Origin of the sequence: Shewanella sp. T24-MNA-CIBAN-0130 (assembly GCF_040310185.1) — a bacterium.
Taxonomy (GTDB): Bacteria; Pseudomonadota; Gammaproteobacteria; order Enterobacterales; family Shewanellaceae; genus Shewanella; species Shewanella psychromarinicola.
Genome location: NZ_JBEOPP010000016.1, coordinates 1 through 57671, shown reverse-complemented (window position 1 = coordinate 57671; position 57671 = coordinate 1). Strand labels below are relative to the sequence as shown.

53 protein-coding genes (1 of these 53 running past the window's edge) are annotated in these 57671 nt (G+C 41.8%); 38 read left to right on the top strand and 15 right to left on the bottom strand.

Features of this window, described 5'->3' with window-relative positions; genetic code table 11:
- The 4 genes from fadA to AAEZ02_RS09035 all read left to right on the top strand — a co-directional run.
- Positions 1 to 89, top strand: the 3' end of a protein-coding gene (gene fadA / locus AAEZ02_RS09050) for an acetyl-CoA C-acyltransferase FadA (protein ID WP_101033460.1). It extends 1075 nt beyond the left edge of the window; only the last 89 of its 1164 coding nucleotides appear in the window; its start codon lies beyond the left edge, outside the window; its stop codon occupies positions 87 to 89.
- A 224-nt stretch (positions 90 to 313) separates the two neighbouring features.
- A complete protein-coding gene (gene tusA / locus AAEZ02_RS09045; RefSeq protein ID WP_101033459.1) occupies positions 314 to 559 on the top strand; it encodes a sulfurtransferase TusA in 246 nt (81 codons plus the stop codon).
- Between the two features lie 3 nt (positions 560 to 562).
- Positions 563 to 1006, top strand: a complete 444-nt coding sequence (locus tag AAEZ02_RS09040) for an MOSC domain-containing protein (protein ID WP_124012924.1) — start codon at positions 563 to 565, stop codon at positions 1004 to 1006.
- Positions 1007 to 1365: 359 nt separating this feature from the next.
- Positions 1366 to 4548, top strand: a complete 3183-nt coding sequence (locus AAEZ02_RS09035) for an amidohydrolase family protein (RefSeq protein ID WP_124012923.1) — start codon at positions 1366 to 1368, stop codon at positions 4546 to 4548.
- A 92-nt stretch (positions 4549 to 4640) separates the two neighbouring features.
- Here the strand turns inward: AAEZ02_RS09035 and AAEZ02_RS09030 are convergent, their stop codons facing one another.
- Positions 4641 to 5204: a DNA-3-methyladenine glycosylase I gene (locus AAEZ02_RS09030; RefSeq protein ID WP_101033456.1), complete on the bottom strand. Its 564-nt coding sequence runs from the start codon at positions 5202 to 5204 to the stop codon at positions 4641 to 4643.
- A 112-nt stretch (positions 5205 to 5316) separates the two neighbouring features.
- On the opposite strand from AAEZ02_RS09030, the gene glyQ reads away from it, so the two are divergent.
- On the top strand, positions 5317 to 6222 hold the full coding sequence (glyQ, locus tag AAEZ02_RS09025) for a glycine--tRNA ligase subunit alpha (RefSeq protein WP_101033455.1): 906 nt from the start codon (positions 5317 to 5319) through the stop codon (positions 6220 to 6222).
- Between the two features lie 9 nt (positions 6223 to 6231).
- Positions 6232 to 8316: a glycine--tRNA ligase subunit beta gene (glyS, locus tag AAEZ02_RS09020; RefSeq protein WP_124012922.1), complete on the top strand. Its 2085-nt coding sequence runs from the start codon at positions 6232 to 6234 to the stop codon at positions 8314 to 8316.
- Positions 8317 to 8450: 134 nt separating this feature from the next.
- Here glyS and AAEZ02_RS09015 read toward each other — a convergent pair whose 3' ends face one another.
- The 5 genes from AAEZ02_RS09015 to dnaA form a co-directional block, all read right to left on the bottom strand.
- Positions 8451 to 9503 carry an HDOD domain-containing protein gene (locus AAEZ02_RS09015; RefSeq protein WP_351122799.1) on the bottom strand — a complete coding sequence of 351 codons (1053 nt, stop codon included), beginning with the start codon at positions 9501 to 9503 and terminating at the stop codon, positions 8451 to 8453.
- A 108-nt stretch (positions 9504 to 9611) separates the two neighbouring features.
- Positions 9612 to 12032, bottom strand: coding sequence for a DNA topoisomerase (ATP-hydrolyzing) subunit B (gene gyrB, locus AAEZ02_RS09010; protein WP_124012920.1), 2421 nt, complete (start codon positions 12030 to 12032; stop codon positions 9612 to 9614).
- 15 nt (positions 12033 to 12047) lie between these two features.
- Complete coding sequence (gene recF / locus AAEZ02_RS09005; protein ID WP_101033451.1) at positions 12048 to 13130, bottom strand: DNA replication/repair protein RecF; 1083 nt, start codon at positions 13128 to 13130, stop codon at positions 12048 to 12050.
- Positions 13131 to 13222: 92 nt separating this feature from the next.
- Positions 13223 to 14323, bottom strand: coding sequence for a DNA polymerase III subunit beta (dnaN, locus tag AAEZ02_RS09000; protein WP_101033450.1), 1101 nt, complete (start codon positions 14321 to 14323; stop codon positions 13223 to 13225).
- A 19-nt stretch (positions 14324 to 14342) separates the two neighbouring features.
- Entirely contained in the window at positions 14343 to 15728 is a 1386-nt protein-coding gene (gene dnaA, locus AAEZ02_RS08995; RefSeq protein WP_101033449.1) for a chromosomal replication initiator protein DnaA, read from the bottom strand.
- Between the two features lie 445 nt (positions 15729 to 16173).
- Between dnaA and rpmH the strand changes: the two genes are divergently transcribed.
- The 6 genes from rpmH (at position 16174) to AAEZ02_RS08965 (ending at position 20604) form a co-directional block, all read left to right on the top strand.
- Positions 16174 to 16311, top strand: a complete 138-nt coding sequence (gene rpmH, locus AAEZ02_RS08990) for a 50S ribosomal protein L34 (protein ID WP_101033448.1) — start codon at positions 16174 to 16176, stop codon at positions 16309 to 16311.
- Between the two features lie 12 nt (positions 16312 to 16323).
- On the top strand, positions 16324 to 16680 hold the full coding sequence (gene rnpA, locus AAEZ02_RS08985; RefSeq protein WP_101033447.1) for a ribonuclease P protein component: 357 nt from the start codon (positions 16324 to 16326) through the stop codon (positions 16678 to 16680).
- Positions 16647 to 16901, top strand: coding sequence for a membrane protein insertion efficiency factor YidD (gene yidD / locus AAEZ02_RS08980; RefSeq protein ID WP_101033446.1), 255 nt, complete (start codon positions 16647 to 16649; stop codon positions 16899 to 16901). Before rnpA ends, yidD begins: the two co-directional genes overlap by 34 nt.
- A gap of 3 nt (positions 16902 to 16904) precedes the next feature.
- Positions 16905 to 18530, top strand: a complete 1626-nt coding sequence (gene yidC / locus AAEZ02_RS08975; RefSeq protein ID WP_101033445.1) for a membrane protein insertase YidC — start codon at positions 16905 to 16907, stop codon at positions 18528 to 18530.
- 81 nt (positions 18531 to 18611) lie between these two features.
- Complete coding sequence (gene mnmE, locus AAEZ02_RS08970) at positions 18612 to 19973, top strand: tRNA uridine-5-carboxymethylaminomethyl(34) synthesis GTPase MnmE (protein WP_124012919.1); 1362 nt, start codon at positions 18612 to 18614, stop codon at positions 19971 to 19973.
- A gap of 13 nt (positions 19974 to 19986) precedes the next feature.
- On the top strand, positions 19987 to 20604 hold the full coding sequence (locus AAEZ02_RS08965) for a 3'-5' exonuclease (protein WP_124012918.1): 618 nt from the start codon (positions 19987 to 19989) through the stop codon (positions 20602 to 20604).
- A gap of 17 nt (positions 20605 to 20621) precedes the next feature.
- Here the strand turns inward: AAEZ02_RS08965 and AAEZ02_RS08960 are convergent, their stop codons facing one another.
- The gene (locus AAEZ02_RS08960) at positions 20622 to 21497 is read right to left on the bottom strand and encodes a LysR substrate-binding domain-containing protein (RefSeq protein WP_124012917.1); all 876 of its coding nucleotides are present in this window, start codon (positions 21495 to 21497) and stop codon (positions 20622 to 20624) included.
- A gap of 141 nt (positions 21498 to 21638) precedes the next feature.
- Here AAEZ02_RS08960 and AAEZ02_RS08955 point away from each other — a divergent pair, with 141 nt between their 5' ends.
- The 20 genes from AAEZ02_RS08955 (at position 21639) to glmS (ending at position 43312) form a co-directional block, all read left to right on the top strand.
- Positions 21639 to 22769: an S-(hydroxymethyl)glutathione dehydrogenase/class III alcohol dehydrogenase gene (locus AAEZ02_RS08955; protein ID WP_101033442.1), complete on the top strand. Its 1131-nt coding sequence runs from the start codon at positions 21639 to 21641 to the stop codon at positions 22767 to 22769.
- A 74-nt stretch (positions 22770 to 22843) separates the two neighbouring features.
- Positions 22844 to 23689 carry an S-formylglutathione hydrolase gene (fghA, locus tag AAEZ02_RS08950; protein ID WP_124012916.1) on the top strand — a complete coding sequence of 282 codons (846 nt, stop codon included), beginning with the start codon at positions 22844 to 22846 and terminating at the stop codon, positions 23687 to 23689.
- A gap of 474 nt (positions 23690 to 24163) precedes the next feature.
- Positions 24164 to 24604, top strand: coding sequence for an FMN-binding protein MioC (mioC, locus tag AAEZ02_RS08945; protein ID WP_101033440.1), 441 nt, complete (start codon positions 24164 to 24166; stop codon positions 24602 to 24604).
- 471 nt (positions 24605 to 25075) lie between these two features.
- Positions 25076 to 26965 (top strand): tRNA uridine-5-carboxymethylaminomethyl(34) synthesis enzyme MnmG, encoded by a 1890-nt coding sequence (mnmG, locus tag AAEZ02_RS08940; protein ID WP_101033439.1) that lies wholly within the window; start codon positions 25076 to 25078, stop codon positions 26963 to 26965.
- A gap of 112 nt (positions 26966 to 27077) precedes the next feature.
- Complete coding sequence (rsmG, locus tag AAEZ02_RS08935; protein WP_124012914.1) at positions 27078 to 27698, top strand: 16S rRNA (guanine(527)-N(7))-methyltransferase RsmG; 621 nt, start codon at positions 27078 to 27080, stop codon at positions 27696 to 27698.
- 62 nt (positions 27699 to 27760) lie between these two features.
- Positions 27761 to 28549 carry a ParA family protein gene (locus AAEZ02_RS08930; protein WP_124012913.1) on the top strand — a complete coding sequence of 263 codons (789 nt, stop codon included), beginning with the start codon at positions 27761 to 27763 and terminating at the stop codon, positions 28547 to 28549.
- A gap of 9 nt (positions 28550 to 28558) precedes the next feature.
- Positions 28559 to 29443, top strand: coding sequence for a ParB/RepB/Spo0J family partition protein (locus AAEZ02_RS08925; protein ID WP_101033436.1), 885 nt, complete (start codon positions 28559 to 28561; stop codon positions 29441 to 29443).
- Between the two features lie 225 nt (positions 29444 to 29668).
- Positions 29669 to 30052, top strand: coding sequence for an ATP synthase subunit I (locus tag AAEZ02_RS08920; RefSeq protein ID WP_101033435.1), 384 nt, complete (start codon positions 29669 to 29671; stop codon positions 30050 to 30052).
- Between the two features lie 12 nt (positions 30053 to 30064).
- Complete coding sequence (gene atpB, locus AAEZ02_RS08915) at positions 30065 to 30901, top strand: F0F1 ATP synthase subunit A (RefSeq protein WP_101033434.1); 837 nt, start codon at positions 30065 to 30067, stop codon at positions 30899 to 30901.
- A gap of 65 nt (positions 30902 to 30966) precedes the next feature.
- Positions 30967 to 31218, top strand: a complete 252-nt coding sequence (gene atpE / locus AAEZ02_RS08910; protein ID WP_011639455.1) for a F0F1 ATP synthase subunit C — start codon at positions 30967 to 30969, stop codon at positions 31216 to 31218.
- Between the two features lie 37 nt (positions 31219 to 31255).
- Entirely contained in the window at positions 31256 to 31726 is a 471-nt protein-coding gene (atpF, locus tag AAEZ02_RS08905; protein WP_124012912.1) for a F0F1 ATP synthase subunit B, read from the top strand.
- A 16-nt stretch (positions 31727 to 31742) separates the two neighbouring features.
- Complete coding sequence (gene atpH / locus AAEZ02_RS08900; RefSeq protein WP_101033432.1) at positions 31743 to 32276, top strand: F0F1 ATP synthase subunit delta; 534 nt, start codon at positions 31743 to 31745, stop codon at positions 32274 to 32276.
- A gap of 14 nt (positions 32277 to 32290) precedes the next feature.
- Positions 32291 to 33832 (top strand): F0F1 ATP synthase subunit alpha, encoded by a 1542-nt coding sequence (gene atpA / locus AAEZ02_RS08895; RefSeq protein ID WP_101033431.1) that lies wholly within the window; start codon positions 32291 to 32293, stop codon positions 33830 to 33832.
- A 53-nt stretch (positions 33833 to 33885) separates the two neighbouring features.
- Positions 33886 to 34746, top strand: coding sequence for a F0F1 ATP synthase subunit gamma (gene atpG, locus AAEZ02_RS08890; RefSeq protein WP_101033430.1), 861 nt, complete (start codon positions 33886 to 33888; stop codon positions 34744 to 34746).
- Between the two features lie 35 nt (positions 34747 to 34781).
- The gene (atpD, locus tag AAEZ02_RS08885) at positions 34782 to 36173 is read left to right on the top strand and encodes a F0F1 ATP synthase subunit beta (protein ID WP_101033429.1); all 1392 of its coding nucleotides are present in this window, start codon (positions 34782 to 34784) and stop codon (positions 36171 to 36173) included.
- A 36-nt stretch (positions 36174 to 36209) separates the two neighbouring features.
- Positions 36210 to 36638 (top strand): F0F1 ATP synthase subunit epsilon, encoded by a 429-nt coding sequence (locus AAEZ02_RS08880; protein WP_101033428.1) that lies wholly within the window; start codon positions 36210 to 36212, stop codon positions 36636 to 36638.
- A 139-nt stretch (positions 36639 to 36777) separates the two neighbouring features.
- Positions 36778 to 38142 carry a bifunctional UDP-N-acetylglucosamine diphosphorylase/glucosamine-1-phosphate N-acetyltransferase GlmU gene (gene glmU / locus AAEZ02_RS08875; RefSeq protein WP_351088685.1) on the top strand — a complete coding sequence of 455 codons (1365 nt, stop codon included), beginning with the start codon at positions 36778 to 36780 and terminating at the stop codon, positions 38140 to 38142.
- Positions 38143 to 38407: 265 nt separating this feature from the next.
- Positions 38408 to 40501 carry a TonB-dependent receptor gene (locus tag AAEZ02_RS08870; RefSeq protein ID WP_351122794.1) on the top strand — a complete coding sequence of 698 codons (2094 nt, stop codon included), beginning with the start codon at positions 38408 to 38410 and terminating at the stop codon, positions 40499 to 40501.
- A gap of 181 nt (positions 40502 to 40682) precedes the next feature.
- Positions 40683 to 41453: a DeoR/GlpR family DNA-binding transcription regulator gene (locus AAEZ02_RS08865; protein ID WP_124012909.1), complete on the top strand. Its 771-nt coding sequence runs from the start codon at positions 40683 to 40685 to the stop codon at positions 41451 to 41453.
- Between the two features lie 29 nt (positions 41454 to 41482).
- Positions 41483 to 43312 (top strand): glutamine--fructose-6-phosphate transaminase (isomerizing), encoded by a 1830-nt coding sequence (gene glmS, locus AAEZ02_RS08860; protein ID WP_101033424.1) that lies wholly within the window; start codon positions 41483 to 41485, stop codon positions 43310 to 43312.
- A gap of 431 nt (positions 43313 to 43743) precedes the next feature.
- Here the strand turns inward: glmS and AAEZ02_RS08855 are convergent, their stop codons facing one another.
- Entirely contained in the window at positions 43744 to 44241 is a 498-nt protein-coding gene (locus AAEZ02_RS08855) for a fasciclin domain-containing protein (RefSeq protein WP_351088687.1), read from the bottom strand.
- A gap of 624 nt (positions 44242 to 44865) precedes the next feature.
- Between AAEZ02_RS08855 and AAEZ02_RS08850 the strand changes: the two genes are divergently transcribed.
- Together AAEZ02_RS08850 and AAEZ02_RS08845 are read left to right on the top strand one after the other, a co-directional pair.
- A complete protein-coding gene (locus tag AAEZ02_RS08850) occupies positions 44866 to 46230 on the top strand; it encodes a DUF4397 domain-containing protein (protein WP_351122791.1) in 1365 nt (454 codons plus the stop codon).
- 479 nt (positions 46231 to 46709) lie between these two features.
- A complete protein-coding gene (locus AAEZ02_RS08845; RefSeq protein ID WP_351122788.1) occupies positions 46710 to 47048 on the top strand; it encodes a DUF805 domain-containing protein in 339 nt (112 codons plus the stop codon).
- A gap of 147 nt (positions 47049 to 47195) precedes the next feature.
- On the opposite strand, the gene AAEZ02_RS08840 is transcribed toward AAEZ02_RS08845, so the two are convergent.
- The 3 genes from AAEZ02_RS08840 to AAEZ02_RS08830 all read right to left on the bottom strand — a co-directional run bounded on the left by AAEZ02_RS08840 (position 47196) and on the right by AAEZ02_RS08830 (position 49770).
- Positions 47196 to 48389, bottom strand: a complete 1194-nt coding sequence (locus AAEZ02_RS08840) for a class I SAM-dependent rRNA methyltransferase (protein WP_124012905.1) — start codon at positions 48387 to 48389, stop codon at positions 47196 to 47198.
- 170 nt (positions 48390 to 48559) lie between these two features.
- Positions 48560 to 48718, bottom strand: a complete 159-nt coding sequence (locus tag AAEZ02_RS08835) for a hypothetical protein (protein WP_157822236.1) — start codon at positions 48716 to 48718, stop codon at positions 48560 to 48562.
- 386 nt (positions 48719 to 49104) lie between these two features.
- Entirely contained in the window at positions 49105 to 49770 is a 666-nt protein-coding gene (locus AAEZ02_RS08830; protein WP_101033418.1) for a class I SAM-dependent methyltransferase, read from the bottom strand.
- Between the two features lie 489 nt (positions 49771 to 50259).
- Between AAEZ02_RS08830 and AAEZ02_RS08825 the strand changes: the two genes are divergently transcribed.
- The 3 genes from AAEZ02_RS08825 to AAEZ02_RS08815 all read left to right on the top strand — a co-directional run bounded on the left by AAEZ02_RS08825 (position 50260) and on the right by AAEZ02_RS08815 (position 52891).
- On the top strand, positions 50260 to 51435 hold the full coding sequence (locus tag AAEZ02_RS08825) for a porin (RefSeq protein WP_351088688.1): 1176 nt from the start codon (positions 50260 to 50262) through the stop codon (positions 51433 to 51435).
- 146 nt (positions 51436 to 51581) lie between these two features.
- On the top strand, positions 51582 to 52079 hold the full coding sequence (locus AAEZ02_RS08820; protein WP_502959327.1) for an FMN-binding protein: 498 nt from the start codon (positions 51582 to 51584) through the stop codon (positions 52077 to 52079).
- Positions 52080 to 52120: 41 nt separating this feature from the next.
- Positions 52121 to 52891, top strand: a complete 771-nt coding sequence (locus AAEZ02_RS08815; protein WP_351088690.1) for a PepSY-associated TM helix domain-containing protein — start codon at positions 52121 to 52123, stop codon at positions 52889 to 52891.
- Between the two features lie 839 nt (positions 52892 to 53730).
- Here AAEZ02_RS08815 and AAEZ02_RS08810 read toward each other — a convergent pair.
- The 4 genes from AAEZ02_RS08810 to AAEZ02_RS08795 all read right to left on the bottom strand — a co-directional run bounded on the left by AAEZ02_RS08810 (position 53731) and on the right by AAEZ02_RS08795 (position 55743).
- The gene (locus tag AAEZ02_RS08810; protein WP_164839422.1) at positions 53731 to 53904 is read right to left on the bottom strand and encodes a hypothetical protein; all 174 of its coding nucleotides are present in this window, start codon (positions 53902 to 53904) and stop codon (positions 53731 to 53733) included.
- A gap of 74 nt (positions 53905 to 53978) precedes the next feature.
- Positions 53979 to 54194 (bottom strand): DUF2061 domain-containing protein, encoded by a 216-nt coding sequence (locus AAEZ02_RS08805; RefSeq protein WP_101033414.1) that lies wholly within the window; start codon positions 54192 to 54194, stop codon positions 53979 to 53981.
- 193 nt (positions 54195 to 54387) lie between these two features.
- Positions 54388 to 55305, bottom strand: a complete 918-nt coding sequence (locus AAEZ02_RS08800; RefSeq protein ID WP_101033413.1) for a 1,4-dihydroxy-2-naphthoyl-CoA synthase — start codon at positions 55303 to 55305, stop codon at positions 54388 to 54390.
- Positions 55306 to 55395: 90 nt separating this feature from the next.
- Positions 55396 to 55743, bottom strand: coding sequence for a hypothetical protein (locus tag AAEZ02_RS08795; RefSeq protein WP_101033412.1), 348 nt, complete (start codon positions 55741 to 55743; stop codon positions 55396 to 55398).
- Positions 55744 to 55819: 76 nt separating this feature from the next.
- Between AAEZ02_RS08795 and ccoG the strand changes: the two genes are divergently transcribed.
- The gene (ccoG, locus tag AAEZ02_RS08790; RefSeq protein ID WP_101033411.1) at positions 55820 to 57247 is read left to right on the top strand and encodes a cytochrome c oxidase accessory protein CcoG; all 1428 of its coding nucleotides are present in this window, start codon (positions 55820 to 55822) and stop codon (positions 57245 to 57247) included.
- Positions 57248 to 57671 lie beyond the last annotated feature (424 nt).

Below are 57671 nucleotides of genomic sequence, written 5' to 3'. Positions count from 1 at the left end.
TAATGGAAGAAAAAGATGCAACACTTGGTCTTGCCACTATGTGTATCGGTTTAGGTCAAGGTATCGCAACCGTATTCGAACGCGTATAAGGTTACCAATGCCAAGCTGATTAATGATCAGTAATAAAAAACGAGCTATTTTGGCTCGTTTTTTTATTTTTTTCTTTTCCTACTTTGGCTAATGTTCCACGTGAAACATGTTTTAGGCAAAATAAAAAACGTTAAAAAAACATAAATTAATAGCAAACTTGGCAAGCATAAATCACAAGAGTAATATTAGCGCTAATTAGATTAGTTAAAATAGATAACACTCAATGACCGATATTTACACCCAAGCACAATACCAACTCGATGCACTTGGACTTCGCTGCCCAGAACCTGTAATGATGATCCGTAAAACCGTTCGAAAAATGGCCGAAGGTGAAACATTACTCATCATTGCAGATGATCCGGCTACGACTCGTGATATCCCCAGTTTTTGTGAATTTATGGACCACACGTTAATTGCCTTCGATATCAGTAAAGCCCCTTACCATTACTTGCTCAAAAAAGGATTGTAAATAATGACTATCACCTTGGAAGCTATCGCATACAAAACGGCAAAACGCGGCGCAATGAAACCCGCTTTATGTGCCAATGTGACCTTAGCGCGAGGGGTGGAAAATGATGTTTTTGGCCGACCAGGCAAACGCCAAGTTACCGTATTGTCGAAACCGCAATGGCAAATAGCCTGCCAACAGGTCAAAACAGATTTAGATTGGTTAACTCGTCGAGCCAATTTATTAATTAACGGCTACCAATTTAGCGCCGCTGATGTTGGCAAAATTATCACCATTGGAACTGAGCTTCGATTGCAGATCACCGGCGAAACCGATCCCTGTAAAAAAATGGAACTCGCGCATGCAGGTCTAGAACAGGCATTAACGCCAGATTGGCGTGGTGGTGTTACGTGTAGAGTCATCAATGGCGGATTAATTCAGCCTGGTGATCTAATCATCCTTAGCTAAGCTGTAAATAATAAATTTAGCCACATTCATTAAATAGAACTCATCTCAAATTAAGCTTGATACATTAATATCTGCAGCACATTTACCCATTTCTATTACTGACGTTATCCCGAAAAACTCATTGCAAACTTCGCTTGCGATGGGTCAACATGATTAAGTTGTTAATATACATCATCAATTGAAACAGAATTGTAGTACCCCTTATGCGTTAATTATGCGATAAAGGGGGCCATTAAATTCATTTCAACCTCATACTTAATATAAGAATTAAGAATAAATGAACTGATTTAACGCTATTCGTAAAATAAAAAACTAGAATAACAAAGCCAACAACAAACTAAAAAAATAACGGATAATTTATGTTTACACAAAAACTAACACCACTTTATACCGCGCTGGCATTAACGTTAGGGCTAAATACAGCAGCCTTTGCTGAAGTTGAAAAAACCAAATGGCTCGTCAATGCGCCTGAAAGTGCACCTCTGACAAAAATAGACATTAATGTTTCTGAAGGTACTTGGATGAATATCAATGTGTCACCAGACGGTAAACACCTTGTGTTTGATCTATTAGGCGACATTTACCAAATACCGATTGCTGGTGGTGAAGCAACCCCACTAGCACAAGGTATTGCTTGGCAAATGCAGCCCGTTTATAGTCCTGATGGTAAATATATTGCTTTTACCTCTGACGAGGATGGCGGCGATAATATTTGGATTATGAATGCCGATGGCACTAATCCCCACCCCATTACCACCGAAACGTTCCGTCTATTAAATAGCCCTGCCTGGAGTCCAGACTCACAATACCTGGTGGCCAGAAAACATTTTACCGGTACCCGCAGCTTAGGAGCTGGTGAAGTATGGATGTATCACATCGCAGGGGGTGAAGGCGTTAAACTTACAGAGCGCCCAAATGAACAAAAAGATTTAGGCGAACCCGCTTACTCACCCGATGGGCGTTACATCTACTTCAGCCAAGATGCCACCCCAGGCAAAACCTTTCACTACTCTAAAGACTCAGTTAAAGGCATTTATAAAATAAAGCGTTACGATACTCAGACGGGTGATATAGAAGTCATAATCGAAGGTACCGGTGGTGCAATTCGTCCAACACCAAGTCCTGATGGTAAAACACTGGCATACATCAAACGCGATGGATTCCAATCGACGTTATATTCTGTCGATTTAACCTCAGGTAAAGAAACCAAGCTTTATGACAAGCTTGATCGTGATATGCAGGAAACCTGGGCAATCCATGGTGTTTACCCGACAATGTCATGGACCAATGACAACAAGCACATCGTATTTTGGGCTAAAGGTAAAATAAACAAACTCGACGTAGACAGCAAACAAGTCTGTGACATTCCATTTAGTGTTAAGGCTCAACGAGACATTCAACCCTCGGTCCGTTTTACCCAAAATCTCGACCAAGATGAGTTTAATGTAAAAATGCTACGTATGGCACAAGTGTCACCAGACGGCAACAAAGTGGTGTTTGAGGCTCTAGGTAAAATTTGGATCCGTAATATAAATAATGGTAAAAAAACACGTCTAACGCGTTTAGACGAAGATATAAATGAACTGTTCCCACAATGGTCTCGAGACGGCAAAGATATTGTGTTTACCACTTGGACAGACCAACTACAAGGCACCGTTAGGGTCGTTAGCACCCGTGGTGGCAAAGCTAAAGTACTAACCAGTGAGCCTGGTAAATATGTTGAACCGACCTTTTCACCTAATGGCGACTATGTTGTTTACCGTAAAGCGCGTGGTGGCGACATAACACCACGGACTTGGTCACAAGAACCTGGTTTATATAAAGTCGATATCAAGGGTAAACAGAATACCAAACTAACTGCCAGTGGCCATCAGCCCCAATTTGGCGCGGACCCAGAACGGGTTTACTTTATGGATTCAGATGAGACACCAGAGTTCGCATCCATCGGCATGAATGGTTTTGAAAAACGGACCCATTACACCAGTGAGCATGCCACTGAGTTTCGTCTATCTCCAAACGGTGAGCACTTAGCGTTTGCAGAACGCTTTAGAGTGTATGTGACGCCTTTTGCAAAACACGGTGAAACCATTGCTATTGGCCCTAAAGCCACTAATTTGCCTATCATCCAATTGAGTACCAGAGCAGGTGAAAGCATTAGCTGGAACGGAAAAAACAACCAACTTTATTGGACCTTAGGCCCAGACTTATATCAAGCAGAAGTTGACACTCAATATGGAAAGTCTGAAACCAAAGTTGAACCTACAATCACCTCTCTGGGTTTTAAAGACAACGCTGATGTTCCACGTGGAACCGTGGTGTTTACTGGCGGCAAAGTAATCACCATGGAAAATGACAAGGTGATCGACAATGGTGTTGTCATTGTTAAAGACAATAAAATTGTTAGCGTCGGCGGTGCTAATACCACTATTCCTAAAGACGCCCAAGTCATCGACATCAGCGGCAAAACGATTATGCCAGGCTTATTCGATGCCCACGCTCATGGAGGTCAAGCAGATGATGAAATTATTCCACAGCAAAACTGGGCATTGTATTCAGGTTTATCACTTGGGGTGACCTCGATCCATGATCCATCAAATGACACCACTGAAATATTTGCCGCTTCTGAGCAGCAAAAATCCGGCAGAATTGTTGGGCCACGAATTTTTTCAACCGGTACCATTTTGTATGGCGCAAATCTACCCGGTTACACCTCGCACGTTGACTCGCTCGATGATGCTAAATTCCATTTAGAGCGTCTTAAAAAAGTTGGTGCCTTTAGTGTTAAAAGCTATAACCAACCACGTCGCGATCAGCGCCAGCAAATTATCGCCGCGGCACGCGAACTTGAAATGATGGTGGTACCAGAAGGCGGCAGTTTATTACAACATAACTTGTCAATGATTGCCGATGGCCACACAACGGTAGAGCACTCATTACCCGTTGCCTCGATTTATAACGACATCAAACAATTTTGGAGCCAGACGGAAGTCCATTACACCCCGACACTGGTTGTCGCCTATGGTGGTATTTCCGGCGAAAACTACTGGTATGACAAAACCGATGTTTGGGCTCACCCTCGGCTAAGCATGTATGTACCACACGATATTTTAGATGCACGTTCAATGCGCAGAACCACAGCACCCGACGCACATTACAACCACTTTAACGTGGCGCGTGTAGCAAATGAACTCAATGAACTCGGCGTAAAACCCAATATTGGTGCACACGGTCAACGTGAAGGTCTAGCCGCTCACTGGGAAATGTGGATGTTTGCTCAAGGTGGAATGAGTAATATGGAGGTGTTAAAAACCGCGACCATAAATCCTGCTATTACCTTTGGAATGGACCATCAACTAGGTTCTATTAAAGTCGGTAAGTTGGCAGACTTAATAGTGGTTGATGGCGATCCATTAGCCGATATCAGAACTACTGATAAAGTCACTTATACCATGGTCAATGGTAAGTTGTTTAACTCAGAAACCATGGATCAACTAAATGGTGATAAACACCAACGTAAACCATTTTTCTTCGAGAAAATCTAAACCAGTTAATATGTTAACTTACAATAAAGTGACTTAGACAAAAAAGGGCTGTTCCACGTGGAACAGCCCTTTTTATTATCGATCAAGACTCATTAAAACTGCCCATAACAATGACAATCTGTGGTGTGGTCATTAACCATCCCCACCGCCTGCATAAACGCATAGCAAATTGTGGGCCCGACAAAATTAAAGCCAAGCTTTTTTAATGCCTTAGACATAGCTTCAGACTCAGGAGTTTGCACTGGAACTTGACTCAATGATTCAAACTGATTAACGTTAGGCGAACCGCCGACAAAATCCCACAAAAAAGTAGCAAAATCATTACCCTGCTCTACAAAAGCCATATAGGCTTTGGCATTTTTGATGATCGAGTTTATTTTAAGTCGATTACGCACAATACCCGGTTCAAGCATTAATGCTTCCACCTTGTGTTGATCATATTGGGCAATAATACTGGGCTCAAAATTGGCAAAAAATTGCTCATAGTTTTGCTGCTTTTTTAAAATAGTAAGCCACGATAATCCAGCCTGCTGACCGTCTAAACATAACTTAGCAAAAAGCTGTTTGGGATCAAATTGAGGTCGTCCCCAAACCGTATCGTGGTATTGCTGATATAAAGGATCTTCACTTACCCAACCACATCGGTTAACTTGCATACTAGAGTCCCATTAACGTTTTTATGTATACGTTAAAAAATAACCTACATCTGCCTTGCTCGACAAGGTATAATCATAACCATTTTCTATTAATAGCCTGACAGTAGTAGACATGACGACGAAACACGACGTAAAGACATTTCAGGGTTTTATTCTAACCCTTCAGGAATATTGGGCGCAACAAGGTTGCGCTATTGTTCAACCTCTGGATATGGAAGTTGGCGCTGGTACTTTTCACCCGCAGACGTTCTTGCGTTCATTAGGCCCAGAGCCAATGAGCAGTGCATATGTGCAACCGTCTCGCCGTCCTACTGATGGACGTTATGGTGAAAACCCTAATCGCCTACAACATTACTATCAATTCCAAGTAGTCCTCAAGCCATCGCCAGACAACATCCAAGAACTTTATCTTGGCTCACTTGAAGCCCTCGGCATTGATACCCAAATACATGATATTCGCTTTGTTGAAGACAATTGGGAATCACCAACATTAGGTGCTTGGGGATTGGGCTGGGAAATCTGGCTTAATGGAATGGAAGTGACTCAGTTTACTTATTTCCAGCAAGTCGGCGGCATTGAATGCAGCCCCGTTACCGGTGAGATCACTTACGGACTTGAGCGTCTAGCGATGTATATTCAAGAAGTTGATAGTGTATACGATCTTGTTTGGACCGACGGACCTTTAGGTCGTGTCACTTATGGTGATATTTTCCATCAGAACGAAGTTGAGCAATCAACTTATAACTTTGAACATGCCGATGTCGACTTTATGTTCACCCTGTTCGACCAGTGTGAAAAAATGTGCCATCACCTTTTATCACTCGAAAAACCGCTACCATTACCTGCTTACGAGCAAGTCATGAAAGCATCACATGCTTTCAACTTACTTGATGCTCGCCATGCTATATCAGTTACCGAACGCCAGCGTTATATTCTTCGCGTTCGCACGATGGCAAAAGGTGTTGCAGAATCTTATTATCAAGCACGTGAAGCTCTTGGCTTCCCAATGTGTAAGTAGAGGTAACGAATGAATTTTGAAAACTTACTCATTGAAATTGGTACCGAAGAGTTACCGCCAAAGTCACTGCGCACTTTAGCCGAATCATTTCTAGCAAACTTTACCGATGAATTAACCAAAGCAGATTTACCTTTTGAATCTGCAACTTGGTACGCAGCCCCTCGACGTTTAGCGATTAATGTCATTGGTTTAGCACAAGCTCAAGCCGATAAAGTGATTGAAAAACGTGGACCCGCAGTCAGTTCAGCATTTGATGCAGACGGTAATCCAACTAAAGCAGCACAAGGTTGGGCGCGTGGTAACGGTATTACTGTTGAACAGGCCGAACGTTTAGTGACCGATAAAGGTGAATGGTTAGTTCATCAAGCTAAAGTAGTTGGCGTTGAAACAAAAAGCTTAATTACTGACATGGCACAGCGAGCGTTAGACAAGTTACCTATTCCAAAACGAATGCGTTGGGGTTACAACAAAACGCAGTTTATTCGCCCTGTGCACACAGTGACCATGTTACTAGGTAGCGAAATAGTTTCTGGCGAATTACTTGGGATTAAATCTGACCGCGTAATTCGCGGACATCGCTTTATGGGCCAAGCGAGCTTTGAATTGGATCATGCAGACAACTACCTCGCCGCGCTTAAAGAGCAAGGAAAAGTCCTTGCCGATTATCACCTGCGTAAATCACTGATTAAAGCCGATGCTGAAGCCGCTGCAGCCAAATTAGGCGGCGTTGCCGATATTGAAGACAGCTTATTAGAAGAAGTGGCCTCATTAGTTGAATGGCCAATTGTATTGACGGCCAGTTTTGAAGAAAAGTTTTTAGATGTGCCTTCTGAAGCCTTGGTTTACACCATGAAAGGTGACCAAAAATACTTCCCCGTATTTGATAAAGCAGGCAAGCTACTGCCTAACTTTATTTTTGTTACCAACATCGAATCAAAAGATCCACAACAGATTATATCAGGTAACGAAAAAGTGGTGCGCCCTCGTCTTGCTGATGCAGAGTTTTTCTTTAATACTGATAAGAAACAAAAGCTTGAATCTCGTATTGATAGCTTGGAAACTGTGGTATTTCAAAAACAACTGGGCACATTAAAGGCCCGAGTTGAGCGTATTTCAACGCTAGCTGGTTTCATTGCAACGCAAATGAACGACAATGGTGTAAACACTAATAGTGCTGATGCCAGCCGCGCCGGTTTATTGTCTAAAGCCGATCTTATGACCAATATGGTTATGGAGTTTACCGACACTCAAGGCACTATGGGCATGCATTATGCCCGTTTAGACGGCGAAGAAGAAGCCGTTGCCGTGGCGCTTGAAGAGCAATACAAACCTAAGTTTTCTGGGGATACAGTACCAACAGCAAGCGTATCATGTGCCGTTGCGTTAGCTGAAAAGCTCGATACTTTAGTGGGTATTTTTAGTATTGGCCAAGCTCCAAAAGGGGCGGCTGACCCATTTGCCCTTCGCCGTGCAGCCATTGGTATTTTACGCATTATCGTTGAAAACAAACTGCCACTCGACTTAGTTGAATTAATAGCTAAAGCTCAAGCATTGCACGCAGCTAACGTGACTAATGCCAATAGCGGCGAAGATGTCCTTGAGTTCCTGCTCGCACGTTTCCGTGCTTGGTACCAAGATAAAGGCATTCAAGTCAATGTTATTTTGGCCGTACTTGCTCGTCGCCCTACTCGTCCAGCAGACTTTGACAGCCGTATTAATGCTGTTTCTCACTTCCGTGGTTTAGACGCTTCTACCGCGCTTGCAGCAGCGAATAAACGGGTATCGAATATTCTGGCTAAAGTTGAAGGTAAACTGCCTGAAACCATCAACCAAGCACTATTAACCGAAACAGCAGAAAAAGCCTTAGCCGACAAACTAGCACAACTGCAACCGCAGTTAGCCCCCTTGTTTGCCAATGGCGATTACCAACAAGCATTAACCTTGCTAGCTGACTTACGCGAAAGTGTCGATCTGTTTTTTGAAGATGTGATGGTAATGGCTGATGATGAAGCATTGAAAAATAATCGTTTAGCCTTATTAACCAATCTTCGTGAGCAGTTCTTACACGTTGCAGATATTTCATTACTGCAATAGTTTGCTTCAGCTGCCACTAAAATGAAGTGACAAAGCGCCGAAAGGCGCTTTTTTATGGGCGTTATACTCATTAAGCCTAAACTTGGGGTCATAAATGGTTATAAAACTGCTCCTATTCCCGGACTGAGGTTAATTTAAAATTGCATAAGCTTTTGATGTAATGCAATAAAATCTTCTTCGTTACACTCTACTTGAGCTAACAAAACCGTTAATGCCGGTTTAGGTAATTTATCGACTTGCTTTAGCATTGAGCACTCACTAATAATATTAGCTTTCCAGACTAGCAGTGCCATATCGTCTGTAGGCTTAATATTACTATTGGCAAGGAGAGTTAATGGCGTTTCAAAGTGTTGTGGTAGTTGCCAATAACGGGCTAAAAGCGCACTCAGGGTTAACGACTTTGTGGTCATGACCTGCTTAAATAGCTGTGAGTTAGGCTGATCTCCAGGTTCAGCTTGATAAAAAGCATCTACCAGCATTTTAAAAATAGCAATTTTACCGACATCATGGAGCAAGCCCAAAAGAAAAGCACTGTCACGCTGATCAGGCTTGGCTAACTCGCTGGCCAAGAAAGCCACTTGCATAGAGTGGCGCCAAATTTCAGCGCCGAACCGTCTAAAATAAATAGGTTTTATATCTATCAACTGACGGGCTAAACACGCGGTAATAAATTGCCTTAATTGCTGTCGACCCACTTGAACTAATGCTTGCTGAATACTACTAACATCACTATTCGCTCGTTTGAAAGCGGATGAATTACAAAGTTTAAGGACTTCAACACACAATAATGGATCTTGCTCAATGAGTTTTATTAACGCTTGGGTTTCAATACTGTCATCGGCAAGTTTTTTATCGAGTTCCAGTATTTTACTGGGTAGCTTTAATACGTTTTCTGCAATCGATTGAGGTGAGCTTAATGCCTGTTCAATATTTCGCATCACGCTACGCTCTAAATTATTGGCGATCCCAGTTACTGTCGTTTGTTGGTTTGAAAATAACAAACTATAAAATAAACTAGACAAGTCTAACTGTGATTCAGCGGCTTGATTTACGGTGATCTCAATTACAGGGACTGGCGCTTTCGGTTTAGTTTGTTGACGTTTCTCTACTGTGGTTATGCCAGTAAATTTGACTTGTTCATTGTGGTCACGAAAATTAAATAAATTTTTAAAAAAACTAATAACCACGATTACAAACCTTATAAGCTGTTGATTAATTGCTATATTGATTATAATAGCAATCAATATAGTAAAAAAATGGGTGCCAAAGGCACCCATTTACACACATAATTTATGTTATACGTCTAAGTTTGCAACATTAAGCGCATTGGTTTCAATAAACTCACGACGCGGCTCAACTTGGTCGCCCATCAAACACGTAAAGAGCTGATCTGCAGCAACTGCATCTTCAATAGTCACACGTAACATACGACGGGATTCCGGATCCATTGTGGTTTCCCATAACTGTTCAGGGTTCATTTCACCCAAACCTTTATAGCGTTGAATATAAAGACCGCGTTTCGCTTCACTAATCGTCCAATCTAGCGCTTCTAAGAAACTTTCAACGTCTTTAACACGTTCGCCACGTTGTACGTAACCGCCTTCTTCAATCATACCGTGTAACGCAGCACCTAATTTAGCCATACGTTGGTAATCCGTTGACGTGAAGAAGTCATGACCAAATAGATAGCTGAAATCAATACCGTGTTTACGGATTGTCACACTAGGAGTGTAAACCTTACGTTCAGGATCAAGCATGACATTCGCAGTGTAGATAATGCCACTATTTTCACGCTCAACTAATGCCGCAATAAAGTCATTGCACCATGTGGTCATTTTCGCTTCGTCATTCAACACATCCGCGGTGACTTCTGGGTGATACAACATACGGTCAAGTAAGTTGGACGGGAAGCGTTTTTCTAGACGCTTAATGATGCGTTCAACTTCACGATACTGCGCCACCAAGCGCTCTAATGGCTCACCAGACATACCAAAAGCACCTTTGCTTGGGTAAATACTTGTACCATCAAGTGCTTGAGTAGTTAAATATTCCGTTAACGCGGGTTCGTCTTTTAAATATTGTTCTTGCTTACCTTTTTTTACTTTAAAGAGCGGTGGTTGAGCAATATAAATATATCCACGTTCGATCAATTCTGGCATTTGACGGAAGAAAAAGGTCAGTAGCAAGGTACGGATGTGTGAACCGTCGACATCAGCATCGGTCATGATAATGATATTGTGATAACGGGTCTTATCAGGGTTATACTCATCACGGCCAATACCACAACCTAATGCCGTGATCAGTGTTGCCACTTCTTGAGACGATAACATTTTGTCAAAACGCGCTTTTTCTACGTTTAAGATTTTACCTTTCAGTGGAAGAATAGCTTGGTTTTTACGATTACGCCCCTGCTTGGCAGATCCGCCAGCAGAGTCCCCTTCCACTATATATATTTCAGAAAGACCAGGGTCTTTCTCTTGGCAATCAGCTAACTTACCAGGCAAACCACCTAAATCTAATGCGCCTTTACGACGAGTCATTTCACGCGCTTTACGAGCCGCTTCGCGCGCCCGTGAAGCGTCAACAATCTTGCCAACAATTAATTTAGCATCTGCTGGGTTTTCTAATAGGTAATCGTTTAACTGCTCACCCATCGTTTGCTCAACAGCGCTTTTCACTTCGCTAGAAACAAGTTTATCTTTCGTTTGCGAGCTAAACTTTGGATCCGGTACTTTAACAGAAATAACCGCAGTTAAGCCTTCGCGCGCATCATCACCGGTGGCGTTGGTTTTACCTTTTTTGTTATAACCTTCACGTTCCATGTAGTTATTCAAGTTACGCGTCAATGCTCCACGGAAACCGGCTAAGTGAGTACCACCATCGCGCTGAGGAATATTATTGGTAAAACAATAAATATTTTCTTGATAACCATCGTTCCACTGCATTGCCACTTCAACGGTAATACCGTCTTCGCGTTCGTGTGCAAAATGGAATACATCTTTGTTAATCGGCGTTTTGTTACGGTTTAAGTAGTCAACAAAGGCTCTAATACCACCTTCATATCTAAAGAACTCATCTTTATTCTCGAGCTCGTCAACTAAACGAATGCCCACACCAGAGTTCAAGAATGAGAGTTCACGTACTCGTTTGGCTAAAATTTCAAAATGGAATTCAAGATTATTAGTAAACGTCTCACTGCTTGGCCAAAAACGGAGTTCGGTGCCGGTTGTCACCGCATCGCCGATTTCTTTGATAGGCGCATCAGGTACACCATGAGTATAAAACTGCTCATAGATTTTACCTGCACGACGAATAGTTAACTGCAGCTTTCGCGATAAAGCATTAACGACCGAAACACCCACACCGTGAAGTCCACCAGAGACTTTGTATGAGTTGTCATCAAACTTACCACCAGCATGAAGTACGGTCATAATCACTTCAGCAGCAGAGATACCCTCTTCCTCATGTATCGAAACAGGAATACCACGACCATCGTCTTTTACTGAGACTGAACCATCGGAATGAATGGTAATGGTGATTTCGCTACAATGGCCTGCTAAAGCTTCATCGATAGAGTTATCAACCACTTCGAATACCATGTGATGAAGACCTGTGCCATCATCAGTATCACCAATGTACATACCAGGTCTCTTACGGACTGCATCAAGGCCTTTTAATACCTTGATACTCGAAGAATCGTAACTATTCTCTGACATATTTATCTCTCGTTGTTATTCAATAACTGTTACCAGCCCTTGTTCCACATGAAACGTCCTGTTTGGAGGGCTAGATAACGAATCGACTATTGTTAGCGGATCAATCGCGGTGACAAATATTTGTGCACCGGTTTCGGTTAACTGCTGAAGCAATAGCTGCCTATGCTGTGCATCCAACTCTGACGGTAAATCGTCAACCAGATAAATACTGTTTTTATCTAGCTGTTGTTTGAGCAACTTTCCCTGTGCAATACGTAGTGCACAGACTAATAATTTTAATTGTCCACGGGACAACGCATCCTGCGCGGGTAAAGTACCCACACGCAAACGTAAGTCTGCTTTATGGGGCCCGCTACCCGTATTACCTGCGGCTAAATCTCTTGAGTATTGGTTTTCAAGTAATTGTGAAAAATCCGTTTTACTGTCCCATCCTCGGGTAAAAGAAACCTTAATATCAATATGAGGTAAAAACACTCCGATTATACCCTTTAGTAGCCCATTTAACGAGTCTACATATTGATTTCGTATATCGGTAACCTGTTCAGCATACCGCACCAACTCCTTATCCCAAAATTGTATTTGGCTATAGGGTGATTGATTTCTAAGTAATTGATTGCGCTGCTTTAATACCTTCCTGGTATTCACCCAAGCTTGATAAAAATACGGGTCGGAATGAAATGCCCCCCAATCGATAAATTGACGGCGAGCTTTAGGTCCCTCGAACAATAAAGAAAAACTTTCTGGAGTAATAACTTGAATGGGCAAAGTATCGGCCAACGTTGATAAACGCTTCACTTTCTCGCCATTGATTTTAACTTCAATCTCACCACTTCGATGGCGACGTAAACCAATTTTATAGTCTCTGTCGGCGTCAATTAACTGGGCAAATAGGGTCAGTTTATCGTCATCATGGTTGATCACCCGTTGCGATAAGTGGCTGCGAAACGAGCGGCCCATACCCAAAAAGTAAATGGCTTCAAGAATACTGGTTTTGCCACTGCCATTTTGACCGTAAATCAAATTTAAGCCATCACAAGGCTGTAATGACGCAGAGGTAATGTTACGAAATGAACCAATGGTAAGACGCGATAAACTCATGTAGACCTATTTGTGATAACCAGAATAAATAATCCTATATAGACAAAGAAGGTGCCTTACAGCACCTTAATAAACAATCAGACGATAACCCGTTAAAGACGCATAGGCATCACCACATACATAGAATCTTCTTCTTTGTGGTTCTCAATCAAAGCACTCGAATTACCATCAATTAAGGTAATACGCACTTCATCGCTGGCTAAGTTATTTAACACATCAAGTAGATAGCTGACGTTAAAACCAATTTCTAAATTATCAGAGTCATAATCAACATCAATGATTTCTTCAGCTTCTTCTTGCTCTGGGTTATTAGCAGTAATTTTCAATAACCCAGGTTCAAGCTGAATACGAACCCCACGGAATTTTTCATTCGACAAAATAGAGGCGCGGGTTAATGCTTGTTTTAGCTGATTTCGGCTGGCAATGACCACTTTAGTGCCACCCTTAGGTAACACTCTACGATAATCAGGGAAGCGACCATCAACGAGCTTACTGGTAAACACAGCGGAGGTAGTCACGGCCCGAATGGCATTATCACCAATCGCAATGGTAATGTCCTGATCGTCACTGTCGAGCAAGCGTGCCATTTCAACCACCCCTTTGCGAGGCACAATCACTTGTTTTTCAGGTAATGAGATATCTAACGTGCGATGACTTAGCGCTAAACGGTGTCCGTCTGTGGCTATAGCACGTAAAACATTACCTTCGGTTTCAAATAACAAACCGTTAAGGTAATAACGCACATCTTGGTTAGCCATTGAGAACTGAGTTGAATCGATAATCGACTTCAACACGCCTTGCTTTAAGCTAAATTCGATATCTGCTTGGAATTCTTCAACGTTGGGGTAATCTTCAGCAGGCAATGTTGCCAATGAAAAACGGCTACGACCGGAACGCAATAACCATTTATTATCTTGCTGTTCGACTTTTAATTCACTTTGCTCTGGTAATGACTTAACAATATCCAGCAATTTTTTGGCTGGAACGGTGGTACGACCGATATCAATATCACCATGAATTGCCACTTGGCCCACTAACTCAACTTCTAAATCAGTGCCCGTTAGCTTAAGTGAGGACTCACTAACTTCAACTAATAAGTTGGCTAAAATAGGTAAATTGTGTCTGCGTTCTACCGCGCCACACACTAGCTGCAACGGTTTTAACAGGGCGTCCCTATCAATTGAAAATTTCATCGTGTCTACAATCCCTGAATTAAGAAGACAAAGTTCTAATCAAGTTAGCATAATCTTCTTTAATGTCATGACTCTCTTCGCGCAGTTGGGCGATTTTACGACAAGCATGCAATACTGTCGTATGGTCACGACCACCAAAAGCATCACCAATTTCCGGTAAACTTTGGTTAGTAAGTTCTTTAGATAGCGCCATCGCCACTTGTCTAGGCCTTGCCACACTGCGAGAACGGCGTTTAGACAGCATATCTGCCATTTTTATTTTATAGTACTCAGCAACAGTCTTCTGAATATTATCTATAGTGACTAATTTTTCTTGCAGTGCCAAGAGATCTCTTAATGCTTCGCGCACAAAGTCGATGGTGATAGGACGTCCAGTGAAGTTAGCATTAGCAATCACACGGTTTAGTGCACCTTCTAATTCACGTACATTTGAACGTAAACGCTTGGCAATAAAGAAAGCCACTTCATCGGGTAAATTAATGCCATTCTCTTGTGCTTTACGCATTAAAATCGCCACGCGGGTTTCTAACTCCGGCGGTTCAATCGCTACGGTTAACCCCCAACCAAAACGTGATTTTAAGCGATCTTCTACCCCGTCGATCTCTTTAGGATAACGATCAGAGGTTAAAATAATTTGATGATTACCTTCTAGTAAAGCATTGAAGGTATGAAAAAATTCTTCTTGTGAACGATCTTTATTGGCAAAAAATTGAATATCATCAATAAATAACGCGTCTACGCTGCGGTAATAACGTTTAAATTCTTCAATGGCGTTATTTTGTAAGGCCTTAACCATGTCCTGTACAAAACGCTCAGAATGCATATATACCACTTTAGCATTAGGATTGTTTTTAATAATGCCATTGGCCACAGCATGCAGTAAATGGGTTTTACCTAAACCGGTTCCGCCATATAAAAATAACGGATTATAAGCACCACCAGGATTTTCAGATACTTGCAATGCCGCAGCTTTACCTAATTGGTTCGATTTACCTTCAACAAAATTATCAAACTGATATGTTGGGTTAATATTACTGCGGTGGTTGGGATTGATAATCGGTTCGGCCTGGGTATTAAAAGACGTCGTTCCCACTTGGGCTTTCGTTTGACGATTCACAGGCTTAGCAGCTACAGGCGCTGGCGCAACTTGGCGTGCAGAAGGACGGCTACCAATATCAAAACGTAACTTGGGTGCATTACCGCCCATTTGTTCAGTAAAAAATTGATTAATGATATTGATGTATTTATCGCGTACCCAATCCAGCACAAAACGATTTGGCGCATACAAAACCAATGTATCACCATCCATTTCAGCCTGTAACGGACGGATCCACATACTGAACTGCTGCGCTGATAACTCGTCTTGCAGTCTGCCGATACATTGTTGCCAAAGTGAAACCGCCACTTATTTATCCCCAAATATCTTTAAACAAAGGAGATGTATTCTATAGTGAGATCACTATGATCGCTATCCTTAAAAGCAGATTTATCCCCAGCGTGATCATTCTATGTATAAATCGATGATCATCAAAGATCGAAAACGATCGATTAATTGTGAATTTCAAGCAAATCCAGCTTTATTAACCGATCCACCTTGATCTATAATAGCGATTCTTTGATCTACTGAAACAATGAAAGATCCACAAGATATAGTGTCTGTACACAGACTTATCCACATCTTATGGTGCTTAATCGTTAGTAGCTTCAAATAAAGATTGGCATAAATTTATTATATAAGTACTTTCGTTATTGACGACAGTACTTAAAGTGATTACAATTCTGCCTCTTTTTTACCCTTAACTCTAATTTTGGAGATAAGGAAAATTCACTAACAAAGACGGATTGCCATAATGAGTAAACGTACTTTTCAACCTAGCAACCTGAAGCGCAAGCGTTCTCACGGCTTCCGCGCTCGTATGGCTACTGTAGGTGGCCGTAAGGTACTTGCACGTCGTCGTGCGAAAGGTCGCACTCGTTTATCTGCATAAGTAGATAACCAGGTGACTAGCTATACCTTTTCGCGGGAGTTACGTTTGTTAACTCCCGCGCAATTTAAATCTGTATTCTCCAATCCAATCAAAGCATCCTCTGCTGAAATAACTCTGCTCGCAATTCCAAATTCAGAGCAACATCCTCGTTTAGGGTTAACCGTTGCAAAACGTTTTGTTAAACGTGCAAACCAACGTAATCGTATCAAACGTGTGATAAGAGATAGTTTTCGTTTACATCAACACGACATCCCAGATATAGATATCGTTGTATTAGTCAGAAATGGCGTGATGGAAATGGAAAATGCAGAACTACACAAATTAGTAGAAAAGCTATGGCGCAAACTCAGTCGCCGTTACAATGGCTAGCAACTACGGTTATCCGTGGTTACCAAATTATTATCAGCCCTTTATTGGGACCGCGTTGTCGGTTTAATCCAACTTGTTCTTATTACGCTATAGAAGCAATAAAAACACATGGAACACTAAAAGGTAGTTGGTTTGCAATAAAACGCATATTAAAATGTCACCCTTTACATGCAGGCGGTAGTGATCCCGTCCCCCCTAAAAATGACAGGTGTAATAAATAGGCTATGGAATCTCAACGCAATATATTGCTAATCGGTCTGCTGTTTGTCAGCTTTTTAATGTGGCAACAATGGCAAACAGATAAAGCACCACAACCGGCAGCAGCACAAACTGTTAGCCAAACTAACGCCGCCCCACAACACAGTGATGACGTTCCAGAAGCAGATGTTATTGGGGTACAAGAAGAATTACCTGCAACTAAAAACCTTATTAGCGTTAAAACCGATAAGCTTGTTATTAAAATAAGCCCTATTGGTGGTGACATTGTTTATGCCGCATTAGTGGAACATAAACGCGAAATAGACAGTAACGACCCTTTCGTTATTTTAGATCAGCAAAATGATTTCACTTATATCGCTCAAAGTGGCCTTATTGGTCGTGATGGTATTGATAGTAGTGCTAATGGTCGTGCAACTTATAATGTTCAAGCCAGTTCATATTTTTTAGCTGAAGACAAAGACACATTAACAGTGCCATTTACTTTTACAGCAGACAACGGTGTCACCTACGTAAAAACCTTTACGTTTACCCGTGGTCAGTATGATGTCGGCGTAGATTACACTATCAACAACACCTCAACGGCACCGTTACAAGTGCAAATGTATGGTCAAATTAAGCAAACGATTAAAGAATCAGAAAGCAGCATGATTATGCCGACTTATCGTGGTGGTGCTTTCTCGTCTGAAGATACTCGTTATGAGAAATATAATTTTGACGATATGGCTGATAAGAATCTTGCTAAAGTCACATTAGGTGGTTGGGCAGCAATGCTACAACATTACTTTGTGTCAGCTTGGGTTCCGCCAGCAATAGATTCAAACACCATTTTCTCAAGAGTCTCTGGTGGTCTAGCCAATATAGGTTTTCGCGGCGCGGTATATGATATTGCACCAGGCGTCACACAAGATATTAGCTCACAGTTTTATGTCGGCCCTAAAAATCAAAAAGCGCTTTCAGCTATTTCTGAAACCTTAAACTTGGTTGTTGATTACGGTTTCTTATGGTGGTTAGCCATTCCAATCCATTGGTTATTGATGTTCTATCAATCATTTGTGGGTAACTGGGGTGTAGCAATTATTTTGATTACCTTAACGGTACGTGGTGGCTTATATCCCCTGACCAAGAAGCAATACACTTCGATGGCCAAAATGCGTAATCTGCAGCCAAAAATGACTGAGATGAAAGAACGCTTTGGCGATGACCGTCAGAAGATGGGTCAAGCGATGATGGAGCTGTACAAGAAAGAGAAAGTAAACCCTATGGGAGGTTGCTTACCTATTTTGTTACAGATGCCAATCTTTATCGCGCTTTACTGGGTGCTGCTAGAAAGCTATGAATTACGCCATGCGCCATTCATGCTATGGATTAACGACTTATCGGTACAAGATCCATACTACGTCTTGCCATTATTAATGGGCTTGTCGATGTTTTTAATGCAGAAAATGCAACCGGTTGCGCCAACGATGGATCCTATGCAAGTAAAAATGATGCAGTGGATGCCCGTTATCTTTACCGTCTTCTTCTTATGGTTCCCAGCAGGTCTAGTACTTTACTGGTTAGTAGGTAACTTAGTTGCCATTACTCAGCAGAAGATTATTTATGCCGGCCTTGAGAAAAATGGCATAAAATAAGCCTAAGCTCAATGTTGTATAACTGATTAAAAAGGCGGCTGATTAGCCGCCTTTTCCTTTATCAATTTTATAGGTACTACCGTGACAACAGACACTATTGTGGCACAAGCGACCGCCCCCGGACGAGGTGGCGTAGGCATCATTCGTATTTCTGGTAACTTAGCCACTAATGTTGCAACCGCCATTATTGGCCATGTGCCAAAAACGCGTTACGCTGAATATTGTGACTTTAACAGTGCTGACAGTAAGGTTATTGACCAAGGTATTGCGCTATTTTTTAAAGGACCCAATTCCTTTACTGGCGAAGATGTACTTGAACTACAAGGTCATGGTGGTCAAATTGTGCTCGACATGCTAATCAAGCGCGTCATGGAAATCGATGGTATTCGCATTGCTAGACCAGGTGAATTCAGCGAACAAGCCTTTATGAACGATAAGCTCGATTTAACTCAGGCAGAAGCAATTGCAGACTTAATCGATGCCACCAGTGAACAGGCTGCGAAAAGTGCATTGTTGTCACTACAAGGTGAATTCTCAAAAGAAGTCTATGAGCTTGTCGACCAAGTCACCAACCTACGTTTATATGTGGAAGCCGCAATTGATTTCCCCGATGACGAAGTCGATTTTTTATCCGATGGTAAAATCGCCAACGCGTTATATAAAATCATCAATAAATTAGACACGGTACAAGCCAGCGCCAAGCAAGGTTCTATTATCCGCGAAGGCATGAAAGTTGTTATTGCCGGTCGCCCAAATGCCGGTAAATCTAGCTTACTGAATGCGTTAGCAGGTAAAGAATCGGCTATTGTAACGGAAGTTGCCGGTACGACTCGCGACGTGCTACGCGAACACATTCACTTAGACGGTATGCCACTTCACATAATAGATACAGCAGGATTACGAGATACGCTCGACACTGTTGAAAAAATTGGTATTGAACGCGCATGGGCCGAAATAGCCGCAGCAGATAGAGTATTGTTTATGGTCGATGGCACCACAACCGATGCCGTGAACCCTCACGAGATTTGGCCAGATTTTATCGACCGCCTACCGGCAAAACTTGGGGTTACAGTCGTACGTAATAAAGCCGATTTAACCGGTGAAACCTTAGACAAAACCGAAGAACAGGGCAATAACGTTTATCGGATATCGGCCAAAACAGGTTTAGGTGTTGATGAGTTAAAGCAACATCTCAAATCATTAATGGGTTACCAAAGTAACTTAGAGGGTGGCTTTATTGCCCGTCGTCGCCATTTAGAAGCACTCGATCTTGCCGCAAGTCACTTACAGCTAGGTAAAGAACAGCTTGAAGTGTATTTAGCCGGTGAATTACTGGCTGAAGAGCTTCGAATGACACAAATAGCCTTATCTGAAATCACCGGTAAATTTACCTCAGATGATTTGCTCGGCAAGATTTTTAGTTCATTTTGTATCGGTAAATAAGTAGACAATATTAATGACAACACTCGCTAACCAAGTTGTGGTGCTCGATTTTGAAACCACAGGTTTGTCACCCGATAATGGTGACCGTGCCATTGAAATCGGCGCGGTAAAATTGGTCGATGGTCAAATAGTCGATACCTTTCAGGAACTTATTAATCCTGGTCGGCGAGTCAATAGCTTTATTGAACAATACACAGGTATCAGCAACGACATGCTCAAACATGCCCCAGTGTCAAAGCAAGTAATGGGACAATTTGCCAAATTTATCGATGGATTTAATTTGGTGGCACACAATGCCAGCTTTGATAAGAAGTTTCTCGATGCTGAATTTAGCCAACACAAGCTGAAATATTCAGGGATCTTTTGCTGCTCTTTATTGTTATCTCGCCGCATAAGCCAAGATGCCCCCAATCATAAGCTCGGCACGCTAGTGGATCATCATCAGTTACCTAACGATGGCGTATTTCACCGCGCATTAGCCGACGCCACCATGACAAGTCATTTATGGTTACATCAAATAGAAGTATTGCAGCAACAACTTCCAAAACAACCGATTACCATTGATATGGTCAACAAAATATCCAGTCTTCCTAAAGCTCAAATAGCGCGGTTTTTACGGACTATGAGCTAAATTTATCAGTGATTGAATCACTTTAATGATAACTCTTGCGATAACTTATCGACCAACAATCTCACCTTTGGTGATAAATGACGATTGTGCGGATACAAAGCCCAAATGCCTTCTTTTGGTTGTTGAAAAGGTGCAAGTAATACAACCAATCGCCCCTCAGCAATGGCATCATTGACGTAATATCCCGGTAACTGCACTATACCCAAACCCAAAATTGCCGCATTCAATAAACTCAAGCCGCTACTACATGCCAAAGATCCATGCACTTTTACCGTCTTAGGTTTGCCTTTTTCAACAAAATGCCAATGAGGCTGACTGCCAATTAAGCAGTTATGTTGAGTCAGTTCAGATAAAGCATAAGGTGTACCGTATTTAGCAATATAACTCGGTGCGGCGCACACGTACTGGCGTCTATTGGTTAATCGTTTTGCCATCATGCTGGAATTGAGTAAACGCCCAAGCCTAATAGCTAAATCATAACCACCATCAACCAAATCAAGTTGTTGATTTGTTAATTCGCAAACCACTTCAATGTCAGGATATTGCTGCATAAAATCAATTACTATCGGCATAATAAATTTTTCACCGTAGGTCACTGGCGCGGTAATCCTAATCAAGCCTTGCGGTTTATCTTTTAAACTTGAAATAGCTCGCTCTGCTTCATCAAGACTGTTTAACACTTGACGACAATGCTGATAATAAACCATGCCTTCTTCAGTTAGTGATACCTTACGGGTGGTGCGATAAAATAATTTGGTGTTTAAACGATTTTCCAACTGGCTGATTTGTCGACTCACTTGCGCAGTAGAAATACCCAAACGCTTACCTGCAGCCGTAAAACTGTTGGTTTCGGCCACGGCAACAAATTCAAAAATACCTTCCCACTTCATCATTATTACATTCTCGTAAAAGTCATTTGTAAAACAAGCTAATTATCATTATATGATAAACAAATACAATGGCTAAATACACTACACTGAAGTTATTACGATCAGCCATGTCGACCATGGTAGCTAATGTTAAGGAAATCATTTATGTCAGCACAATTTATTAAGTCAAAAGCCGCAATTGCTTGGGGACCTGGTCAGCCACTATCGGTAGAAGAAGTCGATGTAATGTACCCAAAACCAGGTGAAGTCATGGTACGAATTGTGGCATCAGGCGTTTGTCACACAGATGCATTCACACTTTCAGGCGATGATCCTGAAGGCGTATTCCCAGCGATTCTTGGTCATGAAGGCGGCGGCATTGTTCATATGGTCGGTGACGGTGTCACTAGCGTAAAAGTAGGCGATCATGTTATTCCGCTGTATACCGCTGAATGCGGTGTTTGTAAGTTTTGTACTTCTGGTAAAACCAATCTTTGCAGCGCGGTTCGCGCTACTCAAGGAAAAGGGTTAATGCCAGACGGCACTACACGTTTCTTTAAAGATGGCCAACCTATTTTCCATTATATGGGTTGCTCAACGTTCTCGGAATACACAGTATTACCAGAAATATCGTTAGCAAAAGTGAATCCAACCGCGCCACTTGAAGAAGTGTGTCTTCTCGGTTGTGGTGTTACCACTGGAATGGGCGCTGTTCTAAAGACAGCTAAAGTTCAACAAGGCGATACTGTGGCTATTTTTGGTCTAGGCGGTATTGGTTTATCTGCAATTATTGGTGCCACCATGGCAGGTGCCAGCCGTATTATTGGTATAGATCTTAATGAATCTAAATTTGAATTGGCTAAAAAATTAGGGGCAACCGATTGCATTAACCCTAAAAACTTTGATAAGCCGATTCAAGAAGTGATTGTAGAAATGACCGATGGCGGCGTGGATTTCTCGTTTGAATGTATCGGTAACGTCAATGTGATGCGCAGTGCATTAGAATGTTGTCATAAAGGTTGGGGCGAATCGGTCATTATTGGAGTTGCCGGCGCAGGCCAAGAAATATCAACCCGCCCATTCCAGTTGGTCACGGGTCGTGTATGGCGTGGCAGTGCATTTGGTGGGGTAAAAGGACGCAGCGAGTTACCCGGTATTGTTGAACAATACTTAGCGGGCGAATTCAAACTAGACCACTTTATTACCCACACTATGGGTCTTGAAGATATTAACCATGCGTTTGAGTTAATGCACAAAGGCGAAAGTATTCGCAGTGTAATTCACTTTGCCAAGTAACGCTTAATTCATCATCGCAGGCGCAGTTAAGCATTCAGACTGCTTAACTGCTTGCTGACAAATAAGGACACTTAATGACCATTGAAAGTATCAGCAGTACCAAAGCATTTGGTGGTTGGCATAAACAATATAGTCATCAATCAAGCGCACTTAATTGCACTATGCGCTTTGCCATTTACTTACCGCCACAAGCAGAAAGCCAAAAAGTACCGGTGTTATATTGGTTGTCAGGGCTCACCTGTACTGATGAAAACTTTATGCAAAAAGCGGGCGCACAGCGCATCGCTGCCGAACTAGGAATAGCAATTGTGGCACCCGATACCAGCCCGCGAGGGGAAGGTGTCGCAGATGATAAAGACGGCGCATATGACTTTGGCTTAGGGGCAGGATTTTATCTTAATGCCACAAAACCACCATTTAAGCAGCATTATCAAATGTATGATTATGTAGTGAACGAACTGCCAGCATTGATTGAAGCCCACTTTCCGGTAACAACACAGCGCAGTATCAGTGGCCATTCGATGGGGGGTCATGGTGCATTAACCATCGCCTTAAAAAATCCACAGCGATACCAAAGTGTGTCAGCGTTTAGCCCTGTTTGTCATCCAATAGACTGCCCTTGGGGGATCAAAGCCTTTCGCGGTTATTTGGGGGATGATCAAAAGCAATGGGCTCAATATGACAGTTGTGAGTTAATGAACCATAGTCAACACTTTGTCCCCGCGCTAGTGGACCAAGGCAGCAACGACAATTTTTTAGACGAGCAACTCAAACCACAAGCCTTAGTACAAGTGGCTAAAGCCAAAGGTTATCCGCTTGAGCTAAGAATGCAACCAGGCTATGACCACAGCTATTATTTTATCGCAACGTTTATAGAAGACCATCTGCGTTTTCATGCAAAACACCTAGCACGGTTATAAAGTCTATAAGCAGATAATAAAACGAGCCTAGATAGCTCGTTTTTTATTATTAATCAATATATTAATGATTAATTCTCAACCGAAAATAGCCCCTTGCCGCCCCAAACATATTAGCCACTGCAACATAGGTCATTCCCACGGTACCGCTCATGGCCCTGAAAAACGCCACGCATGAGTATATTATGCTTGGCGCGATCATCAGGATATGGACCTCTAACGACATTAATAGGGTGATCTATGTAGCTAAAGGGGACAAATCGAAAGTAAATAAGCCAGAATAAGTCATCAACCCATAACATCACCCTCTCAGACCCCCATGCAAACTCAGCTATCTGTCGTGTTTCTTCAGCAAGAGTCATTTAAACCGGTTGTTTTATGGTTACATTCAGCCTAATACACGACTGAGGTTAGCCACACAGGGTAATGAAAAATGGGCGTATAATGGACAAATATAATTAATCATTCGGAGTTAAAATGGCAAAAATCGCATTATTAGTAGGCACAACATTAGGGGGTTCAGAGTATGTTGCCGATGAAATGGCAGCTCAACTTGCTGAGTTAAATCACCAAACAGAGGTATTTATAGAGCCAAATATCGATGAATTAGGTGATTTTTCACTGTGGATCATTGTCAGTTCTACTCATGGAGCAGGCGATCTACCTGATAATATCGTTCCTTTTTATAAACAATTAATGATCGAAATGCCCGATCTTAGCCATATCCAGTTCGCTTTGTGTGCAATAGGGGACTCAAGCTACGATACTTTCTGCCAAGGACCTGAAATGATCACCGAACTGCTTTTACAAAATGGATCTAAAGCTATTGTGGATAAGATCCAAATCGATGTACAACAAGATCCAATACCGGAAGAACCCGCTCTAGCGTGGTTATTGCAATGGCAACATCTTATCTAAATGTCAGTAAACGCGATCATATCCTGAATAAATAATGATCCATTCACAGATTAGATTACACTTATCCACAATATACTCTTTTTTAGTATAACTTTGTGGATAAGCTATTATTTTTAGCGATCATAACTCTGTACTATTCACGGTCCGATCCGCTCAATGATCACCCTTGTGGATAACCCCCCGATCTGTCCCCATGTTATCTTGAGTTTGATCGCGATCAAATAACAGGTTAGGTTTTGCATTACTATATGATTATAAAGAAAAATAAAAGTTATCAACAGAAAAGTCCGATCCTAATAATAAGTATAATAAAAAGATCTATATAAAGATCTTAAGATCTATTAAGCAAACGCCATCTTGATCAATCAGTGAAAAATGATCGTTCACGTTCAGACAAGCAAGTGCTAAAATGATCCAATCGAAAAAAGGGTAGATTCAAATTTAACTTACTTAGCAATCAAAGGTCAGATAATGCATTTTCATGAACGGTTTGATGTAATTGTTGTTGGTGGTGGTCATGCCGGAACTGAAGCAGCACTTGCAGCGGCAAGAATGGGCTCAAAAACATTATTGTTAACTCATAACATCGACACGCTTGGCCAAATGTCTTGTAATCCAGCTATCGGTGGCATTGGTAAAGGCCATTTAGTGAAAGAAATAGATGCATTGGGTGGGGCAATGGCAACGGCAACAGACTTTGCTGGTATCCAATTTAGAACATTAAATTCAAGCAAAGGGCCAGCAGTTCGTGCAACACGAGCCCAAGCAGACAGAGCGCTGTATCGTCAAAAAATCCAACATATTTTACAAAACCAAGTTAATTTACGTATTTTCCAACAGGCTGTTGATGACCTCGTTGTTGAAAATGATAAAGTTGTTGGTGTAGTAACTCAAATGGGCTTAGCTTTCGAAGCACCTGCAATAGTGCTAACCACGGGCACTTTTTTAAGCGGTAAAATTCACATTGGACTGCAAAATTATAGCGGTGGCAGAGCCGGTGATCCACCCGCGATTGCATTGGCTAATCGCTTACGCGAATTAAATATCCGTGTTGGCCGCTTGAAAACCGGTACACCACCACGCATTGATGCAAACACCATTGATTTTTCACAAATGACCGAACAAAAAGGTGATACACCGTTACCTGTAATGTCATTTACGGGTAATGTCAGCCAGCATCCAAGACAAGTTTCATGTTTTATTACTCATACCAATGAAAATACTCACGAGATAATTCGTGGAGGACTTGATAGAAGTCCGATGTATTCTGGCGTGATAGAAGGTGTTGGGCCACGTTATTGCCCATCTATCGAAGACAAGATCCACCGTTTTGCAGACAAATCGTCACATCAAATATTTATTGAGCCAGAAGGGCTAAGCACCAATGAGATCTACCCAAACGGTATCTCAACCAGCTTACCATTTGATGTACAGCTAAATTTAGTACGTTCGATTAAAGGCATGGAAAACGCTGAAATTATTCGGCCAGGTTATGCCATTGAATATGATTATTTTGATCCACGAGATCTTAAAAACTCATTAGAAACCAAAGCCATTGAAGGACTCTTTTTCGCCGGTCAAATTAACGGCACTACAGGTTACGAAGAAGCCGGAGCACAAGGTTTACTTGCTGGGATGAATGCATCACTGCAAGTTCAAGGCAAAACGGCTTGGTGTCCTCGTCGTGATGAAGCTTACCTTGGCGTACTTGTTGATGATTTATCAACCTTAGGAACCAAAGAACCCTACCGCATGTTTACCAGTCGTGCGGAATACCGTTTATTGCTTCGCGAAGACAATGCCGATTTACGCTTAACAGAAAAAGGCCGTGAACTTGGATTAGTTGATGACAATCGCTGGAAATTATTTATAGAAAAAAGAGAATCGATCGAATTGGAACTTCAGCGTTTACGTAGCCAATGGGTTCATACTAATTCACCTTTATTAGGCGTACTTAATCCAGAATTAAATGCGCCTATTTCTCGTGAAGCATCATTTGAAGATTTACTACGTCGTCCAGAAATGGATTATGCGAAGCTAATGTCATTAGAGGGTTTTGGTCCTGGTCTTGATGATCCGCAAGCGGCTGAGCAAGTACAAATTCAAGTTAAATACTCGGGTTATATTCAGCGTCAGCAAGATGAAATTGATAAAGCTATTCGTCATGAAAACTCGTTATTGCCACTTGATTTGGATTATCAACAAGTACCAGGCCTGTCAAATGAAGTGATCGCAAAACTCAATAACCATAAACCCGATACCGTTGGACAAGCATCAAGGATCCCAGGAATTACACCTGCAGCAATCTCTATTTTGCTAGTGCATTTGAAAAAACGAGGTTTATTGCGCAAAATCGCATAAATGTTGTAATTTTTTCAACTCAATAACACAAGGGAAGCCATAAGGCTTCCCTTAGTGCTTTTACGGCTTCATAATAACTGCCGTCGTTATCATGCAACCTACGAGGCTTTCTGTGTTATCTGCCCAACTTAAAACCTATTTAGCTGAAATTAAAATGTCGGCCACCGAATTACAACAAAAACAATTAATAGGTTTTGTTGAAATGCTTGATAAATGGAATAAGGCTTATAACCTCACCTCCGTTCGCGATCCTGAGCAAATGCTAATCCGCCATATTATGGACAGCTTAACGGTTTCTCCTTACCTTGAAGGACAGCATTTTATCGATGTAGGAACCGGCCCTGGTTTACCTGGGATCCCATTAGCGATTATGAATCCAGATAAGCAGTTTGTATTGCTTGATAGTTTAGGCAAACGGTTCCGTTTTCAAAAACAGGTTCAGTTCGAACTAAAAATCAATAATATTACTCCAGTTGAAAGTCGTGTTGAAGCTTATAACCCAGAGATTAAATTTGACGGTGTATTAAGCAGAGCATTTGCATCTATTCAAGATATGCTAAGTTGGTGTCACCATTTACCGACTGAAAAAGGCATTTTTTATGCGTTAAAAGGCCAGTTAAATCAGCAAGAATTACAACAGATACCAGCAGGATTTTCGTTGGTAGAAACTATTGTATTGCATGTTCCAACGTTAGATGAACAGCGACATTTATTAAAAATAGCCAAGCAATAACACGCATTTCTTTCGCTAATTAAGCTAACCGGACATCAATAATTTTAAGACAGGATGACATTGTGGGTAAAATAATTGCCGTAGCCAACCAAAAAGGTGGCGTTGGAAAAACAACAACTTGCGTTAATTTAGCCGCATCACTTGCCGCCACAAAGCGTAAAGTGTTGTTGATCGATTTAGATCCTCAAGGCAATGCGACTATGGGCAGTGGCGTTGATAAATATGAAGTCGAGAATACCGCTTATGAATTATTAGTCGAAGAAAAACCGTTTGCCGATATCGTGATTAAAAATACCGTAGGTAAATATGATTTGATCGCAGGTAATAGTGATGTCACCGCGGCAGAAATTAAATTGATGGAATTTTATGCTCGAGAGATCCGTTTACGTAATGCAATAGCGTCGATCAAAGATGATTATGACTATATTTTTATAGACTGCCCGCCATCGCTCAATATGCTAACGGTAAACGCCATGTCTGCCGCTGATTCGGTTCTAGTACCAATGCAATGCGAATATTATGCCCTAGAAGGCTTAACAGCGTTAATTGATACTATAACTAAGCTCGGTGCTATGGTTAACCCTACGTTGAGCATAGAAGGTATTTTGCGCACCATGTATGATCCGCGCAATCGTTTATCAAATGATGTATCTGATCAACTCAAGCAGCATTTTGGTGAAAAAGTGTATCGTACCGTCATACCTAGAAATGTTCGTTTAGCTGAAGCACCTAGTTTTGGTGCACCTGCCATGTATTACGACAAATCAAGTGCTGGAGCCAAAGCATATTTAGCCCTAGCCGGTGAAATAATACGTCGTGCGGAACAGCAAACTCAACCAAAACAAGCGTAGGATACAAAAATGACCTTAAAAAAACGCGGTTTAGGTAAAGGCTTGGATGCCTTATTAAATCATAGTAATGCCGCAAGTCTTAAAAGCGAACAAGCAGAAGAACAGCAACAATCAGCTAGATTAAGTGATTTAATTCACCTAGATCTTGATTTATTACAGCCGGGTAAATATCAACCTCGTAAAGATATGTCATCAGAAGCGTTAGAAGAGTTGGCTGAATCGATTCGTGCTCAAGGTGTAATCCAACCGATTGTTATCCGTAAAATATCTGAAACTAACTATGAAATCATCGCCGGTGAACGTCGCTGGCGTGCCGCTCAATTAGCCAAACTTGATAAAGTCCCCTGTATTGTTAAGCAAGTGGCAGATGATGCTGCTGTCGCCATCGCCCTTATTGAGAATATTCAGCGTGAAGATCTTAATGCAATGGAAGAAGCCATCGCACTGCAACGATTACTTGAAGAGTTTGAGTTAACCCACCAACAAGTAGCCGATGCTGTTGGTAAGTCTCGTGCAAGCGTGTCTAATTTATTACGCTTAAATAGCCTCAACGAGCCTGTTAAACGTTTGTTAGAAAATGGTGACATCGACATGGGCCATGCCCGTGCATTATTGGCTGTAGAGGGTGATGAACAGACAAATTTAGCTCGATTAGTCGCGTCAAAAGAAATGACTGTTCGAGAAACTGAACGATTAGTTAATAAAGTCTTAAATCCTGCTAAAGAAGCCGAAACACCAGCTAAAGATCATGATGTTAGTCGCTTAGAGCAAGAGTTAATTGAAAAACTCGGTGCCAAGGTTGCCATTAATCATGGCAGCAAAGGTAAAGGGAAAATTGTTATAAACTATCAGAACCTTACTGAATTAGACGGGATTTTAAGTAAAATTCGTTGAAATGTGGATTAAACCAATTTCATTAGTAAGTTTGCGACATAGCTCTGTTTTTTGTTTTTGATTATTAAGTGCGTAATAGTGCATTACATAGCTGTTTTACTATCATCAACGTTGCAAACAAAGCGCGAAAAGGTATACTTTGCAGGCTTTTTGGATCTTAAGGCTAGTTTAATATATTAAATTTAACATTAGGACCACAAAAGGTATTAATGCGGAGATATAAAGTTGAGTAATGTTTTGGCGCGTCGTGGCAGGTTAGCAGCCTATAAATTAGTGCTGGTACAAGCGGCAGTGGCGAGTATTATTTCAATATTATTTTTCGTTATGTGGGGAGCACTGCATGGCTTATCTGCACTAGCAGGTGGTGTAATTGCTGTACTTCCTAATTTTGTATTCGCAACCCTAGCTTTCTCTCATAGTGGAGCAAGCTCAGCAGTAAAAGTGATTAAAAGCTTTTATTGGGGGGAAGCGGTAAAGATGCTGTTAACCATTGCATTGTTTTCGTTAGTGTTTATCAATTTAAAAGTCGGTTTTATGCCACTTTTTACCTGTTATTCGTTAGCGTTAGTAGTACATTGGATAGCACCTTTATATTTCAAGCAAAGTTAAGTGGGATGAATCATGGCTGCAACTGGTGAAGAGCTAACACAGCAAAGCTATATCCAACATCACCTTACTAACCTGCAAGTTTGTGCTACCGATAATGGGCTAGCAATGAACCATGCATGTGAAAAGGCTGGCTTTTGGACTTGGAACATTGATTCGTTGTTCTTTTCGGTTGGGCTTGGAGTGTTGTTCTTATGGCTGTTTTACAGTGCCGGCAAAAAAGCGACAACAGGCGTTCCTGGCAAATTTCAATGTTTTGTCGAGATGATTGTTGAGTTCGTTGATAGCAGTGTGAAAGAAACTTTTCACGGCCGCAATCCGGTTATTGCACCTTTAGCCTTGACAGTTTTTGTGTGGATTTTCATGATGAACTTCATGGATATGATACCTGTAGATTGGTTGCCTTGGGCAGCGAGTTTAATGGGTGTGCCATACCTAAAAGTTGTTCCGACTACCGACGTTAACATCACCTTCAGCTTAGCTATTGGTGTGTTTGTGCTGATTATTTATTACAGCATTAAAGTCAAAGGTGTTTCAGGTTTTGTAAAAGAATTAACACTTCAGCCTTTTAACCATTGGGCAATGATACCCGTCAACTTTTTATTAGAAACAGTTACTCTTGTTGCAAAGCCTATTTCATTGGCTCTTCGACTATTTGGTAACTTGTATGCTGGTGAGTTGATTTTTATTCTTATTGCATTGATGTACGGTTCTAACGTGGCGTTATCTGCTCTAGGTGTAGGTTTACAACTAGGTTGGTTAATTTTCCATATTTTAATTATTACCTTACAAGCATTTATTTTCATGATGTTGACCATCGTTTATTTAAGCATGGCTCATGAAGATCATTAAGAATAACCGAAAATTTTTTTGACCTAAATCATTAATAACAACGATTTAGAATACTGGAGATAGATATGGAAACTGTATTAGGAATGACGGCTATTGCTGTTGCTCTACTTATTGGTATGGGTGCATTAGGAACAGCTATCGGTTTCGGCCTTTTAGGTGGAAAGTTTTTGGAAGGTGCAGCACGTCAGCCAGAAATGGCGCCTATGTTACAAGTTAAAATGTTCATCGTAGCGGGTCTACTAGATGCGGTGACTATGATCGGTGTCGGTATTGCGCTATTTATGTTGTTTACTAACCCATTGGGTGCAATGCTTTAATTAACGCTTCTGTCTTTAATCTAACTAGGAGGCTGTTGTGAATTTCAACGCTACCCTATTCGGTCAGACGGTTGCCTTTATTCTCTTCGTGTGGTTTTGCATGAAGTTTGTATGGCCGCCGTTGATGAATGCCATCGAAGAACGCCAGAAGAAAATTGCTGATGGTCTGGCTGATGCCGGCCGTGCAGCAAAAGATCTAGAGTTAGCACAAGTTAAAGCTACTGAGCATCTAAAAGAAGCAAAGGTAACTGCCAACGACATTATTGAGCAAGCTAATAAGCGTAAGGCTCAAATCGTTGACGAAGCTAAAGCTGAAGCTCAAACTGAGCGAGCGAAAATTATCGCTCAGGGTCAAGCAGAAATTGAAAACGAACGTAATCGCCTGAAAGATGACTTGCGTAAGCAAGTTGCTTCTCTAGCCATCATTGGTGCAGAGAAGATTCTTGAACGTGCGATTGATCCAGAAGCCCACAGTGACATTGTTAATAAACTTGTTGCTGAAATTTGATTAAGGGAGTTGAGTTATGGCTGAATTAAGCACCATCGCTCGCCCTTACGCAAAGGCAGCTTTTGATTTTGCTGTTGAACATAAAGTAGTAGAAAGTTGGACAGAAATGTTAACTTTCGCTTCATTGGTAAGTGAAAACGAATCAATAAAGCCACTGCTTAATGGTACTTTAGCGAGTACAGAACTCGCTTCACTGTTTATTAAAGTATGCGGTGAACAAGTCAATGAGCAAGGTCAAAATCTGATAAAGGTAATGGCTGAAAACGGTCGTTTAGGGATACTGTCAACAGTATCGCTACTTTTTGCTGAATACCGTAATGAGTGGGCAAAAGAAGTTGAGGCCTATGTGGTTTCTGCTACTGAGCTAAGCTCTGAGCAACAGCAACAAATTAGTGTTTCTCTAGAGAAACGTCTCGCACGCAAAGTTAAGCTGAATTGCAGCATCGACGCATCGCTTATTGGCGGTGTTATTATTAAATCAGGCGACCTAGTCATTGATGGCTCGGTAAGCGGTAAATTATCGCGATTGTCTGATAAGCTGCAGTCGTAATTGGGAGTTTGAGCATGCAACTGAATTCCACTGAAATCAGCGATCTGATTAAGCAGCGGATCGAGCAGTTCGACGTCGTTAGTGAAGCTCGCAACGAAGGTACAATCGTTGCAGTAAGTGACGGCATCATTCGCATTAACGGCCTTGCCGATGTAATGCAGGGTGAAATGATCGAACTGCCTGGTGGCTGTTTTGCAATCGCGTTGAACTTAGAACGTGATTCTGTCGGCGCCGTAGTGATGGGGCCTTATGCTAATTTAGCAGAAGGCGATAAAGTTAGAACCACTGGTCGTATTCTTGAAGTACCAGTGGGTCGTGGTCTACTTGGCCGCGTTGTTAACACTCTAGGTGAGCCTATTGACGGTAAAGGACCTATCGAAAACGATGGTTTCTCTCCTGTTGAAGTGATTGCCCCTGGTGTTATTGAACGTAAGTCTGTATCACAACCAATTCAAACTGGTTATAAAGCCGTTGATGCCATGATTCCTATTGGTCGTGGTCAACGTGAATTGATCATTGGTGACCGTCAGACTGGTAAAACAGCGATGGCAATCGATGCAATTATCAACCAGAAAGATTCAGGCATTAAGTGTGTCTATGTTGCCATTGGTCAGAAAGCTTCTACCATTGCTAACGTAGTGCGAAAGCTTGAAGAACATGGCGCATTAGCTAACACTATCGTAGTTGTTGCATCTGCTTCTGAAACTGCAGCACTGCAATTTTTAGCGCCATATTCTGGTTGTTCTATGGGTGAATACTTCCGTGACCGCGGTGAAGATTCTTTAATCGTATATGATGATTTGTCTAAGCAAGCAGTTGCTTACCGTCAAATTTCATTGCTATTGAAGCGTCCACCAGGACGTGAAGCCTACCCAGGTGACGTATTTTATCTACACTCTCGTTTACTAGAGCGTGCTTCACGCGTAAACGTAAATTATGTAGAAAAGTTCACTAAAGGTGCAGTAACAGGTCAAACGGGTTCGTTAACCGCTTTGCCTATTATTGAAACCCAAGCTGGTGATGTATCAGCGTTCGTACCGACTAACGTAATTTCTATTACAGATGGTCAGATCTTCCTTGAAACTGATTTGTTTAACTCGGGCTTACGTCCAGCTGTTAACCCAGGTATTTCAGTTTCTCGTGTTGGTGGTGCTGCGCAGACTAAAATCATCAAGAAACTGTCAGGTGGTATTCGTACTGCTCTTGCACAGTATCGAGAGCTTGCTGCGTTCTCACAGTTTGCATCTGATTTAGATGATGCAACACGTGCTCAACTTGAGCATGGTGAGCGTGTAACCGAATTAATGAAGCAAAAGCAATATGCTCCTATGAGCGTTGCAGCACAGTCTGTGTCTATTTTCGCAGCTGAAAAAGGCTACCTTAAAGGTGTTGCTTTAAATGAAATTGGTCGCTTCGAGGCCGCTCTGCTTTCATACATGAACAGTCAACATGCTGACCTATTTAATACCATCAATGCTACTGGCGATTATAACGCTGATATCGAAGGTGAGTTAAAGGCAGGCTTAGACAAGTTCATTGAAACCCAAACCTGGTAATAATGAACAAGGGGTGTCATTAGGCACCTCAGGTCCCAGATTGGAGAGTAGAGATGGCCAACGCTAAAGAGATTAAAACCAAGATCGCGAGTATTAAAAATACTCAGAAGATCACTTCCGCTATGGAAATGGTAGCTGCCAGCAAAATGCGCAAAGCGCAGGAACGCATGAGAGCAAGCCGTCCATATGCAGAAAATATGCGTAAGGTGATCGGTCACGTAGCGCGAGGTACTCTCGAGTATAAACACCCCTATTTAGAGGTGAGAGAGGCCAAGCGGGTTGGTTACATTGTTGTAGCGACCGACCGTGGCCTTTGTGGTGGTTTGAACGTCAACTTATTTAAACAGGTTGTGTCAGACGTTAAAAAATGGAAGGAACAGGGCGCAGATTTTGAGTTTTGCCCAATTGGTGCCCGTTCTGTTCAGTTTTTTAAAAGCTTCGGTGGTGAAATATCCGCCCATGCATCAGGTTTAGGCGATGCGCCCAAACTTGTTGATTTGATTGGCACAGTACGTGTCATGTTAAAAGCTTACAACGAAGGTAAATTGGATCGTCTGTACATTGTGTTTAACAAGTTTGTTAATACAATGAGCCAGACACCAGTGATCGAACAGCTGCTACCTTTACCTAAGTCAGATGAAGAAGTAGCTAATTATCCTTGGGATTATATTTACGAGCCAGATCCAAAAGAAGTTTTGGATGTATTGTTAACTCGTTATGTAGAGTCTCAAGTGTATCAAGGTGTTGTTGAGAATATTGCCTCTGAACAGGCTGCCCGTATGGTAGCAATGAAGGCGGCAACAGATAACGCTGGCGAAATGATCGATGATTTGCAACTCGTCTATAACAAGGCCCGTCAGGCTGCTATTACGCAAGAACTGTCGGAAATTGTCTCAGGCGCTGCAGCGGTTTAGGTTTAGGTAACGAAATCAAGTTTAGAGGATTAATCATGAGCACAGGTACTGTTGTCCAAGTAATTGGCGCGGTTGTGGACGTAGAATTTCCACAAGATTCTGTACCTCGAGTATATGACGCTCTGAAGATCACTGGCGAAGGCCCATGTAATGGTTTGGTGCTGGAAGTTCAGCAGCAGCTAGGTGGTGGCGTTGTTCGTACCATCGCTATGGGTTCTTCTGATGGTCTGCGTCGTGGTCTAGAGGTAGTAAACTCAGGTTCACCAATTAATGTTCCGGTTGGGCTTAAGACCCTTGGCCGTATTATGAATGTATTGGGCGAGCCTATCGATGAAGCGGGTCCTATCGGTGAAGAAGAACGTTATGTTATTCACCGTGCTGCGCCTTCATACGAAGATCAGTCAACTTCAACTGAACTATTAGAGACGGGTATCAAGGTTATCGACCTTGTTTGTCCTTTCGCTAAAGGCGGTAAAGTAGGTCTGTTCGGTGGTGCTGGTGTTGGTAAAACAGTTAACATGATGGAACTGATTAACAACATCGCTAAAGCTCACTCTGGTCTTTCTGTTTTCGCTGGTGTTGGTGAGCGTACCCGTGAGGGTAACGACTTCTACTACGAGATGGAAGATTCAGGCGTATTAGACAAAGTTGCCATGGTTTATGGTCAGATGAACGAGCCTCCAGGAAACCGTTTACGCGTAGCGTTAACCGGCCTGAGTATCGCTGAAAAGTTCCGTGACGAAGGTCGTGACGTATTGTTGTTCGTTGACAATATTTATCGTTACACCCTAGCCGGTACTGAAGTATCTGCACTATTAGGTCGTATGCCTTCTGCAGTAGGTTATCAGCCAACACTAGCTGAAGAGATGGGTGTTCTTCAAGAACGCATCGCTTCAACTAAGACGGGTTCGATTACTTCTGTACAAGCAGTATATGTACCTGCGGATGACTTAACTGATCCGTCACCAGCAACAACTTTCGCTCACTTAGATGCGACTGTTGTATTGTCTCGTCAAATTGCTTCTTTGGGTATTTACCCTGCGGTTGACCCATTGGATTCGACTTCACGTCAGTTAGATCCTCAGGTTGTTGGCCAAGAGCATTATGATGTTGCAAACGGTGTACAAACTGTATTACAGCGTTATAAAGAGCTGAAAGACATTATTGCTATCTTGGGTATGGATGAATTGTCAGATGATGACAAAACCATGGTATTCCGAGCACGTAAGATTGAGCGTTTCTTGTCTCAACCTTTCTTCGTAGCAGAAGTCTTCACCGGTTCTCCTGGTACGTACGTTTCTCTAAAAGACACCATTCGTGGCTTTAAGGGTATCTTGGATGGCGAGTTCGATCACATTCCAGAGCAAGCGTTCTACATGGTTGGCTCAATCGATGAAGCTGTCGAAAAAGCGAACAAAAAAAAATAACTAGGCCGTAAAGCTTAGTTCTTTAAGGAGAACTTGATGGCAGCCAAAACAGTCCAACTTGATATTGTTAGTGCAGAAAGCAGCATCTTCCATGGCCAAGTTAGCTTCTTTGAAGTTAATGGTGCTGAAGGTGAGTTAGGTATTATGCCTAACCATGTTGCGTTACTAACAAAAATTAAGCCTGGTATGGCGCGCTTTATCATGCAAGATGGCAGTGTAGAAGTGTTGTATCTTTCAGGTGGTTTACTGGAAGTACAACCTACTGCAATTTCAGTACTTGCTGATGTAGCATTACGTGCCGATGATATTGATGAGAAAGCGGCTTTAGAAGCTAAAGAACATGCTGAGCAAGCAATTGCTAATGCTGGATCTGACTTCAATTACGAAGCTGCTGTAATCGAATTGGCCAAATCTTTGGCTCAATTACGTGTTGTTGAAACCATCAAGAAAAATATCACCAGATAATCTGATTATTTGACGCTTAAAAGGCGACTCTTATGAGTCGCCTTTTTTATGGGTTAAATTCCCTCGCTCTATTTTTACTTTTGGCGATATTCCGTTAAAATGTCAGCCAATCTCTATCGGTTCAATAAAGGAATGCTTAATGTCGTTAAATGTTGTGATCTTAGCTGCAGGAAAAGGAACTCGGATGCGCTCAGATCTGCCTAAAGTGCTGCATCCTATTGCCCATAAAAGTATGGTGCAACACGTGATAGATACGGCTAATTCATTAGGCTCATCTGCAATTCAATTAGTGTATGGCTATGGCGCAGATAAGTTACAAATAGCATTAGGTGAGCAAGCATTAAACTGGGTATTACAAGCAGAACAACTGGGGACCGGCCATGCGGTCGCGCAAGCAACCCCAAACATTAATGACCACGATACCGTTTTGATCCTATATGGCGATGTGCCGCTTATTCAGCAATCAACCCTAGAAGCATTATTGGCTGCTCGCCCTGTAAATGGCCTAGCTATTTTGACGGTTAATTTACCTAACCCTAGCGGTTATGGTCGTATTGTGCGTGAGCATGGCAGCGTAGTCGGCATTATTGAACAAAAAGATGCCAACGCTGAACAGCTAAAAATTAACGAAGTGAACACCGGCATCATGGCGGTACCCGGTAAGCAGCTAAAAGCGTGGTTAAAGCGTTTATCGAATAACAATGCTCAAGGCGAATACTACTTAACCGACATTATTGGCATGGCTAAAGCTGATGGCGTTGAAATTACTACCTCACAGCCGCAATCGTCTATCGAAGTTGAAGGCGCTAATAATCGCGTACAACTAGCGCAATTAGAACGAGCTTATCAAGCGCGTGCTGCTGAAAAACTGATGCTCGAAGGGGCTAACTTGCGCGATCCTGCTCGCATCGATATTCGCGGTGATGTAAGCGTAGGTATGGACGTGATGATTGATATCAATGTGATATTCCAAGGTAAAGTCACCTTGGGTAATAACGTCACTATTGGCGCAGGAGCGATTCTTATAGATTGCCAGATTGCCGATAATGCTGAAATTAAACCCTATACTATTGTAGAAGGCGCCAAGCTTGGACCCGCTGCGAGTGCAGGACCTTTTGCCCGTTTACGCCCTGGGGCAGAGCTTAAAGAAGATGCCCACATTGGTAACTTCGTTGAAATTAAAAAAAGCGTGTTAGGTAAGGGCTCTAAAGCAGGCCACTTAGCCTATTTAGGTGATGCCCAAATCGGCGCTGGGGTGAACATTGGCGCCGGTACCATCACCTGTAATTACGATGGTGCCAATAAGTTTATTACCACCATTGAAGATGGCGTATTTGTCGGTAGTGATACCCAATTAATTGCCCCCGTTACTATTGGTAAAAATGCCACCCTTGGTGCTGGTTCTACTATTACTAAAGATGTCAGCGAAGATGAATTGGTCATTACCCGCGTTAAGCAGCGCCATATTACGGGTTGGCAACGTCCGTTAAAAATTAAAAAGTAAGTTTTAAACGAATACAAAAAAACGGCTATATGCCGTTTTTTTGTTTTAACATTTTTGTTGTTTATTTATTCTGTATAGAAAATCACTGATTAAAAATAAATTAAGCTTGAGTTAACCTAGATGTGGTTTTCAATCTATTGGTTTTAAATAGTTTTGATCTATATCGCAACAGATTGTAAGTTTGTGTAAAGAACCTTAAATACAAACGCTTCTCATTTATATTACCGTTAATTCTAAAGTTAAAGGTTTAATTGAGGTGTTGGCAATGGTGTATAAATATTCAGTCATAGGTTTGGCCGTCGGTTCGGTATTAATGACTATGCCTGTGATGGCAGAGGTCTCGAGTGATGCAAGCATAGAGCGCATTAATGTTACCGGTCGTTCTTTTAACGATTATAAAGTCGGTACAGCATCTGGCGCTATGCGTGGTGATATCGACCTCATGGATACTCCGCAATCAGTCAATGTGATCCCCTATTTTGTTACCGACGAACAACTGGCCACTAACCTTGCCGAAGTGTTAGTGAACGACTCGAGCGTAACAGCCGGGACGACACGCTGGAACCGCCAAGTGTTCAGTATTCGAGGTTTTGAGTTAAGTTCGGGCAATGGTTATCTTATTAATGGCCACCAGCAATGGTCTCACTACATACAACCTATTGAAACGCTGCAACAAGTTGAAGTATTGAAAGGCCCTTCTAGTATGCTGTATGGCCAATCTGGCCCTGGCGGTTTAGTCAATATGGTGACTAAAAAACCGACCTATGACTCTATGCTTAATATCGGTTTAGACACGGATGGTTACGGCTCTACTCGTGCGAAGATAGATGCTGGAGGGAGTTTAAATGACGCTCAAAGCATTCGTTATCGTGGTGTGTTAGTTAAGCAAGACACCCAATACTGGCGTGAATATTCCACTACCGAAGAAAATCAACAGCGCGATCGTTGGTTAGGTTATCTTAATATGGAATTTGATTTAACTGATGATGTATTGTTATCGGTTAAATACGATCACACTCAAGATAAAGCCGGTATTGATGCCGGTGGTTGGTTAGATGCCCAAGGTAATGTTATTGGGAGTAATAAAACCGTTTGGGATGCACCTTGGGCTTTTACCGATAATACCATTTCTAACCTAGGTGCTGATCTGACTTGGTATATTAGTGATAAGTGGAAAGTTAAAGGGGGATATAACGATCAACAATTTAATCGTCAACGTTTCGACTCTGCGCCGCAACGTACAACCGACCCTTTTACTAATGGTTACAACATTAAACCATTTGATCGCTATGACGACTGGCAACATAAAACGGCTTATATCGATTTCACTGGCGAGTTTAATTTCGCGGCAATACAACATCAATTGTTGATCGGCGCTAACTATTTAGATTATTTCTATCAGAGACAAATCGTACGGGGTACCCCTCAAACGGTTATGCCTGGACAACCCCTTATACAGCCAGATATTGATTATCATCTTGGTACAAAAAGCACTGCGAGTGAATACCAATACTACGGCTTCTATTTACAGGATTTAATGACATTAAGTGAGCAATGGAAGTTGCTCGCTGGAGTGCGTTACGATGAACAGAAGAAAGATGGCTTAGGTCAGAACAGTTATGCGGTATCACCTAAATTTGGGATTATTTACTCGCCGATGGAAAATGGCAACATTTACGTTAACTATTCAAAGAGCTTTACCCCACAAGGTGCCGTTAGTAATCAGTTTGATGTAAACGATAAGCTAGATTTAAAGCCTGAATATGGTGTTCAGTATGAAGTCGGCACCAAATGGGAGCTGTTTAACGATAGTTTGTTACTCACGGCGGCGGTATTTGATATCACCCTTGAAAATATAACTGTCTCTGAGACATTACCGACTCCAATAGCTTCCTTTACTGATATCACCACCCAAGGCGGTGAGCAGCAACATCGTGGATTTGAAGTCGGCGCTCAAGGTCAATTAAGTGATAACTGGTTTATGACCTCTTCAATGATGTACTTAAATGCCAAATATCAAACTGGCGATGAGCGAGAAGGTAAAACACCCGTTGATGCTCCAGAATTGTCAGCCAACATCTGGACTCGCTATGAAATGACCGAAGGTTTGGCAATTAATTTTGGTGCTATCTACGTTGGTGAGCGTTTTGCTAATACCGATAACAGCATTAGCAAAGACGGTTATGTCCGCTTTGATATTGGTGCCGCTTATACTATGGATATTATGGGCAAAGACGTCAGTGTTCGTGCCAATGTCAGAAATCTATTCGATACCGATTATATTGAAGGTGGTCAGTATAATATGGTCACAATCGGCCAAGACCGTAATTTCAGTGTTGCCGTCGAAACTAAGTTCTAATCAGAAATAAGATTTTATCCACTCAAAGTAGTTTCATTTCTTAATCATCAAAAGCCTCTACTTACTCAAGAGGCTTTTTTGTACTTTTATTTCAAATTTAGGCTATATGATCTAGAAAAAGTTTCATTTGCTGTTAAAATACCTTTCGCTTCGAAACTTATGTGAAAGATAGTTAATTTTAATGACGAAACGTAACACCCAACAACGTCGCCATTCGATCATTAAATTGGTTAATGAGCAAGGCGAAGTCAGTGTCGATGAGCTGGCGAATCTATTTGCCACTTCAGAAGTGACTATTCGTAAAGATTTGGCCATGCTTGAAACCCATGGACTATTATTACGACGTTATGGCGGCGCGGTGTCAGTGCCACAAGAAATGACCCAAATAGCCAGCGAAAAACTGTCTCTTAATAAACAAGCGATAGCCGCCAAAGCCGCACTGCTGATCCGCGACCATAACCGGATAATCATCGATAGCGGCAGTACCACATCAGGTATTGTCCAGCAACTCAATGACAAACGTGGCTTAGTGGTGATGACTAATTCATTACAGTTAGCCAATGCCGTTCATGAACTTGAAAATGAACCGACATTATTGATGACCGGCGGTACGTGGGATCCCCATTCTGAGTCTTTTCAAGGCCAAGTGGCAGAGCAAGTGCTGCGATCATATAACTTTGACCAACTGTTTATCGGTGCCGACGGCATCGATCTTAATCGCGGTACCACCACGTTTAACGAGTTAACAGGCTTAAGTAAAGTGATGGCAGAAATGTCGCGTGAAGTGGTGGTACTTTTGGAATCGACCAAAATTGGTCGGCGTATCCCCAATCTAGAGCTGCCTTGGGATGTGATTAATGTGTTAGTGACCGATGACAACATCACCCAAGATGCAGTCGATACCATTTCAGCCCATGGCGTTAGGGTGATACTCGCGCCGTTCGCTAATTAAATTAAATTGAAATAATAAAGGAAAATATCATGTGTGGAATCGTAGGCGCCGTGGCCCAAAGGGATGTTGCTGAAATATTAGTTGAAGGTTTACGCCGTCTTGAATACCGTGGCTATGACTCAGCGGGCGTTGCTGTGATTCATCAAGGTGAATTAAGCCGTACTCGCCGCGTGGGTAAAGTGCAGGAGTTATCATCAGCACTTGATGCCGCACCATTAACGGGTGGCACCGGTATTGCCCACACTCGCTGGGCAACCCACGGTGAACCAAGTGAGCGAAATGCACACCCACATTTATCTGAAGGCGATGTTGCTGTTGTACATAACGGTATTATTGAAAACCACAACAAACTGCGCGAAATGTTAAAAGGTTTGGGTTACGTATTTTCATCAGACACCGACACCGAAGTGATTTGTCATCTTGTTCACCACGAATTAAAAACAGCGACTAATTTATTAGCAGCGGTACAAGCGACCGTTAAGCAACTTGAAGGCGCCTATGGCACTGTTGTTATCGACCGCCGCGACAGTGATCGCATGGTTGTGGCTCGAAGCGGTAGCCCGTTAGTGATAGGTTACGGCCTAGGTGAAAACTTTGTCGCCTCAGACCAACTGGCACTGTTACCCGTCACTCGCTCGTTCGCCTTTTTAGAAGAAGGCGACGTAGCAGAAATAACGCGTCGTGAAGTGAATATTTTTGATGTTAATGGCAACGCCGTTAAGCGTGAAGTGAAAGAATCTGAAGTGACCCATGACGCGGGTGACAAAGGTGAATATCGTCACTACATGCTCAAAGAAATTTATGAGCAACCTACAGCCATTGCGCACACCTTAGAAGGTCGTATTGCCGGCGGTAAGGTATTAGATTCAGCTTTTGGCGAAAATGCAGCTGAATTTTTAAAAGACATTAAGCACGTACAAATTATTGCCTGTGGTACCAGTTATCATGCGGGTATGGCAGCGCGTTACTGGTTAGAAGACTGGGCCGGAGTATCGTGTAACGTCGAAATCGCCTCAGAATTTCGTTACCGCAAGTCGCACTTATTCCCAAATAGCTTGTTAGTGACTATCTCACAATCTGGTGAAACCGCAGATACGTTAGCGGCAATGCGCCTGGCAAAAGAAATGGGCTATAAAGCCACATTAACCATTTGTAACTCAGCGGGTTCATCATTAGTACGTGAATCTGATATGGCTTACATGATGAAAGCGGGCGCTGAAATTGGCGTTGCATCAACGAAAGCCTTTACCGTGCAACTTGCCGGTTTGTTAATGTTAACCACGGCGATTGGTCGTCATAATGGTATGTCTAGCGACATGGAAGCGGCTATTACGCAAAGCCTGTTATCTATGCCTGCTAAAGTGGAGCAAGCGCTTGGCTTAAATGATGCTATTGCAGAATTAGCTGAAGACTTTGCCGATAAACAGAATGCCTTATTCTTAGGCCGAGGCGATCAATACCCCATTGCGATGGAAGGTGCATTAAAGCTAAAAGAAATTTCGTATATTCACGCAGAAGCCTATGCTTCTGGCGAGCTAAAGCATGGCCCATTAGCCTTGATTGATGCCGATATGCCCGTGATTGTGGTGGCGCCAAACAATGAATTACTCGAAAAGCTTAAATCAAACGTTGAAGAAGTGCGTGCCCGTGGTGGATTGATGTATGTGTTTGCTGATGTCGATGCAGAATTTGAGTCAGACGACACCATGAAAGTCATCCCTGTTCCACACTGCGATGTATTTATGGCACCGTTAATCTACACCATCCCATTACAGTTATTGTCATACCATGTGGCATTAATTAAAGGGACTGACGTAGATCAGCCGCGTAATTTAGCCAAATCAGTCACGGTAGAATAAACCTCTAAATTGATTTAAATCGCATATAGCAATGAAAAACAGCTTCTTAGGAAGCTGTTTTTGTTGGGTGCAGGGGTCGAATAAATCAATGGTGTTTTTGGTTGTTTACGTTTTTAGTTTCAAATAAGTCGATCGCAATGTGAGCACTTAGCTGGCCATAAAAGCTATCGCAATCATGTTGAAACACGCTAGGTTGTTTAACTAGAAAAGAAATCATTAAGCTCATTCAATACTTTGAGGTTTATCTAAACAATGGTCATAAGTTGGAAAATATTGAATAAGGCAATATAAAAAACAGACGACTGTTTCGATGCTCGACATGTTATCTAAAGATTGGCTATCGATTACCTAGGCTCTGTATTATAAAAAATATTATGCTGTTGAAGGTCAGGGGGCACCGATGGTAACCAATACCCCCGTCGGTACATCAATTACTTAGGCAGTAGTACAGTATCAATCACGTGGATCACACCGTTGCTCGCCTTTACGTCTGTCATGATAACTTTTGCGTTATTTACCATTACATTGCCGTATTTTGCTTTAATGGTAACCATTTGTCCCTGAACTGTTGATGCGCTGTCTAGTTTAACGACATCAGCAGCCATCACTTTTCCTGCAACAACATGATATGTTAAAATTGTCGCAAGTTTATCTTTGTTTTCTGGTTTCAGTAGCGACTCGACGGTCCCATCTGCTAACTTAGCAAAAGCTTCATCTGTCGGTGCGAATACCGTAAATGGACCTTCACCTTTTAGTGTATCAACAAGTCCTGCTGCTTTGATTGCAGCAACAAGCGTATTGAAAGATCCATTTTCAGCTGCTACATCGACAATGTCTTTTTTCATACCATGATGTTCGGCATAAGCAACAGAGGTGAATGATAAACTGGCAACAATAAGGGCGAGTGTTGTAATAAATTTCTTTAACATTTTTATATTCCTTTCGAATTTATACCACTTTGAGGGGGAGGCTGTTTTTTGTGCAACATTTGTTACGTATGGTATAAACAACTAGATCAGTTTGGTTTCAATTTACTTACAGTACGACGCTAAAATATCACCGGGTGTTCAACAAGAACCCTTTTTCGCTACTCAATTTTGCCCACAAGATCTTTAAATACATCACCTTTTGGCAATGGGCTATTAATAGGATAATTGTTGGTTTGCTGATGCACCCGTTCAAAAGGCTGGGGTTTTAGGCCTTTTTTAAGTAAAACAGGATTGTAATTTTTGTGATATTAATCATCGGTGAGTTTCGTTGTGCGATGATACATTGCCGGAGCTTAATCATTCCCGTACTAACGCATCTGACAATAAGCCAAAGATAGATATATTAATCTCATTATCCTTTCGGTTATTTTCTGCTGGTTTCGTATCCTATAAAGTACCCTCTACTAAATTATTTTTTTATTACTATTCCATTTTTATCAGATGCTTATAGTTTTTTTATATAAAGCCAACAGGAAGTGTTGTATTTTTGTTGTGTTTTTTTTGAACTATAAAAAAGATTGTCACGTATAGAAATCGGTCATATTACTAATGAGGATTTCTAAGATGAAACGGATATACCCTTTTGCACTATGTGTTTCTTTAATTGGTCTAACAGCTTGCTCAGACGACGATGATGCAACAGTTGTAGAGCTTGTAGAGCCTGAAATGTCATATATACGCGTTATTCATGCTGGCAGCGATGCTCCATTGGTGAATGTTGTGGCTAATGGCAATGCATTGCTGTCGAATGTTGATTATGCGATGGCCAGTGATTTAATCGAAGTGTCAGCAACAAGCTACGACATTAACGTTGATGCTGTGTTGGCAGATGGCACCACGCTAACTGTGTTAGAAGCATTACTTGATGCACAAGATGACATGGAATATACCGCCATTGCGTTAGGTTCTGTTGCAGATAACACCTTGAGTCTAAAATTAATTGAAAACCCAACCATGGACATTGCTGCGGGTTATGCCAGAGTACAAGTGCTGCATGGCGCGCCTTTAGTGGGTACTGTTGATATTTATGTTACGGCTCCTGATGCAGATATAAGCGCTACAGCTCCCACGTTATCGGCAAGCTATTTAGATGTAAGCTCGCAGATTGAAGTGCCCGCTAGCGATTATCAAATTCGTATTACTGCATCTGGAATGAAAGAGGTTGTGTATGACTCAGGTTCTGTTGCGTTAGGCGATATGCAAGATTACTTTATCAGTGCCATTCCTAATACATGGTCTGGAGATTCACCTGTGGCATTGCAAGTGTCGCTACCCGGAGCACAGCTAGTGTTAAATGACGTAAACAGTGGCGCTGATTTACGGGTGGTACATGCCGTTGCTGATGCGCCAGCTGTTGATGTGTTTGTTGACGGCGCCACTACACCAGCTGTAGATATGCTGTCTTTTGGTGATGTGACGGGTTATGTCAACCTTGCTCAAGGTGCTCACACCGTAACCGTTGCTGCGGATGCAGATAATGATGTTGTGGTTATAGATAATGCTGCAGTCGACTTAGGTCTTGGTATGAGTTATAGCGCCTTGGCTGTGGGATCACTAACAAGCAATATGATTGAGCCATTAGTGTTAGTTGAACAAACTCGTCGCGTAGCGACAGAGGCAAAGCTTACTGTGACACATGCTGCCTATTCTGCACCAGAAGTAGACGTTTACCTTACTTCATCTGCTGATATCTCTGATGCAACACCGGTATTAGAAGACGTGCCATTTAAGGTTTCTTCTGGCAGCCTTAGCGTCCCCCCAGGAACTTATACTATTAGTGTCACTGTGGCTAATACTAAAGATGTCGCAATTGGGCCTTTAGAAGTCACATTAGGAGCCTCGGGTATATATGGTGTGGCAGCTGTTGATAATGTCGGTGGCGGAGCGCCATTTGGGGTTATTTTATTAGACGACTTCACTGCAATGTAATATTAATCTGTAAAAGGTTTGCGGCTTATTCTTGCCAGATAAGCCGCTTTTTTATGCCCAATTAATGGTGCAAATATTGCTGGGTGCTCTTAAGTAAACCGCTTATTCATTTTTTTTCACGTTATGTTGCTGCCCAGTTTGAGTAACACTTCATCATGAAAAGTCATCCCTTTGCCACTCTGCGCGAGTTTATAGTGCCGTTAATTTACATTATCCCATTACCGTTATTGTCATAGCATGTGACACGAATAAAAGGCGGCTTCTTCGGCAGTCGTATTTATGGGGCGTAATGTACCTATTTCTATAAAGAACATTCTCACAAAAGGGTGATTGATTTAACTTAAATATGCTGGTAGGTTATTAAAATTATTAATAAATAAAGCTATGTTAATGATGGTTGTTGAAGGGGATCTCAGGATGTTTATCGGCATTTTCGCTAATACGCTTTAAAGCTTTATCAACAACAAGGAGAGTCCCTAATGGATTATTTTATAGGCGCGTTAAAAAAATATGCTGATTTCACTGGTCGAGCACGAAGAAAAGAATATTGGATGTTTATACTTGTTTATATAATTATCAATATTGTTTTTGCTGTAATTGGTTTGGATACCATTTCAGCGATAGTGAGTCTTGCACTGCTAGTCCCAAGTCTCAGCATTGCAGCAAGAAGGCTGCATGATACTGGTCGTTCTGGGTGGTGGCAATTAATACTATTAATTCCAATTATTGGTTTAATTGTGCTAATTGTTTTTCTAGCTCAAGATAGCCATGATGCAAATGATTACGGTATTAATCCTAAATCAGGTGTACCCGCATAAAACTGAGCAAGAGACTATGGTGCCAAGAGTTAATTTTCGCTTTTGGCACTTTCTACATCACACCATCGCTAAGCAGTCCAACAAAAAGGGAACAAATCTTGTTCCCTTTTTGCTATCTATAGCTTATTGATTTACCAGGCACTTGATTTACCAAACTCTGGCAACAAGCCCTTTAAGGTAATAGCCTTCTGGGAATGCGCTACTAATAGGATGATCGCTGGCTTGATGCATGCGCTCAATAAACTGTACTTCACGTTTTGCATCTAATGCAGCATCGGCAACGACTTTTTGGAACAAGTCTGACTGCATTAAGCCCGAACAAGAGAAGGTCAGTAGTATTCCACCAGGATTAAGTAATTGCATGGCAATCATATTGATGTCTTTATAACCGCGACACGCGCCATCGAGTTGTGACTTATTGTCGGCAAACTTAGGCGGATCTAATACGATAACATCGAAGGTTTTACCTTCATCTCGATACAGTCGCAGTAACTTAAATACGTCGGCTTCGAGGTAGTTTACATGGTCATCATTAAGGTTATTAATCGCCATATTATCGCGGGCGGTTTGCAGTGCTAGGGTAGAGACATCGACGTTTTCAATACTCGCCGCACCAGCTTTAGCGGCATACAAGCCAAAAGTGCCGGTGTAACAGAAGCAGTTAAGTACAGACTTACCTTTAACGAAACGGGCGGCGATGGCGCGGTTGTCACGTTGATCCAAATAGAAGCCTGTTTTGTGGCCTTTAACCACATCGACGGCAATCTTGATACCATTTTCTTCGATGATGACAGGCATGGGGGGTAATTCACCGTGTAGTAACCCTACCACCGGAATGAGGCCTTCTTTCTTTCTCGAGTCGACATCTGAACGCTCATAGACAGTGCAATCTGGATATTGAATAACCAGTTGCTCTACTATAGTGTCACGCCATTTTTCGGCACCGGTATTTAACAGTTGGCACACCAATACATTGGCATAACGATCTACGGTGATACCGGGCAAACCGTCCGATTCTGCGGCGATTAAGCGATAGCCTGTTAGGCCTTGTTCGCGGATCAGATCATCTCGGCCTGCTTGTGCTCTTTTTATGCGTCTGGCGAAGAAATCGGCATCGATGATTTCTTCTTTGTTGAAGGTCCATATCCGCACTTGGATTTGAGATTCTGGCGACCAGGCTCCGCGTCCGAGCCAATGCCCGTCGTGCGCCACGACTTCAACCGTGTCACCTGCTGCAGGTTTTCCACCATTGATGTTGTGAATACCGTTGGAAAATATCCACGGGTGGCGTCGCTCTAATGAACGTTCGCGGCCAGGTTTAAGTTTAATTCTGATAGCCATGGTACTGCCTAATTTAAATTATAAAAGGGGTAAAAAGATTCACGGCGCACCTGATAAAGGCTGAGTAAAAACCTCTATAACGACTCATTAGAGGCATGGATGACATCACACTATTATCAATGTCAAAAGGCTCTGGGGGCGACGAAGGGAGATCATAGCCTTTTTTGAGCCTAAAAACCTGACAAATAATAAAATGCTGGCTGAGTGTTGTATTCGTTACTTAGATTTTGATCGTTCAATGGGCGTTTATCGTTACCGTAACAAGGTATCAACGGCATTTTGTGGATGGGTAAAATAGTGGCAGCAGTTGCTGGTGGCTGTTGTTCCATCAAATTGACCCGTGATGGTCGCGCAGATGTGAGTGAAGCATCAAAATGAAGCAAGTGTAGTGAACGTGGTCACTTGAGACAATATGATAAATCTCAGATAGCTACCTCGGCGTAAAGTGTAAGGCTTCACCAAGTTGTGAATAACAGGCTTTAGCCCAAAAATGATGTTAAATGTGTCCTTACGCTTTTGCTGATAACAAGGTTCATTGACGTGTTCAAACGAGTCAATGGCAAGTAATACCATACAGATCGTGCTACAAAAGTGCTAAAAAATAGTTACTTAGGTGTGCTTGTTATGCCTCGCTCCGGTTAGTGAGTATTGAATTTAAGATGAACGCGCTCTTTTTTACATCGACAATAATCACATGTAGGCTTTTACGTCGTGGTTACGCGATAACATTATTACGAGAAAAAACCAGAATATAGCCTTTAAATGGCAGTGCTAGATAGTCGGTGTGTATCGGTTTGAAATGGCTGCTGATAAACCCGAATTCGGCTAATTTTACAGTGAGCTTATTTTTTCGACCGCGACCGGGGTCGACAATGATGACGTCACATTTGGCGCTGGCATGGTTTTTAATAAAATAAGCTAATAACTGCACATGTTGATCTTCATAGAGCAAATCGCTGCCGATGATGACGTCAAAAAGCCCCAATTTACTGGTGTCGTTAGCCCAGTCTACGCGCTCAAAAGCAATGCTTTTACCATTATTTAATTGGGTATTTCTATTAAGGAACTGTTCAACTTCTGGGTGGTAGTCGGTTGCAGTAATATCGGCGTTTTTTGCGTTAAGTAGTAAGCTTGAGAGCGCCATTCCACAGCCTATTTCTAGAATTCTTTTGCCTTCTGTTTTGTAATCCAACATATAATTAGCCAGCACTAAGCTTGATGGCCAAACAATGCCAAAAATTGGCCAATTCGCCGAGGATATACCGAGTTTTTCAGCAATACCGGTAGGGTCATCAAATTCTTGATTATTACGTAAGGTACACAAGTGAACATCGATTTCACCAAACTCAACAGTTTGGTAGCTTAAACGAAGGGCAGTCATTGGGCCGTCTTAAAAATTGAGTGTTCAGCCAGATATCGAGGACAAATAAATGACAAAACGAAGAGGTGTTAGTTAGATTATAGCACTTTGCTAGAAAGGCAAATATATTTAATTGGTTTGGGCTCTATTAGGTTAAGCCCTTAGTCAAAGGCATCATTATATTGTGTTTTTTGTGCGCTTTGGGTCTCAATGTGGAGAATACTCAATACAAATATAAGGCCTACACAGCTATTAATCGCGGCGAATAAAACAGGTTTTCACCTGTTACTGGTTAATATTAGCATGCTCACTTTCACCTTAATAACCCCCTTTTATATCAATTATCAGCTCTGATAATAAAGCGCTATTCACTGTTAAATATGTGACATACGTATCACAATCTTAATGATAATTGTTTGCATTAGTATACCCGCTATGTATAATCCACGGAACTTACAGAGCTTTATATAACATTATAGTTACTCACATTGACTAAATCAGGATGAGAAAATGAAAAAAACGTTAATTGCGGCAACATTAATCGGGCTTTTTGCTAGCAATCAAGCTATCGCTTCTGACGAAACAACCGAATTACGCCAAATTATTGAGCAGCAGCAAAAAGTGCTGCAAGATCTTGAAAAACGTCTTGAGCAAACAGAAATGCGTGTAGAGACCACAGCTGATGTAGTAGAAGCGACCGCATCAAGCAAGTCGGCAACCACTATTGGTGGTTATGGTGAATTACACTATAACAATATTTCTAATAACCAAACTGGCACCGACAAGAAAGAATTCGATTTCCACCGCTTTGTATTGTTTGTAGGTCACGAGTTTAATAGCACAACCCGTTTTTTCTCTGAGCTAGAAGTTGAACATTCAATTGCCGGTGAGAGTCAAAATGGTGAGGTAGAGTTAGAGCAAGCATATATTGAGCATGACTTTAATGAAATGTTTACCGGTAAAGCCGGTCTATTCTTAATGCCTGTCGGTATTATCAATGAAACTCACGAACCTACAGTATTCTACGGTGTTGAGCGTAACCCGGTAGAAAAAGACATTATTCCTGCGACATGGTGGGAAGGTGGTTTAAACCTTAATATTAAAGCCGCTCCTGGTGTAGCCTTTGACACCGCCGTGACGTCTGGTTTGTATTTAGACCAAAGCTCTGGTTATAAAATCCGTAATGGTCGTCAAAAAGTATCTAAAGCGAAAGGTGAAGATTTAGCCTATACCGGCCGAGTAAAATACACTGCGGTTCCTGGTTTAGAGCTAGCGGCGACGGTTCAATATCAGTCTGACTTAACGCAAGGTACAGCTGATGTTGATTCTGCCTCAGCAACATTGCTTACTGCGCATGCGATTTACAGCATTGAAAACTTCACGGTTAAAGCGCTATACGCCCAGTGGAATATTGATGGTAAAGAAGCTGAAGCGTTAGGTCGTGACAAGCAAAATGGTTTCTATATTGAGCCTGCTTACCGAATCAATGAACAGTTTGGTGTGTTTGCCCGTTACAACGAGTGGGACAACAATGCCGGTGATAGCGCCGATACCAAGAAAAAACAAACTAGCGTGGGTGTGAACTACTGGTTACACGAAAACGTGGTGTTTAAAGCTGACTACGAAAAAATTGGCGGCGCTGCTGATTCAGATGGTTTCAACCTAGGTGTTGGTTACCAGTTTTAATCGTTGAGTATTCAGAGATAAGATAAACCGATATAACAGATTATCGGTCAATGGGTGCCAACAGTGTATATTGTCGGCACCCGTGTTTTTATTATAGATTAAGGGCTGATATGCAGACAAGGTTAAGATCATATTTAATTTTATTTATGATGGGGTTAGTTATTTGTTTTTCGGCATTTAATGCGATTGCAGCCTCACAATATCAGTCAAATGAAGCCTTTATTAACCAAGCATTTAATGGCGGTAGTGGTAAAGCCAAAGTCTTGTGGTTAGATGATGATCTCAAACAAGCGGTAGAAGCTATTTTAGCTCATCGTTTTAATAAAATGCGTGTGCGTTACTGGCAACATAATGATGAAACCGTATGGATTATGGATGAGATTGGTAAAGAGTCGCCTATTACGGTTGCTGTGCATATAAAAGACCATCATATAGCGCGAACTAAAGTGTTAGTTTATCGCGAAAGTCGTGGTGATGAAGTTCGTCATGATTTTTTTACCGACCAATTTAAGTCGGCAAAGTTAGACGACCAACATCAGCTGGATAAACATATAGACGGGATTACTGGTGCAACATTATCGGTAAGAGCATTAACTAAGTTATCGCGCATTGCATTATTACTTCATGCCCATGTGGTGCAATAAACCACGTTTCAATTCAACCGGATAATTTCAAGCAGGTTAGTGTGAATAAAGCATCTCGACAAAACAGTGTTAGGCTTAAATTTATGCGCATTCTTCGTCCTTGGCATCGCCGTTTAGGATTGGTAAGTGCGCTGTTCATCTTGCTGTTAGTGCTTACCGGTGTGGCGATAAATCACAGTGACGATATTGGTTTAGCTCAAACGCCAGTTACTCAGTCGTGGTTACTTGATTATTATGGTATTCCTGCTCCTGCACATGTTGCTCAGTTTTCTGCATTAGATACCTCCAATTTACCTGCGCTGTATATTACCGATAATTTATTGTGGCAGGGTAAACAGGTTATTTTTGAAGGTTCACAAACCTTAATGAGTGCCAGTTATACTGCCAATATGCTGGTGGCAATAGATGAGCAACAGTTGTATTTATTCGATACAGCAGGCCATTTACAAGAAACGCAAAATAGCAGCATGGGTTTACCGACTGACTTATTAGCGCTTGCTGTGGTGAACAGTCGAGTATGGTTAAATACTAAAGCTGGTGTTTATCAAGCCGATGAGCAGTTAATCGATTGGCAACTCATGGAGCCTATCAAGGCTATCACTTGGTTGATACCTAATCCACGAGTTGATGCTGAGTTTATTCAACATGCCCGTAGTGCGCATTTAAATTGGCAACGCGTAATGCTAGACCTGCATAGTGGTCGCTTATTTGGGGCGTTAACTGTGTGGTTATGGGATTTGTTTGCGCTAGCATTATTGTTAGTGTCATTGAGTGGATTTTGGATTTGGTATAAACAAAAACCGCCCAGGTAATGACTTTATTTGTGTTAACTGTTACTCATTAATGCTCACAAAGCCTCAAAAATACTCAGCGATATTGGTTTGCTTGTCTGCAACAGAGCTTAGCTCTATACCTGCTTCACTAATTTGATAATTACCAGCAGAAACAGTTTTGCCTAACGGTCTAAAATCTTGCATTCTAAGCTTAACTATATGAGCTTATTGTTGTGAGGCTTGTGCTCGTTAGCATGGCTTATTGTTGATTGACGGTTTCTTTCGCCTGATCGAGTTGCGGTATTCAATGACAACAAACGGGTTTGTGGAGCAATCGTTTTACCGGGTTAGCCAATTGTTTACCTGAAATTTTCCGTGTGAGTAATATGCTGGCTGTGGTTTTAATGTCCTTGGCCAATATGCAAATGCTGCCGGCAGTCTGTTCAACTTCCTTTTAGCCGTCGGGCATACTTCTAGTACTTTGTTGGGCTGAGTCTGAGGCACGTTAAAAGTGCTCTACATTTGCTCCATTAGCAGCTCAAGTTGCGACATAACATCCACTAAATTTACTATTGTGCTTTGAAGTTCGTTAGCAGAGGCTAATGATTTTCGGTGGTATTATTCTGTTAGGCAACGGTTTGGTTAATGCTGGCAATGGCGTCGTCGACATCATTTATTTCTAGGTGGGATACATTAATGAAGCCGTTAACTCAGGTGGCTAGATTGCTCATTTAACGATGTATTCATCAGACCGTTTCGCTTTCAAGTTACGGTGTTGAGCAATGTGGCTGAGGTTGATTGAGCGTTGTTATATTTGGGTCGCCATTTATTTACTGGGTCTAGTTCCGTTAATAAAACAGATGAGTTTTAATTTATGTCTAGGCTAGTACTTGGTCGGTTGAAACATGAGTGGCTGTTGGGGTGTCATCAACTGAAACCACGCTGCAGATTGCCGTGAAGTGTTGCACTTTAATAGAGGGTGTTTGAAAGTCAGTGCTGGTGAGAAAAGCAAGCTCTTGCTTGTCTTCAACATACTCGTGATATCGCGACATTAACCTGAGACAACTTTTACTTGAGTACGTTAAACCTCTCGCCGTAATGTTAGTCTTAACCATATTCGGGTTACCTAAATACTTGCGTGTTGTGCCACTATCTCAGCTTGTTGCACCTGCTTTGCCTCAATGTTTTTCCACACCTTTTCATGAAAGTAAAACACAACCGTGTTGACTGCAGGCTCAAGCAGGGCAATGGTGCCACCGATAATAATGCTACCCGTTAATAAGTAAGTAATCGTAAACGCAACACAGAAGTGTAAAATTGCAAAGCTGATGGTCTTTTTCATGATGGATCCCCCGTTTGATTTATTTAAATGATAACAGTTATCATTATCATATAAAAGAGGGGTGATTCGATTGTTGCAAATGAAAATTTCGATTAGGTTTATACTTTCTAATACCAAAAAAATAAAGGCCCTTAACAAGGGCCTTTATACTAGCTAATAACATTAAGTCAGATCATAACCTCATCTATTGAGGTTAGTAATGCCAAGGAAAACGTGAAAAGTCTTGGTCGCGCTTTTCTAAAAAGGCATCACGGCCTTCTTGGGCTTCTTCGCTGGCATAGGCTAAGCGTGTTGCTTCACCAGCAAACAGTTGTTGGCCCACTAAACCATCATCAGCCATATTAAAGCCATACTTCAGCATGCGCATTGCCGTAGGGGATTTAGAGTTAATTTCTTTAGCCCAAACTAAGGCTTCAGTTTCGAGTTCTGCATGTGGAATGGCACGGTTGACCATGCCCATATTAAACGCCTCTTCAGCAGAGTAATTAAACCCAAGGAAGAATATTTCACGAGCACGTTTCTGGCCAATCATCTTGGCTAAATAAGCACTACCATATCCTGAGTCAAAACTACCTACATCAGGATCGGTTTGTTTAAAGATGGCATGTTCTTTAGATGCTAAAGTTAAATCACAAACCACATGCAAACTATGTCCACCGCCAACAGCCCAGCCAGGCACTACGGCAATCACCACTTTTGGCATAAAACGAATTAAACGCTGCACTTCTAAGATATGCAGGCGCCCCATACGAGCGACATCAGGTTTACCTTCTTCAGCTCCTTCATATTTATAGCCGTCTTTCCCTCGAATACGTTGATCGCCACCTGCACAGAATGAATACTGACCTTTTGCAGACGGCCCATTACCTGTTATGAGTACACAGCCCACATCAGACCATTGCCTCGCGTGGTCTAACGCTATATAAAGCTCATCTACTGTTTTGGGACGGAATGAGTTAAGACAATCAGGGCGATTAATGGCGATACGCACTGTACCTTGGGATTTAGCGCGATGATATGTGATGTCTTCAAAATTGAATCCGTTAACAACATCCCATAAAGTAGGGTCAAAAATGTCAGATACTGAATTAGTTTGTGATTGTTGCGTCATATAAAACCTAGCCCCTATTGCAAATGTTACATAAAGGCTAGGCTTGTTTGATATCTAGGTCAATTCGTGTCGATAAAACCGTTAACTTACTCAGATTTTATCGCAAATAAATTGCAGATTTTCTTTAGTAAAAACCGGGTGGCGAGCACTACTGTGGCAGTATTGATCTTTAAACTCGGCTATCGCTTCGTTACTGGTAAATACACCATCTAATTCACGGATTTCAATTGTTGATAATCGCTCATAAATTTCTGTTTTAAGTTGTGGTAGATGTTTATCGATTTTAATTATTTTTGTGCCAGTCATCGAATCAAGCTTTTTATCTGCCTTAGTAAACATAGTGTTAATATCGTTAATTGGCTTATCTAGTTTGTCTGTTTCTGTCGCGAAATAATAAATAACCCCCGCGATTATTGCTAATCCTATCCAGCCTCTCATCTTTTTATCCAATTATGTGTTATTACCTATATAATAAGCTAGTTACCGTTCAATATTAAAGCAGTAAGGCTGTAAAATGACGACAGAATCTAACTCCAAGGACTTTTCTAAACAGCAGCGTATTAAAATTCATCAACCTGATGCTAGTAAAGCAGACCGTTTCAATCCGCGCAACCGTATTTACGTAAGAGCTGTCGATGGCTTATGGACAACGTTACGACGTTATATGGGGTGGATTGCCATATTATTCTTCTTACTCCTTCCTTGGTTACCCTGGGGAGATCGTCAAGCCGTGTGGTTTCATCTTGCCGAGCAAAAATTTCACGTCTTTGGCTTAACGATATGGCCACAAGATCTTACCTTGCTTGCTGCACTCTTTATGATAGCCGCATTTGGATTATTTTTTGTCACCACTTACCTTGGCAGGGTGTGGTGTGGCTATACCTGTCCACAGACCGTGTGGACTTTCATCTTTATTTGGTTCGAAGAAAAGTTTGAAGGTGCGCGTAATAAACGAATCAAGCTTGATCAAATGCCATGGAGTATTAATAAACTATGGCGTAAAACCGCTAAACATACCTCCTGGCTATTGGTCTCACTATTAACGGCCACGACATTTGTATCCTACTTTGTTCCAAGTCGCGAACTCTATATAGACTTCTTTACGCTTAATGCCGGTGGTGGGATATATTTTTGGGTGGTCTTCTTTACTATTGCGACTTACGGTAATGCAGGATGGATGCGAGAGATCATGTGTATTCACATGTGTCCGTATGCCCGCTTCCAAGCCGCTATGTTTGACAAGAACACTTATATAGTGGGTTATGACACTAAGCGCGGAGAAACTCGCGGTCCACGTACTCGTAAACAAGATCCAAAAGAAATGGGTTTAGGCGACTGCATTGATTGTGACTTATGTGTTCAAGTGTGCCCAACAGGGATTGATATTCGTAATGGTCTGCAATACGAATGCATTAACTGTGGTGCCTGTATTGATGCATGTGATAACACCATGGAGCGTATGGGATACGATAAAGGTCTCATTCGTTACACAACAGAAAATAAACTTGATGGTGTGCAAGAAAAGGTATTGCGACCTAAGTTGGTTGGCTACGGAGTGGTACTCACTTCGATGATATTAATCTTCATCTATGCCAGCGCAACCATTGCTCCAGTTCGCATGGATGTCATTAGAGATAGAAACTCACTTTATCGAGAAAATAACCGAGGCAACACAGAGAATACCTTTACGATTAAAATTCTCAATAAGACAGAGCAACCGCAAGAATATGAGTTAAGTGTCGAAGGCTTGCCTAACGCTAAATGGATTGGGTCGCAGCACGTATCAATAGGATCTGGTGAAGTTATAACCTTACCAATTAGTATTGCTGTTGATCCCATTGAGCTGAAGAGAAGGATCACTAAAATCTATATTAAAATTACGGCGCAAATAGATGGTAATCCAATAGAAATAAAACAGGAAACACGATTTTTCGGGGATTAGAACCCAGTAAAATAGCCAAAAAAGGGACGGGTAGTCCCTTTTTTGTTCGTTTCGATTGAAAAAGCACCTCTTGGTCATGTTTTTGCAATATTTAGCCTTTTAATACTTGCACAAAATCTTAAGCTCCCTATAATGCGCAACCACTGACACGGCAAACGTCGCGGACAGGTTGTAAGGTTCAAATTGAAGCTTACAACAGCGAAAAGAAAGTTTGAAAAAACACTTGACGCAACAACGGGAAATGCGTAAAATACGCACCCCAAGCCAACGACCTAGCGTCAACGGCCGCTGAATGAAAAATCGAAAGATGTTCATGTTAGCAACGTTCTTTAACAATCTAAACAAGAAATCTGTGTGGACATTCACAGGTATTGAGTTATTCGAAATTGTCTTCTGTTCTTCGGAATGTTGGCAATCAAAAAAT

Coding starts and splice junctions, on each gene's coding strand:
- AAEZ02_RS09035 (WP_124012923.1), top strand. CDS start 1,366: ATGTTTACACAAAAACTAACACCACTTTATACCGCGCTGGCATTAACG.
- mioC (WP_101033440.1), top strand. CDS start 24,164: ATGGCAAAAATCGCATTATTAGTAGGCACAACATTAGGGGGTTCAGAG.
- atpH (WP_101033432.1), top strand. CDS start 31,743: ATGGCTGAATTAAGCACCATCGCTCGCCCTTACGCAAAGGCAGCTTTT.
- AAEZ02_RS09030 (WP_101033456.1), bottom strand. CDS start 5,204: ATGCAAGTTAACCGATGTGGTTGGGTAAGTGAAGATCCTTTATATCAG.
- AAEZ02_RS08810 (WP_164839422.1), bottom strand. CDS start 53,904: ATGTCGCGATATCACGAGTATGTTGAAGACAAGCAAGAGCTTGCTTTT.
- AAEZ02_RS08870 (WP_351122794.1), top strand. CDS start 38,408: ATGGTGTATAAATATTCAGTCATAGGTTTGGCCGTCGGTTCGGTATTA.
- fghA (WP_124012916.1), top strand. CDS start 22,844: ATGACCATTGAAAGTATCAGCAGTACCAAAGCATTTGGTGGTTGGCAT.
- atpG (WP_101033430.1), top strand. CDS start 33,886: ATGGCCAACGCTAAAGAGATTAAAACCAAGATCGCGAGTATTAAAAAT.
- mnmG (WP_101033439.1), top strand. CDS start 25,076: ATGCATTTTCATGAACGGTTTGATGTAATTGTTGTTGGTGGTGGTCAT.
- dnaN (WP_101033450.1), bottom strand. CDS start 14,323: ATGAAATTTTCAATTGATAGGGACGCCCTGTTAAAACCGTTGCAGCTA.
- AAEZ02_RS08960 (WP_124012917.1), bottom strand. CDS start 21,497: ATGATGAAGTGGGAAGGTATTTTTGAATTTGTTGCCGTGGCCGAAACC.
- AAEZ02_RS08925 (WP_101033436.1), top strand. CDS start 28,559: ATGACCTTAAAAAAACGCGGTTTAGGTAAAGGCTTGGATGCCTTATTA.
- AAEZ02_RS08800 (WP_101033413.1), bottom strand. CDS start 55,305: ATGACGCAACAATCACAAACTAATTCAGTATCTGACATTTTTGACCCT.
- AAEZ02_RS08795 (WP_101033412.1), bottom strand. CDS start 55,743: ATGAGAGGCTGGATAGGATTAGCAATAATCGCGGGGGTTATTTATTAT.
- yidD (WP_101033446.1), top strand. CDS start 16,647: ATGGCGCAAACTCAGTCGCCGTTACAATGGCTAGCAACTACGGTTATC.
- AAEZ02_RS08805 (WP_101033414.1), bottom strand. CDS start 54,194: ATGAAAAAGACCATCAGCTTTGCAATTTTACACTTCTGTGTTGCGTTT.
- tusA (WP_101033459.1), top strand. CDS start 314: ATGACCGATATTTACACCCAAGCACAATACCAACTCGATGCACTTGGA.
- atpE (WP_011639455.1), top strand. CDS start 30,967: ATGGAAACTGTATTAGGAATGACGGCTATTGCTGTTGCTCTACTTATT.
- AAEZ02_RS08830 (WP_101033418.1), bottom strand. CDS start 49,770: ATGACTGCCCTTCGTTTAAGCTACCAAACTGTTGAGTTTGGTGAAATC.
- AAEZ02_RS08820 (WP_502959327.1), top strand. CDS start 51,582: ATGATGGGGTTAGTTATTTGTTTTTCGGCATTTAATGCGATTGCAGCC.
- AAEZ02_RS08835 (WP_157822236.1), bottom strand. CDS start 48,718: ATGGAACAACAGCCACCAGCAACTGCTGCCACTATTTTACCCATCCAC.
- atpA (WP_101033431.1), top strand. CDS start 32,291: ATGCAACTGAATTCCACTGAAATCAGCGATCTGATTAAGCAGCGGATC.
- AAEZ02_RS08865 (WP_124012909.1), top strand. CDS start 40,683: ATGACGAAACGTAACACCCAACAACGTCGCCATTCGATCATTAAATTG.
- atpD (WP_101033429.1), top strand. CDS start 34,782: ATGAGCACAGGTACTGTTGTCCAAGTAATTGGCGCGGTTGTGGACGTA.
- glmS (WP_101033424.1), top strand. CDS start 41,483: ATGTGTGGAATCGTAGGCGCCGTGGCCCAAAGGGATGTTGCTGAAATA.
- recF (WP_101033451.1), bottom strand. CDS start 13,130: ATGAGTTTATCGCGTCTTACCATTGGTTCATTTCGTAACATTACCTCT.
- AAEZ02_RS09040 (WP_124012924.1), top strand. CDS start 563: ATGACTATCACCTTGGAAGCTATCGCATACAAAACGGCAAAACGCGGC.
- AAEZ02_RS08955 (WP_101033442.1), top strand. CDS start 21,639: ATGTCAGCACAATTTATTAAGTCAAAAGCCGCAATTGCTTGGGGACCT.
- glmU (WP_351088685.1), top strand. CDS start 36,778: ATGTCGTTAAATGTTGTGATCTTAGCTGCAGGAAAAGGAACTCGGATG.
- glyS (WP_124012922.1), top strand. CDS start 6,232: ATGAATTTTGAAAACTTACTCATTGAAATTGGTACCGAAGAGTTACCG.
- gyrB (WP_124012920.1), bottom strand. CDS start 12,032: ATGTCAGAGAATAGTTACGATTCTTCGAGTATCAAGGTATTAAAAGGC.
- atpB (WP_101033434.1), top strand. CDS start 30,065: ATGGCTGCAACTGGTGAAGAGCTAACACAGCAAAGCTATATCCAACAT.
- yidC (WP_101033445.1), top strand. CDS start 16,905: ATGGAATCTCAACGCAATATATTGCTAATCGGTCTGCTGTTTGTCAGC.
- AAEZ02_RS08825 (WP_351088688.1), top strand. CDS start 50,260: ATGAAAAAAACGTTAATTGCGGCAACATTAATCGGGCTTTTTGCTAGC.
- AAEZ02_RS08850 (WP_351122791.1), top strand. CDS start 44,866: ATGAAACGGATATACCCTTTTGCACTATGTGTTTCTTTAATTGGTCTA.
- glyQ (WP_101033455.1), top strand. CDS start 5,317: ATGACGACGAAACACGACGTAAAGACATTTCAGGGTTTTATTCTAACC.
- AAEZ02_RS08965 (WP_124012918.1), top strand. CDS start 19,987: ATGACAACACTCGCTAACCAAGTTGTGGTGCTCGATTTTGAAACCACA.
- ccoG (WP_101033411.1), top strand. CDS start 55,820: ATGACGACAGAATCTAACTCCAAGGACTTTTCTAAACAGCAGCGTATT.
- AAEZ02_RS08855 (WP_351088687.1), bottom strand. CDS start 44,241: ATGTTAAAGAAATTTATTACAACACTCGCCCTTATTGTTGCCAGTTTA.
- rpmH (WP_101033448.1), top strand. CDS start 16,174: ATGAGTAAACGTACTTTTCAACCTAGCAACCTGAAGCGCAAGCGTTCT.
- AAEZ02_RS08840 (WP_124012905.1), bottom strand. CDS start 48,389: ATGGCTATCAGAATTAAACTTAAACCTGGCCGCGAACGTTCATTAGAG.
- AAEZ02_RS08845 (WP_351122788.1), top strand. CDS start 46,710: ATGGATTATTTTATAGGCGCGTTAAAAAAATATGCTGATTTCACTGGT.
- AAEZ02_RS08880 (WP_101033428.1), top strand. CDS start 36,210: ATGGCAGCCAAAACAGTCCAACTTGATATTGTTAGTGCAGAAAGCAGC.